The organism is Sulfurimonas hongkongensis (genome assembly GCF_000445475.1).
Classification (GTDB): domain Bacteria; phylum Campylobacterota; class Campylobacteria; order Campylobacterales; family Sulfurimonadaceae; genus Sulfurimonas; species Sulfurimonas hongkongensis.
This window is the reverse complement of the sequence record NZ_AUPZ01000007.1, coordinates 1-57,029: the sequence shown is the minus strand read 5'-3', so window position 1 is coordinate 57,029 and position 57,029 is coordinate 1. Positions and strand designations below refer to the sequence as shown.

Here is a 57,029-nt window from a genome sequence, read left to right as displayed (position 1 = left end):
TCTTTCCGCTTGTCGCAAAAGTCTTAGAAGACTCAAAACTAAACCTTATCCTTGTAGGAGACAAACTAACTCCAGCAAAAGGTGGCATCACTGTAAAGGATATCTGTACAAATATGCCTCTTAATAAAAACGCTTACTATTTTGATAGAGCCGAGTTCTTTAAAGAGATGAGTGATTTAACAGAGATTCGTATGAACTTAGGGCTTCGTACAGGACTAAATACTATAGAGAAACTTCCAAATGTAGCAGATAGCGAGTACGCAATAACAGGAGTTTTTCACAAACCTTTTGTTCAAAAATATGTAGAAATCTACTCAGACAAGTACAAAAGATTTGCACTCATTCAGGGAAATGAAGGAACCCCTGAACTTTTTAGCAAAGGAAGACTTTGGATTTGCAACAACAAAGATGTTGAAGAAATCATCGTAGACCCAGAACACTACGGTATCAACTACACAAAGTCATGGGATGCCATCACGCTCCAAGAGTCCTTGCAACAAATAGAGGACCCATCAGATGAGTTCATCAAACTTGCAAAACTAAATGCAGCGATCTACCTTTTTGTGGTGCAGAGAGCCTCAAGCATCGATGAGGGATGGGAGATGCTACAGTAGTATGGATAAATTCTCAAACCATATAAGAAATATTTTACATGGTTTTTTTCTAACTATCGGAACTACTATAGCTGAGCCTTCTACTATCTTGCCTCTCATCGTAAATCACTTTGGTGGAAGCTCTATGCTTGTTGGTTTTTTTGCAGCACTTTTACGTGGTGGAGCTGTTGTTGTTCAACTCTTTGCTGCATTTCAGGCTCAAAGCTACAAGCTTATGCTGCCATACATGAGGCGAGTTTTTGCTATTCGCTTTTTAGCATGGTTTTTTATCGGTTTGGCCATTATACTTTTTGGAGAAAATTATCCAAATCTTACACTTTTCTCCATAGGTATTGGTCTTTTTATCTTCTCTTTTAGTGCTGGCTTTGGGGCAATTTACTTCAAAGATATCACAGCTAAGATTTTCTCTCATAAATTCCGCGGAAAAACTATGGCTTATAGACAGTTCTTTAGTGGAGCTGGCGGGCTTCTTAGTGGTGCTTTAGCTGGTTGGATTATTCACGCCTTTGAAGCACCATATAGTTATGGATATCTCTTTATGATTAGCTCTTTTATTATGGGTTTGGGTTATATCGCATTTGGGACGATTGATGAGCCAGTAAAAGAAGAGGTAGCTAAAAGGGAGAACTCATTTAGGAGGTTTTTACACAACTCATGGCTTACTCTAAGAGGCGACAAAGATTTACAAATCCAGCTAAAAACCTTCTTTTTAGCCTATGCCTATCTTATAGCACTCCCTTTTATCATACTCGATGCTCAAACAAAGATAGAGCTTGATGGTGTGGCTATTGGTAGTTTGATAACCACTCAGATGGTAGGCGCTATGCTTAGTAATTTTTTATGGGGAAGACTTAGCGGAAAAGGAAAAAACAGACTAACTGCAAATCTCTCCATCATGATGCAGATAGTTGCCATTCTTATGGCTTTTGTAGCAGCTAGCATCTATGAATATGCTTTTATATTTTTTCTCATAGGTGCTGCACTTGATGGAAACCGCATCGCATCTGGAAACCTTATCCTCTCCATAGCACCTATGCATAAACGACCTACTTATGTAGCTATACAGATAAATATTGTCTCTTTTGGACTCTTTTTCTCCATACTTGGTGGGGCACTTTTACACTTTTTTGGTTATACAGTTTTATACAGCGTAGCATCTGCTATGCTTTGCCTATCGCTTTACTACTCTTTTAAGTTAAAAGATTAAGATTTCTTCTTAGATGCCATAAAAGCTTCTAAGAAATTCTCTCTCTTTTTCACCTTGTATAAAGATTTTTACTATGGTTTGATTGTTCTCGCCTAGGATTAAAAGATCGCTACCATCTACTCTTAAGTGAGATTTACCCCACTCTTTATCAAGCTCATCTAAGCGATGCAGTACTTCAGCTGCACTTGGCTTTTCTTTGTCACCTGTTTGAGTGTTGATGATGGTTAGTCCACCCATTCTTTTTTCTAATTGATATGGACTATAAACTTTGATAGCTTTATAGATTCTCTCTTCTTTGTGTGCTGGCGTAGCTCTTTGCATAGCAATGTATCCTAGGGCTAAAAACCCAAAAAGTAGTCCAAAAATTAGTCCTTTTTTTACGCTCATATTTTTCTCCATGATTTGATATAGTTTTTTGCTTTAGTTTTAAGCATATTCATTCTCTCTTTTCCTTTTGGAAGTGTAGCACGGAGTTCTTTCATCTCTTTTAAGAACCCACTTACATCCCTTGGGATAATACTCTCTAAGTAGATCTTCAACTGCTTGGCAAAGGCTGGTGACGAGCCATTTGTTGAGATGGCTAGAGTTAAATCACCCTGCTTTATGTATGAAGCAAAAGTAAAGTCACAATGCTCTAAGTTATCAACGCTATTGCAAAGACATTTGTACTCTCTTGACTCTTCATATATATTTTTTGCAAGTGCCCTATCATCTATGGCAATAATGACAATTTCATACTCTTTTATATCACCTACTTTATAAGCTTTTTGCTGATATGAGAGAGATTTTTTCTCTATAGTATAGAGCATGTCATCGCAAAACTCTTGAGAAATGATATGAATATTTTTTGTAAAATCTAAGAGATGCACAAGCTTATTATAGGCGATAATCCCACCACCTATTATGAGTATTCGTTTAGTACGGAGATTTAAAAAAGCTGGAAAGTAAGACATATATCTCTTTTATAATGTTTGCAACATCATAGCATAATAGGTAAAATGACAAACTTGATGTACATCAACGATTATTAATATAGATTATCTTACAATCTTTAGATAAAATTACAACAAAGAACATAAAAATGACAGATGAAATACTCTCTAGAATACAAAAAAAGTTTCCTTTAGTTGCTAAGCCATTTGAGATTATAGCAGATGAGTTAGGCATGAGTGAAGATGAAGTTCTTAGCATTTTACAAGAACAAAAAAAGAAAAATATTATTCGTCAAACTTCGGCTATATTTGATACAAAGAGACTTGGATATAAGTCATCTTTAGTAGCCTTTAAAATCGCAAAAGAGAAGATTAGTGATGCAGTTAAGATTATAAACTCTCATCCTGGTATCTCTCACAATTATGAGCGAAACCATGATTTTAATATCTGGTTTACACTAGCAGTTCCACCCCACTCAAAACTTGGACTTGATGGCACAGTTTCACTTTTAGCTAAACTTACAAAAGCAGATGAATTTATCATGCTACCAACACTAAAACTCTTTAAGATAAATGTCAAACTAAATACAACTGGCAAAGATGAGAAAAAGGAAGAGGTGAAAAAAGTTGTTCATACTGAGATCGAGATGACACCTCTACATCATGCAATAGTAAGAGCTGCTCAGTATGATATAGAGATGATAAGCGAGCCATTTAAAAAGATGGTAGATGAGCTTGGTATCGATTATGAAAAATTTTTCTCAATCTTAAAAGAGCTTCAAGAAGCTGGTGTTATGAGAAGATTTGCTTCTATTTTAAACCATAGAAAAGCAGGGTTTAATGCAAACGCTATGGTTGTTTGGGATGTTGATGAGACAAAAGGCGAGGAAATTGGTGCAAAAGCTGCTGCATTTAGTGCGGTTAGCCACTGCTATCTTCGCCCAAAATATCCAAACTGGCCATATAATCTTTTTACCATGGTTCATGGTAAAACAAAAGAGGAAACAGACTCCATCATCGCTGAGATGGCAAAAGAGATAGAGTCAAAATCGCATATGCCTCTCTATAGCTCAAGAGAGTTTAAAAAAGTTCGTATCGAGTACTTTACTAAAGCTATGGATGAGTGGGAAGAAAAATATCAAAGAGGTGAATCATAATGGAACTATTTATTGAACTAGAGATTGTTTACATAGTCATAGGTATCTTTATACTAAGTGTAACAGCAATTGTCACAACAAGAGAGTTTATGCCAAAAGTTGCATTTAAGAGAGGAATGTTAAGTGTAGGGTCAATCCTAGTTATCATGATTATGGCACACTATTTTATGACGACCTCTCGTATGGAGGGTGTTCAAGCTATCTTTGAGAATGGCGAAACTGTCATTTGTGAGAACAAGATGCAACGAAGCGTCTCAAGATCAGTTTTGCTCTCAAAAGAGTTGGGTTGGAGACTTGAAGACAATAAGTTCAAAAATGATGATTATGAGAGAGATTTTCATAGTTCAAGGTGTATAGAATTTGATGGTATAGAACCAGAGCCAGAAGCGCAATGAAAGAGATACTAAAACGCTATTCTATGGCAATTATCTTTTTGTTTTTAGTTATAGTTTTGATGATAGCAGGGACTATGGGTGTCATGAAATTTGGAGATAAGATGATAAAAGACACAGGTCTTAAAATGAAACCACGAGGAGAGAGTATAAACAGATGAGCTTGAGTATTATTTTAATTGTTGGGATAGTTTTAAGTATAATTTTTCACTTCATAGGTGTTTACGCTGGGGCAAAAAAAACTGTCTGGCTTGTAATCGTCCTTATGTGGGCAGCATCTATAAACATAGCTATGAGCGAAATTAAACCAGCTGGCTATAAAGCTATAAATGAGATGAAAGGTAAGTTTAGCGACACTGATAAACTAATTGATGAAGCGGGAGAAAAAATCTCTGTTTATGAGCTAATCCTTATCAAAAAAAGTTACAATAAAAACGATCCAAAGAGATGAAAAAAAGCATAGGCATCATTGGTTGTGGATGGCTGGGAAAAAAGCTCAAAGAGCAACTAAGTAACTCTTTTGACACTGAGTGCTATAAGAGAAAAACTACAGATACAAAAATTTCATTTTGGCAAAGAGATATCATCATCATCGCCATCAATACAAAAAACAACTATTTACAAACTCTAAAAAAATTCTCTAAACTAATCTCAAATAAAACTACCATCATACTTATGAGTTCCACCTCTGTTTATAGAGAGTTTGATGAAGAAGTTAATGAAGATGCCATCATAACAGAGATAGCACTCCAAAGAGAGGCTGAAATACTTATGCAAGATTTAAACAAAAATCTTATTATTTTGCGTCTTGGCGGTTTGATGGGTGAAGATAGAATTTCAGGTAGATGGAAGAGTGCTTCTTCATTTTGCGACTCGTATGTAAACTACATACACAGAGATGATGTCATCGCCATCACAAAAGAGTTGATAGCTCAAGACATTGTCAGTGGTATCTACAATCTAGTTGCACCTCTGCATCCACTAAGATCTGATGTTCATAAAAAAAACTCTTTAGTCTTTGGCTTTGAGCTTGGTACCTTTGAGGGCAAAAGCCATCGTATAGTAAACTCACAAAAGATTATAGATGAACTTAACTACACCTTTTTACACCCAGATCCTCTGAAATTTTGGGACTAGTTGCTTCTAGCTAGTGCTGCAAAATCTATCTCTTGTTCTTTATTTTCTTCTTTTGCTTTTTTGTCCTCTTCAAAGTTTCCTGTAGTAAAGATGTAGTCACTCTTTTTCAAAGTACACCCTTTCATACCAGGAACACAAGGTTTTTTAACAAGTTTACAATACCCTTTATGGTCATGTTGACAAGTCCATCCCATCTTCTTAGCTCCTTGTTTTTGAGTTGATAATTTTTAGCACTCCATCATCATCTTCATAGAGTTCAAAAGTTTTTTTAGTCATTCTTTCATTAGTTCTAAGCTCTATCTCTCTATTTGGATTGTGAAGTTTATACCTTATATGATTAAAGCCTCTTAGAGGCTCGCCTAGAAGTATTCTAGCCTCAAATATATCTGGATAAGCTTGTTGTATCTTATCTTTTGCCTTATCGTACTGAGCTTGCTTATACTCAAGTTTTTCTTTTAATTTTTTATATTGAACCCTGATGACTTTGCAAATTTTAAAATTTTTTATGAGAGCTGAGGGTATCTCTTCTTTTTCATTTTGATTTTTGATGATGAGATCTTTTATCTTTTGGCACGATTTTAGGCTCTCTTTCACTTTTCTAGCACTAGCTTTAAACTTACTTTGTAGCTCATCAAACTCCTCTTTTATCTTTTTAAAGTATATATCGTCATCTGTTTTGCTATCATCAAAACCACTATTTATCAAAGAGTCCAAGATAAATTCATTCTCCTCACCTTTGACCTTTTGTATCTCTATATATTGAGATGCTTCCATCGTTACATGTGAGCCTAAGGTCTCGATTGTTATTTTTTTTGCTCTTATTCTCCCTCTTGTAGCACTTTTAACTATAGCTTCATCGGCTATAATTTCTCCTCCTTCTAAATTTTTGACCTCAACTTTTCTAGCTATAACTTTTCCCTTGTGAAGGCTGATGGAGGCATTTATGCACTTTATGAAAGATTCTCCATGCGTTTGTCCCTCAACTTTTACTTCTCTAGCTTCTATTTGGGTATTTGGGCCAACACTTCCTTGAATGAAAATATTTTGAACCTTAACCTGCATGCCCTCTTCTATAGCGTCTTCTAAGGGATTGTTTTTTACTACATTTATGGTTATCTCAGAATCTAAGTTAGAGTTAATTGTTCCTGTAGTTTTAAAAGATATCTCATCTACATCTATAGTATTTGCAACATCGTACTCATTACCATTTTTTACAAGATAACCACTTTTTTTTGAGAGATATTTAATGTTATCAAAGCTATCTTGAATCTCTATGCCATCTTCGACTGTAAATGTGGGAGATACATCTAAATTTACACTTTTAACTTCAATGATTTTGCCCTTGCAAGTTCTGCCATGTTTGCCTTGCTGAGGCTTTATAAACTCAAAAAGCTCTTCACCCTCAGAACAACTAAGCATAAAACCTCTGTTTGAGTAGTCAACTCTGCCTGAGCTATCCTCAGCTCCAACACTATTTCTCTCTTCTATGCTCATATGTAGCTGAGCTTCTATAGATTCTACTGCTTCTAAACCTTTTGCTACGAGTATCTTTTTATCCTCTTTAAAAACGACCTTTTTTACTCTTTTTATGGCTTTTACAAACTCTTCTATGCTTGTCTCAAACTCAACATCAAAGAGATAAAACAAGATACCTGCTCTTAGCTTTTTTTCATCTATATAGTCTAGAAAATCATCATAAATATTATCATAATACTCTATCTGAGAACCTCTTTTAATCACAAAGTAAGCAAGAGTTTCATCTTCATTAAATTCTATCTCACTTATCATCCTTAAAAAGGGATACCCTTTATAGTAAGGGCTAACTGTAATGTCATAATGTTGTTCGAGCTCTATAGTTGCATCTCTTAAGTACTCCTCTTCTGTTGCATATTTATTAAGCTCTGCATCAGAGAGCTTAACAAGGCTTGCGTCCTTGTTTTTTGTAAAAGTTTGTATCTCATTGATGCGGATATAGAGTCTTGAGATGGGTATAGAATTTTGTGCAGCAATGCGTAGGAGTTCTTTGTAAACATTGTTTGTTGAGATATCTATAGAGTCAGTCATGTTTAGCTCTTTTGCCTGATTTAAATCAAAATTCGCTTTAATTATACCCATTTCTGTTAAATAATAGATTAGTTCTTTTTATATATAATACCAATATATTTTAAAAAGTGAGAGATAGATGCAAGCAATAGAGCGTTATTTACAGAGCATAAGTGTAGAGAAAAAACCAAACAGTATTTCTGATATAAATGATTTCATTAAAAAACATCTACAATCACTCTACTTTTGCAATATCCCTGTTTTACTTGGCGATGAGATATCCCTAGAGTTAAAAGCAATAGTACAAAAAATGATAGAAGAAAAAAAGGGCGGTTACTGTTTTGAGCATAACAAGCTCATATATGAGGCTTTAAAATATTTTGGCTTTGAAGTAGAGGCTCCATTTGCAAGAGTTTTAAACAACCAAAAGGTAGATGTGCCAAAGACTCATCGCTTTACACTTTTATCTTTTAGGGGCGAGAGATACATCGTAGATGCAGGTTTTTCATTTATGTCACCTAACTCAGCTATCAGATTTGGAGATACTCCAACAAAGACTATATTTGAAAGAGACTATATCGTAAAGGAGCTAGATGCAAATAACTTTGAGCTAACAATGCTACGTAAAGAAGGTCCCTATACTCTCTACTCCTTTGATCTGACTAAACACAACGAGCAAGATTTTGAGATGGGTCACTTTTACTCTTCTAAACATAAAGATGCACCCTTTGTGAACAATCTTGTCCTCTCAAAGATAACAGATAAAAAGATTTACTCCCTAAAAAACAACTCCTATCATGAGATGTCTAAAGAGAAAAAAGATGAAGTTATCATAAAAACCAAAAAAGAGTTCACTTCCATCTTAAGAGAAAAATTTGGGTATAAGATCTCAAATGAAGAGATAAAATATCTGTTTGATAAGTTTATCAGCTAGCAAAACTCGATTTATAGGAATAGGCTTGAGTAGTTGATAAACTTAGATTGTCACGACATAAGGGTGATTAGCACCCTTTTTATTTTGAAAAATAATCTAATATCTTATCATTTGGAGTATTAGCCAAATTTAATTTAAGATTTATTTCCATATTTTCTATATCCTTTTTGTCAAGCAACTCAACAATTTGATTATTAATAGCTTCTGGTGCTGCGAAATACCAAGATGAATGACTATACTTGCCTAAAATCTCAGAAATATGATCTGCAATATCCTGGATTCTTCGGCGCTCTTCTTCAAGTTCAAGATTCTGATTTTCATTAGAGCCACTACTCTGTTTACTTGTAAAATTTCCTTTTCTATCTGAATATTTTTCATCAGCTTTTAAGTAAAAATCAAGATTTTTACTACTCTTAATCATTTCAACAGACTCTCTTTTTAAAGGATCTTGCTTGACTTTAAATAACTTGAAATGTTGTAAATCAACTATTATAATTAAATTTGACTCCATGATAATTCCTTTTTATTTTTAGTTTGAAAACTTATGTTTTCTTTTGATAGAAACTACTAATGCCTCACTGTAGCAGATAATAGGTTAAGTATCAATAAAGATTCTCTGCTCACTTTAAGGATACAAAAGTTTAAACACTTATGCTAAGATTTTTTCTTCTCAAGCCTATCATACATCGCTAACACATTATAGTAATCATCATGAAGGGTAAGGTCTATAAAAAGCTCCTCTTTTTTAAGAACTCTTTGTGCTTTTTCTACGCTTTGTTTTGAAAAAACATTAAAAAGAGCCTCTGAGTAGTCTTCAAAATCAAGTCCCGCTTCTTCCATGTAAATAAGTTCTGAGATGATTTTTGCATCTTTTTTTGTACTAAATTGTAAAAATTCTAGTGCTGCGTCTCTCTCATCCAAAAGAAGATACAGCTGTGCTTTAAACTCTAACATTGTGAAGTTGTCTTTAAAGATAACACCTATGTATTTCTCCATATTCAAAGAGTCATCAAGCGAGATAACTGCTTCTTGTATATCCTCAGCATCATAGTCATTAGGGTTTAAAACCATATCGCGGATAGCTTTTGCACTATTTTTGTTGTTATATACTAAATCTTCTATAGGATAAACCTCTGAGATGCTAGGAATGAGCATCTGACATGAGTAAAAGCCTAGATAATCATACTCCCTTAGATAGATCTCCTTGCCCAGCTCTTTAGCAATACCTGTTAAAAATTCAAACTCATCCATCTCTATATCGTACTTCCAAGGTGAGTATTCAAAACTTTTTTTTGAGCTTAAAAAACCAAACCCTAGCTTCGCATTTGAGTCCACAAAGTGAGACTCTAAGTTGAAGCTATCACGCACTACACTCATATCAAAAGTAGGAGACTCAAAATCATCAAGCCTATCAAGAGAGCGACCCTGCATAAGTTCTGTCATAGTTCGCTCTAGGCTCACTTCAAGGATAGGATGTGCGCCAAAAGAGACAAAGAGAGTTGAGTTTTTTGGATTTATTAGCGAGATAGCAGTGACTGGAAAGACTCCGCGAAGTGAGGCATCAAGAACTTCTACAATATACCCAAGCTTACGGAGCGCTATAACATCTTCATTTAGCTTTGTAAATGGTTCTATAACACTTTGCGGAAACTTTGGCAGAGCGTAGCCATTTTTTATAATCTCAAACTTAACATATCTCTCATAAATCTCACTAAGAGCTTGAACTTGAGCCTCATTTCTTGTATTTCCAGCGGCTAAGCCATTACTAACATAGAGGTTGTGCAAAAGATTTATAGGAAAATATATCTTCTCTTTTGTAGAGAATTTTAGAAATGGTAGTGAGATAACTCTGTCACTATACCCAGAATTAAAGTCAACAAAGTCTTCTCCCATAAGTTCACCACTTGCATCATAAATATCTAGCAACTCCTCATTTAAAAAATCACCATCAAGCTCAAATGCCACTTCATCAGGATAGTGTTTTTGGTTTGGAATGTAAAAATCGCTAAAAAAAAGATTTGTTTGAAGCCTCTCAATATACTCCCCATAAGCGCTAGCCATAGCAGACTCTTTAAGTGTACCTTTTCCATTTGAGTAGATGTGATTTGGAGCTTCATGGGAGCTAAGATTTAGAGAGTAGCAGTTTTGTAGTGGATGATGCCCCTCTGAGATGTTAGTTTTACATCCAATATCTTCTAAGACTTTTTTCATCTTTTTGATCGAGACTTCTAGCGGGGCATCTTTTGATAATATATTCACTGTTTTTCCAATATTTAGATATAAATAAATATATTATACACATAAAGAACTTAGATGGATGAACTTATCTGCTTTTAAAACTCACTCATCCATTTGTCTATTTCTTTTTAGGTCTCTCATAGTAAGCTGAACACCAGCCTTGTGGATTTATAGAACCTTCAACCATTCTACATTCGTTCGTCTTAGGTAAAAAGTGCATACAATCAGCGCAAATCTTCCCATCTTTTGGGGTTTCTTGATAGTTGTACTGAGCCTTGCTTCCTTTTGCGAGTAAAGGTGTGGCACTAAAAGTAGCAAGCCCAAGCACCGCCATATATCTAAAAAACACTCTTCTCGATAAATCTTCCATAATAGCCTCCTAGCTTATGTTAGTATCGCAAAATCGATAAGATTTATTATAACACAAGACTATACTATATGAGACTTTTTTTATTATAATTTAGATATTTTTAAAAAATCCACAAAGAGAATTTTTTAGCTTTTATCTTAGAATTTTTGAGTTTTTCATGCGCTGCATCAATCATAGAACTCTCTATAGCAACATAGCTCTGTCTATCGTAGATATCGATCTTTCCAATGCTACTTCCACTTATATTTGCATCTTTTGTAAGAGCTCCTAAAATATCTCCAGCTCTAAGTTTATCTTTTTTTCCACCCTCGATCACAAGCGTGATAAATTTCGGTTTCATCTCAAATCCGTTTACAACTTTTAACTCACTTATGTCTAAAAACTCTCTTTGGGCATCTCTATACTCATCCGCTTTGTCGCTCTCATAAGCAGTGTAGAGACTAAAAGCCAAACCCTCGCATCCAGCACGACCTGTTCTGCCGATACGGTGAGTGTAGATCTCAGGAGAGTGAGGCAGATCGTAGTTTATAACCATAGTCAGCTCTTTTATGTCTAGTCCACGAGCCGCTACATCTGTTGCTATGAGAATCGGGCAACTCTTGTTTGCAAACTGAACTAAGACATCAGTTCTGTCGTACTGCTCTAAATCTCCGTGAATTGCAAGTGCATCTATCTTTACTTTTTGTAGGTTTTTGGCAAGCTCATCAGCTTCTATCTTTGTGTTTGTAAAGATAATGGCATTGTCTAGTTCAAAATTACTTAGTATCTTGATGATGGCATCTAGCTTGTCATTAGATTCGTAAAATCTCTCTTTTATCTTATTTGCTACCTCTTTTGAAGTTGTTTTTACAAACTCCGCTTCATGCGTGATGGTACTAGCAATATCCTTTACTTCATCAGTATAAGTAGCTGAGAAAAGTAGTGTCTGTTTTCTCTTTTTACAAAATGATAGTATCTCATTTATCTCATCGCTAAAACCCATATCTAACATTCTATCGGCTTCATCAAGGACTAAAATATCAAGCTCATCAAGGCTCAAACTCTCTTTTTTAAGATGCTTTAAAATCCGTCCACAAGTCCCAACAACTATGTGAGCGCCATGTCTTAGAGATCCTAGCTGTGGGCCAAAAGCCGCACCTCCACAAAGAGTTAGAATCTTAACATTGTGAGTAGCCCGAGCTAAGAGTCTAAGCTCTTTTGCCACTTGATCTGCGAGCTCTCTTGTTGGACAAAGCACTAAAGATTGTGGCTTAAACTTTTTAACATCGAGTTTTTCAAGTAGCCCAATTCCAAAAGCTGCAGTCTTACCACTTCCAGTTTTTGCCTGGGCTACTACATCTTTACCCTCTAGTATGAAAGGTAGTGCTTGAGCTTGAGCTTCTGTCATCTCTTTGTAGCCAATATCTTCCAAGTTTGCTAACATCTCTTTTGATAAAGCCAAATTTGAAAATTTCATTAGTATGTCTCCTTAACTCGGCCAACTTCACCACTCATAAGTCGCACTTTTATACCATGAGGATGAGATGGAGATTTTGTAAGAATGTCGCGAACGATACCATCAGTAAGAAGCCCACTCTGTTGATCTTGCTTTAGAACAATAGCCACGCTTTGACCACTTTTTATATCTTTTCTCTTAGTGCCATCCATAACCAAACCTTTAGTTTTTAAGTGTGTGATTATAGCTGTAATCTTCTCAGTTGTCATTAAGCCTTTTAAAGACAAGCCTTTCACCCCTGTGAGTGAATCTCAAAGAGTTAAAACTTTACGAAAAGAAAAAGCTATGACTCAGGCAAAACTAGCAAATCTAAGTGGCATTAGCCGTGTAACGTTGGGCAACATAGAAAGAGATAAGCTTGGAAGTGTATCTGTAAAAACACTCGATATTATCCTTGCTAGTTTGGGGTATGAGCTAGATATAAATTTAACTACTAGGTATGGACTTCCTAGTTTATGATTTTTTAGCTCTTAATGTAGTTACGTCTCTGCAATCAGCTCCTAGATAAAAGCTGATACATCATGATGGAAGCTGCAACGCTGACATTAAAACTCTTAACACCATCAGCCATCTCTATAGTCAGAACTTCATCACACAGATTAAGCACTTCATCTGATATTCCCAAACCTTCATGCCCCATTAAAAGAGCCCATTTTTCGGAAGCTTTTACTTGTGAGAGAAGAGTTGCATCTGGTGTAACTTCTGCAGCAAATACTCTATACCCATTTTTTTTAAGTACCTCTATTGTCTCTCTTATATCTTTATAGATGTGAATTTTTAGCTTGCTCACATACCCCATAGAGACCCTTAAAGCACGTCTACCATAGGGATGCGGTGACTGACGCGATAAGAGATAAGAGTCAACTCCAAGCGCAGCTGCACTTCTTGCAATGGAGCCGACATTTTCTGTAGATGTTATGGCATCTAACATCAAGATGCTCTCTCCTAGTGCCTCTAGCGGAGTCTCATCTGGGCGAACTCCATGTAGCATGCAGTTATGATGAATTTTATGTCCGACAATGCTTTGCATCTCCTCTTTAGTTGCAAGAAAAAGATTCTTAATGTTTTTTAATTCTACAAAATGTGAAAATTCATCATAATACTCTTTTGTTGCCAAGATGCTTTTTACTTCTATATCACTGCCTAAAAGCATATTTACAACCTTAGGGCTATCGGCTATAAAGCTGTTGTCAGCTGTAAAAGCATTATCTCTTAGCTGTTGATAAATAGCTAGTTCTGGAGTGTTTATGTTGTTTATTTTTTTATATTTCATCTTTGCTATAATATCACAAACAGAGGAGTTTCAATGAAATACTCAACATCTTTTCGCATTTGGCACTGGCTAAACGCTCTAGTTATCCTAGGGCTTATCGGCACTGTACTTTTAAGAAAAACTTTTTTAAGTTGGAGGACTAACTCTGAGCTTATCATGTTAGAACTCTCAAAGATTGACATTAGCATAACAAGCGAGCAGGCAAAAGTCATAGCAAAAGCCATCAGGGCAGGTATGTGGGAGTGGCACTATATTTTGGGCTACGCTCTAGTCGCGCTACTCTTGTTTAGAATATTTATACACTTTAAAGAGGGTTCAAAAAAGAGAAGCTTTAGCTCTTTGAGCACTCACAAAAAAGTAGTTCGCATCTCTTACTATATTGTATATGCAACTATCCTTTTTATGAGTGTTAGTGGTTTTACTATGTACTTTTATGAGGCTTTAGGGCTTGCAGAAGAGACAGCTCACAGCATAAAAGAAATCCACGAACTAGTCTATAATATCCTTTTATACTTTGTACCACTACACATTATAGGTGTCTTTATAGCTGAAAACAGAGATGAAAAAGGAATAGTATCGACTATGATAAATGGGGAAAAATAAAAGAAGCCTATGGTTTGATTTTATGCGAGAGGAGAAGTTCTCGCATAAAAATGAAAAAGAATGAAAATTTTGTCTCTAGAGGCTTACGCACCGAATATATCAGTCATCATACCTTGGAACCAGTTGTGTGTTCCTTTTCCAAGTGCTGATGAACGTTTGTTGTTTGCTTTTTTACTCCCTTTGATTTTTTTGATAGCATTCCCTTGAGGATCTTTTGTATCTACAAGAGAAAAAGAAGCTGAGATAGAGATCGCCTCTGTGTCATTGACCATCGAGTAGCAAGTGTTTATAGGTAGTGTTACATTTGCCAACTCTTTGGCGCCATTGATTCTACTTGCAATCTGATCTGCAACAATATGCCCTTGACCATTTGCGATAGAGCCTGATTTTGGATACGGGTATCCACCTACAGAGTCACCAATGACGAAAACTCTCTCATCAGCTTTAGTTTGAAATGTTGGTGCCTTCATCTGCCCCCATCCCGCTCTACCCATAGAAACACCTGCTTTTTCGATTAGCTCTGATGCAGCATTTACGGGGATAAGGTTTGCTGCATCAAACTTGAGAGTTTTCATCGTTGTTTTTAAATCTGCATCTGTTACAGCTACTTTTAACTCCTTTTTATCAAGATCTACACCTTTAACTGAAGAGTTTGGATGATACTCTACGATATCCCCATAGAGTTCTTTATAAGCCGCCATAAAACCCGGTCCTTTTGGCTTTGGACTCTCTTTTGGATCTAAGATAATTACTTTGCCATCGATATCGTTCTTTTTAAAGTAGTTTGCAATTAGTGCGGCTCGCTCATAGGGTGCTGGTGGGCATCTATAGGCACCATCAGGGATAGAGATGATAAAGTTACCTCCGTCAAACTCTTCTAATATCTTCTTAAGTGCCGCGTGTTCACTTCCTTGAATCAGAGCTGGCGGACACTCTTGTCGGCACCTCTCGGACATCTGTGCATCATCGCCAAACCAGCTAGAGTAGTCATAACGAATCCCAGGAGAGAGAACAAGATAATCATAGTCGATTGTACCGTTAGCCGTTGCAACTGTTTTTGATTTACGATCAATATCTGTTACAGTTGTTTGGAGCATCGTATATCCATACTCTTTTGCCCCAGTAAAAAAATCACGAGTTAAAAAGTCAAGTGGAATCTCCCCTACAATCCACTCGTTTGAGATTGGACATGAAGTAAATACAGCTCTTTTTTCAAGGACTACAACCTCAGCGTCAGGTGCTTTTTTCTTGATGTTTCGTGCAGCTGTTAGACCACCCCACCCACCACCAACAATCACAACTCTTTTGCCAGTTGATTTTGGCATCAGTTTTTTTACTCTTTCATCTGTTTTTGAGTCAGATGTCACAGCCGCAATAGCACCACTTCCAGTTACTGCAAAAGTTGCAACACTCAGACCTGAGGCCTTGAGTAAATTCCTTCTTGATATATCCATATCTCTCTCCTTTGTCTATTTTCGATTTTTTAAAATGTATACGATGCGATCGCACGAAAGTGATTCATTTTTCTCTCAGGTGTTTTTGCAATTACTCGCCCATTGTATTCACTTGTGCGTATCGCATTAAACACTTTAAACATCCACTCTTTATTTGGTTTATAGACTAACACTGTATCTATCTCTGTAGCATCTTCTAAAGCTGTATTTGGCGTTGTAGTTGTTGCGCCCCCTAGAGTACTTTTTGATTTTCCATAGTCTGCATAATTGACCATAAGCTTCAAGCCTTTCATAAACACATAATGTACACCCACTTTATATGCACTTACATCCGTACGGTAAGCATTACGCGAGAAGATAGAGCTTGTGTACGCTGGATCAGCTCCCCAAGCATTGAAGTACTGCCCTTTTGTTCCCTCGGCATCTCCAGATTTGTTATAAGCAATAAAAGCGCCCCATTTTTTATTGCCTAGGGCTACTTTTGCGCCCAGCATATTAAAATCTCTCTCCCCTGCAAGTGAATCTCCTGTATCCTTTTGCACTAGATACTGAGCGTTCATATTTAGCTTGATACCCTTAGCTACTGGCATACCATACTTGAGTTCCCCGTAAAAATCGTTTGCAATATCAGCAGAACGATACATCCATAAATCTACACTTAAGTTTTTTACTCCTGTATAAGTAGCTCCAATCATAGAGCGACCATCTGTCTCTTTTCCTAAACCTGCAATAATTCCCATATTATAAAACTTTGCTTGCTCCATATTGCCACCAAAACTTACAAGCTTACTATTTGCAAAACCAACACCTGCTGTTCCCGTGTTTTCACCTATCACACCCGCATCAGGCGCTGCACGAGAACCTAAAGACATTTTTGTGATATGTCCAGCAGTAAGACGAAGACCATCTATTACCTCTGTACCTAACATATATGCTTCATAAAAATTTGGAGTGAGTGATGTCTGAATCTGTGTAAGTGGTGTTTTAAGTATTTGACGCCCTAATGTTGCATCAAAATATTGATGTTTATAAGAGAGATACAATTCACCTAGTACCCCTTTTGATGCACCACCAGCATCTGTGACCATGCCATAGGCTCCTTTGTTATATCCATCTGCTGCATTATTTTCATCCCACTCAGTGAGTCCTGCGTCCCCATTGATATAAGTAGCTACTCCTATTTTAAGCCCCTGTGTTAAAATATCCGCTGTCTCATATTTGAGCTTTACAAGATACCCCGTTCCATTTGAAGGTGCAAAACCATTCTCTTTATCACTTAAAACCGTCATTGCTTTAAACTGCATTGTTAATTCGCCTGCGTCTTTACCGCCTACTTCAATATTAGCTCCCATTACTTGCGTTGCAACAACTGCACTTAGTGATAAAACTATCCCTTTTTTCATCTCTTATCTCCTTAAGATTTTTAATTACAACTCAATTCTACTTGTCCTAGATGAAAAAATCATTAAAATGTGATAACTTTTTATTATAAAAGAATCTATATAGATATAATTAACTATAATAGTTGTCATGAGAATACTTATAATAGAAGATGATAATAAAATGAGAACCATGCTATGTGATGCTCTTGCACCTTTTTACATAGTTGATGCTTTGAGTTCGCTTGAAGAGGCCTATGCTTATATAGAGAGCTTCGCTTATGAGGCGCTTTTGCTTGATAGGAATCTCTCGGGAGTGGATGAAGGTATGGAGATTATTCCAAAGCTCAAAAAATTACAGCCCTCGTGTGCCGTGATAATTGCAAGTGCGTATGGAGGAGTAGAGGAGCGGATTAGTGGCTTGAGTGCTGGGGCAGATGACTATCTTGAGAAGCCTTACGACCTACGCGAACTCAAGATGCGTATTGACGCTCTTGTTCATCGCTATTGCCCTGATATCATTGAAATAGATGGACTTTACATTGACATCAAACTTGAACAACTGCACTATGAGCAACAGCCTCTACGTCTTTCCAAAAAAGAGCATGATCTTCTCTTTTTTCTCGCTGCTCACCCTGATAAAATTTTAACACGTGACGATATCACTAATGCGATCTATAACGACCCCACTTCTATGAGTTCTAACACTATTGATGTAGTCATTAGCAATATCCGTAAAAAACTTCCCATAAACCCCATAGAGACACTCAAAGGAAGAGGCTATGCTCTTAAAAACATTTAAAGGAAGGATATTAGCCGTATCTTTAGGGATGACAATCGTCTCTGTTCTTATTTTTGGCTATGGGCTCTCTGGCATATACCATCAGCATATGCACAAATGCCTCAACAGAAGCCTCTCCTTTTTGACAAATATGCTCTCTATTGAGTTTGATACAAAAGAGTATTCTAAGACAATGCAAACACAGATGTATCAGCATCCACAACTTCTAAATGTACTCCAAGGGGGACTGATTTATGATATCAAAATAGAGATGCTCTCCTATAAACCTCTCTCAAATAAAGAGCGTATCTATCAGTTTAAAAAACTCGGTAACGAAGGCTACTTTACTGTAAGCTCTTCGACTGAAAAGATTAACGAAGAGCTTGTCAGCATGGTCAGTGACCGATGGGTTTTTTTTATCTTTGGCTTTGTTTTTACATCTCTTCTTATCTACTTTCTTGTACGCCTTTTGTTTATTCCATTTAATAAGCTCGTAAACCACTGTCTCACTTGTGAAGACCCTGACAAAAAGCCCGAGGGAGTAACTGGTGGATCGGAGATTATCACACTTCGTGATGCAATTGCCTCGCTCCAACAACGCATCAGCCGGCTACAAAAAGCACAGCATGAGTCGATGAAAGCACTTACTCATGAGCTAAAAACTCCTCTTGCTCAACTACGTTTGCGTATCGATTTGGCAAATCAAAAAGGAAAATGGAGTGAAGAATCGATTGAGGAAGCAAAAAAAGAGATAGATGAAATCTCACATAAGATTACAAAAATTTTGCATTCACGTAAAGTCAGCCAAAAGGTAGAAAAAACACACCTTAAAAAATCTGTTTTGTATCTCATAGATGAGCTCCAACCTTTATGGGAACATAGAGGGCTCACATTTGAGATAGACATGTCGCAAGATAAGGTTTTAAATCTTCCAGTTGAAGCCTATCAAAGAGTGCTACGTATTCTTATTGAGAACACTATCAACCATAGTCTCAAAGGAGCAACAATTCATATCCATTGCAGACAAGCTGTCTTAACAATTACAAACCCAATCTCTAGGGAGAAAAATAAAATTATTGACTCCACAGGCAAAGGTTTAGAGATTGTAAAGACTCTTTGTAACTACTATAAATGGGAATTTGATGCCCATAGCATAGATTCAAAGTATCAGATTGTGCTACGGCTATAATGCCCTTAAAAATCAAAATACCAATTTGTGATATACTATATTTTATAAAACAAGGCGGTTTTAGCAAAACAAAGTGTTTGCTAATAGATAGTTAGAGTTTTGCCTTTTTGTATAAACTTCTAACTTTTAATCACTAAGGAGAATTATCATGAAAAATATACTCAAATCCATGTTGTTGTTATCTTTTTTGTCACTTGGATCTATTAGCTGTGTGCAAGCAGCAGATATGAAAAGCACCCAAGACTATATGCCAAGTTTGATCACTAAAACTCCTCTTGAAGGGCGTATGCTTGCTATAAAAATGGTAAGAAAAACAATAGGTGCTATTCAGCAAGATCCAAAAATTAAACAAGCCGTTAGAAAAAAATACCAAGATGACCCTGAACTCTTAATGTACGCAGTGGAGCTAGTAGCAATTGAGTTTAAAACCATAGCTATTGCAAACAACTATTGGCGATAAGCCTAACAATACAAGCCGAATCACCTTCGGCTCTATTTTGGGCTCTGGTGAACATTTTTAAAAATATTCTATACGTTCAAACCCTAAATCATTAAATTGGGAGAACACGAATGTTTTTTGATAGTTTCTCTTTTAGAGTTGCTTCTATGGCATAAAGTGTGCCAGTTGAAGATGATGCACATCCATTACAAGCACCTAAGTAGCGAATGTAAATATCTATGTACTCATCACCTTTTTTGATGTCTATAACTTCCATATCTCCACCATCCATGATAAGGAACTGTCTAACGCTCTCATCTATAACAGCATCAACTGCTTTTATCTGCTGAACTAGAGTCATACTAGCAAAGTCTCCTGAAGCACCTGCATCAGCTGCTGCTTTCATTTTTTCCTCATCCATCTCTTTCCTTGTATCTCTTAAAATATCCACTAAGTACCACTCTCTCTCTTCATGTCCACCTGGCTTAATACAGCTCTTACAAAAACCACCAGCTTTTGTATAGTCTGTTATCTGCTCGATAGTTGTTAAGTCATTTAGTCGTATAACTTCTCTTAAGGTGCTAAGACTAACCCTCGCACACTCACAAACAATAATCTCTTCTTCAAAACTCTCAGCATCTACACCCTTGTAAAGACCCGCCGCTTTTTTTATAACATCATAAGCCATAACTGAACAGTGCATCTTTTGAGGTGGAACTGCTGGAGTATCTGGGTCATCACGAAGTGCAAACTCAACATCGATATTTGTAATCTTTACAGCCTCATCAACTGTTTTACCAATACAAAGCTCAGTCATAACATCAGAAGATGCGATAGCAGTTCCACAACCAAAGCTCTTAAACTTTGAATCTACAATCTTATCGTTTGTCGGATCTATCTCCCAATACAAACGAACAGCATCTCCACAGCTCTCTGCACCAAAATCTGCAACGATAAGTTTATTACCACGGGACTCTGCCTCTGCTTCGCTTATTTCACCTTGATGCTTAGGGTTGTTCATCAACGTTGTTACTTTATTTGAGTACGCGTCCCAAAGGGACTCGCCTAACATATCTGCTCTTGCCATCTTATTTTCCTTAATTTTATTTCATAAAATGAAGAGAACCTTCATCTATTTTGTCACGGTATCAGAAGTAATTCCGATACCTACGCTAACGCTTGGTTTTACTCAGCACAAGGCTCTTGGCACTTGGACTTGTTCAAATGTCGTTCTAATTAAATAGCAGGTGCCATCACTAACTCGTTCAAGGATGATGTAGCTCACAATCCTTTGCTTCTCCACCCTTTGTTGGTTGTTGAACTGCATATGAGCTTGAGATGCTTCTAAGCCTTTTTACTGCGTTTTGGAAGTGGCTTATTGCATAGTCTATCTCTGCATCTGTTGTAAAACGACTAAGGCTCAACCTGATTCCTGTGTGGGCTAGTTCATTGTCAGCTCCAATGGCAAGCATTACTGTGTTTGCTTCAAGCTCTTCACTCGCACATGCTGAACCCGTTGATGCACCGATATCGCCTTTGTTTAGATCCCAAAGCATACTCTCCCCCTCAACACCTTTGACTGAGACAAGTATTGTATTTGGAGTGCGATTTTCTCTATCTCCAACTATCATAGTATCACTTATTTGCATGATGGCATCTTCTAAGCGGTCTCTCTTTTTTCTAATCTTAGCAGCCGTCTCTTCTATGTTTGTAGTTGCAAGTTCTATTGCTTTTCCCATTCCTACAATATATGGAACATTTAGGGTTCCTGAGCGACGACCACCCATATGTTCTCCACCGTGCAAGAGTGGAGTTAATTTTTGAGAATCTCTTATATATAAAGCTCCAACACCCTTTGGACCATGAAACTTATGCGCACTCATAGATACAAAGTCAATATGAAGGGATTGTAAATCTACTGGGATTTTACCTATAGCTTGAACGCCATCAGAGTGAAAAAGAACACCTTTTTCCTTACAAATCTCACCAATCTCTTTTATAGGAAATATCATACCAGTCTCATTTGATGCCCACATAACAGAAACTAAAGCAGTCTTATCAGTGATAAAACTACGAACTGTGTGAGCCTCAACAACACCTTGATCATTTACTGGCAAGTATGTAACCTTTACACCTTGCTCTTCTAAAAATCTACAGGTCGCGAGAATTGATGGGTGCTCAACCTCTGTTGTTACCATATGATTTTTATCTCCATTTAGTACTAGATCTATAAATACTGACTGCAATACCCAGTTATTTGACTCTGTCGCACAAGATGTAAAGACTATATCATCATTATCGCTTGCATTTAGAGCTGTATAGACCTGATCCATTGCTTTAGCCAAAGCTGGATGTGTTGATGTACCAAATTTGTGAAGTGAGTTTGGATTTCCATACTGCTCACTAAAATATGGTAGCATTGCTTCTACTACCTGAGGGTCAACCATCGTTGTAGCGTTGTTGTCTAAATAAACTTGCATATTTTACCTTTAATTTAGGGTTGTTTCTAATTAAGACAATTTTTGTCTTCTTTTACTTTTGACATCATATAAAGTTTGTTATTATGTTATGCTTAAACTAAACTGACTTACACTTTTATTTAAGGTATAATTCCATCTAAAAGGGTAAAAGCATGTGTAATTTTAACAAACAAAACGAAAATACAAAAGAACTACTCCATCTTTTAATAAGTAAACTAGCTCAAAAGGTTGGAGGAACCAACTTTTTACTAGGACTTATGGAGAAGATGAAAGAGAATCGACCAAATGCACTTATGCATAAAGACAGAAAAATTGTCTCACCAAAACTTAGTATATCATGGAATAAGGTAGTTTTCAAAGACAAAATAGATGTTTTAGAAGAGATTTTATATACTCGTAAGAGTTCAGAGGGTATTAAGTTCAATATTTTAGACCAAGACAATGCTAAAAAAAGAAAAAAAATCCTAAATATGGTGAAAACTCTATCTCCTATCACATTTATAATAGCCCCTAGAGATGATAACGAGGCAGAGGGTTTTGAGTTTGCTCCGTTTGAGACTACAAAAGATGATCAAGTAAGCATAAACCCTATCTTTATGGCTATGTTTTTTTGCTCAAATGAGTTTACAAAAAAAGCACTAAAGTACGAATCTTAAATCTTAGATGGTATAATCGCGAAATTATTACTTATAAAAAGGTTTATTATGGCTCAAACTATAACAGAAAAGATATTTTCACAACATGTTGGTAGAGAAGTTTTTGCAGGCGAGATTGTTCGCTGTGATATCGATATGGTTATTGGAAATGACATTACAACCCCTATCTCTATTAGCGCTTTTAATCTTAGCGGTGCTAAAGAACTAGCAAATCCAGATGGTTTTTCTATAGTTCTAGACCACTTTATCCCAGCAAAAGACATTGCATCTGCCAACCAAGCTAAAATCAGCCGTGAATTTGCAAAAAAACATAAACTTAAAAACTTTTTTGATGAAAAAGATATGGGCATAGAGCACGCTCTTTTACCTGAAAAAGGACTTATTGTCCCAGGCGATGTAATCATCGGTGCAGATTCACATACTTGTACTCACGGCGCACTAGGAGCATTTTCAACTGGCATGGGCTCAACTGACTTAGCCTTTGCAATGATAACTGGAGAAAACTGGTTTAAAGTTCCTCAGACTATCAAGGTAAACCTTAGCGGAAAACCAAAAGAGCATACTACTGGTAAAGATATCATCTTAGAAATTATCCGCCTTATTGGTGTTGATGGTGCCTTATATAAGACTCTAGAGTTTACTGGAAGCACTATAGAGCATCTAAATATGGATGATAGATTTTCAATGTGCAACATGGCGATAGAGGCCGGTGCAAAAAATGGCATAGTCGCTTACGATGATGTCACAAAAGAGTTTTTGAGTGACAAAAACTTAGCAAGAGAACCAAGAATCCATTACTCTGATGCAGATGCATCATATGTAAAGGTTTTAAACATAGATATAGATAAACTTGAGCCAGTTATTGCTTATCCATTTTTGCCATCAAATGGTCACTCCATCACTCAAGCTGTAAAAGATGAGATAAAAATAGACCAAGCCTTTATAGGAAGCTGTACAAATGGTCGCTTAGGCGATTTAAAAGTTGCCTCCGAGATACTAAAGGGAAACAAAGTACATGAAGATGTCCGCCTGATAGTCACTCCAGGAACTCAAAATATTTTAAAAGAAGCTTATAGATTAGGCTATATTGATGCTATAATAGATGCAGGTGGAGTTGTGTCAAATCCAACATGTGGGGCTTGCTTAGGCGGATATATGGGAATCTTAGGAGATGGAGAAGTAGCTGTATCTACAACTAATCGTAACTTCGTCGGTCGCATGGGTTCAAGAAGTTCAAAAGTATATTTAGCAAACTCCGCAGTAGCGGCTATCTCAGCTATAAAAGGCTATATAGCAGATCCAAGAGTTTAGTGTTACTCTCACTAATCTTAAGTAAGGGAAGAAACATGAAAAAAATTCTATTAATACCTACACTTCTGCTTTCATCTAGTCTAATGATGGCAGCGGACTATGAAATCACGCCTATGATTGGCTACAACATCGCTGAGGGCAACATCAACTTAGATGATTATGCAACTTTTGGGGCTGAGTTTCAATACAATGCATTAGACTTTTTTCTAAAGCCTGAACTTTCTATTTTTTACTCAAAAGCTGATTATAACACCAACAAACTCTCAAGTGGTACAGATACTGATGTTTGGCGTTTTGCCTTAAATGGTGTTTATGAGTACGACAAAGTAGCTGGTATCATACCTCTTGCTAAAGTAGGATTTGGTTATGAGACTATGAACGGTGACAGCTACAAGGGAGAGACTGGAAACACTGATAGTGCTTTTGTTAATGCTGGGGTTGGCGCTAAGATACCTTTTAATGATATGCTAGCGCTAAAACTAGAAGCTGTCTACATGCTCAAACACAATGATGCTAGATATGACAATAACTTAGCGATTCTTGCTGGTCTAAATTTTGCATTTGGGCAAAGTTCTCAAAAAGTGGCACCTGCAAGTGAAGCAATTGTGATTGAGCCAGTTAAAGAAGAACCCGCAAAAGAGGTTCTAGAAGAGACCTTGGTTGAGGAAGAAGTTACAAGTGTAGTAGCTGTAGTGGATGGAGATGACGATCAAGATGGTGTTGCTAACTCTATAGATCTTTGTCCAGATACTCCTATGGGTCAAGCGATAAATAGTGATGGTTGTCCTATCGATATAACACTAAAGATCAACTTTGAGTTTGACTCTGCTAAAGTAGATGATTCACTACAAAAACCTGTCCAAGATTTTGCAGACTTTTTAAATAAAAATAGTAACTATAGCACTAAGATAGTTGGTCACACAGACAGTACAGGAAGCGAAAAATATAACCAAAAATTATCTGAAAAAAGAGCTACTTCTGTCAAGAATATGCTTATAGAAAATGGTGTTGATGCTACAAAAGTATCGACTGTGGGAAAAGGCGAGCTTGATCCAGTAGCTGACAACTCAACTGCTGAGGGTCGTGCTAAAAATAGACGCGCTGAAGCTGAGTTAAACAGAGATTAGATGTTCGACCTTCCATGCGTAATCTTTGCAGGTGGCAAAAGTTCAAGAATGAAACAAGACAAAGCTCTTCTTTCATTTGGAGGCTTTGACACCTTAGCTGAGTTTCAACTCTCACGGCTTCAAAAAATCTTTAAAAATGTATATATTTCATGCAAAGACAAAAGTAGGTTTGATTTTGAAGCACAAATTGGGGAGGACTCTTTTATAGAAGATGTTAAATCATCCCAAACTTTTGCCCCTACTGCTGGTTTCGTTGCAATCTTTGCTACACTAAAAACAGACTCTTTTTTTGCTCTTAGCGTAGATGCGCCTTTTGTAGGATTCAAAGAGATTAAAACCATCGTAGATGCAGACACTCCTCATGCAGATGCAACTGTAGCAAAAACTGCATTTGGCATTCAACCCATGTGTGGCATCTATCATCGCTCATTAGAGAGTAAGTTTATTAAAATGCTCCAAGAAGACAACCACAAACTAGGCTACTTACTAAAATCTTCAAAGACAACTTTTGTAGAGTTTGAAGATGAGAGAGCCTTTTTAAATCTGAACTACCCTTATGAGTATAAAGAAGCTCTAAAATTAATCTAGCACAAATTTAACTCCTCTTTGCTATAATAAAGCAAAAAGAAAAGAAACATAATGAACTTAACACACTTAGATAAAAACCAAAGACCGAAAATGGTTGATGTATCGGACAAAAATCAAACAACAAGAGTAGCAGTTGCATCAGGATATATAGAGATGAGCCAAGATGCATATGACGCCATAGTAAGTGAAAAAACTAAAAAAGGCCCTGTGCTTCAAACTGCTGTTATTGCGGCTATTATGGGCACAAAAAAAACGAGCGAGCTTATACCGATGTGCCATCCTCTAAACCTTAGTGGCATCAACTGCGATGTTGAAGAACTTACAGCTCTACCAGGTTTTAAGTTACAAGTTACTGCAAAACTAACAGGTCAAACTGGAGTTGAGATGGAAGCACTTACAGGTGTGAGCATCGGACTTTTAACAATATACGATATGGTAAAAGCTATAGATAAAGGCATGATAATAAGAGATGTCCAACTAGAAAAAAAGTCAGGAGGAAAGAGTGGAGATTTTAAACGATAGAGATGAGAAACTAATCCTTGAGTATCCTTGTTCTTGGTCTTACAAGCTAATAGCAGGCGAAAGAGAAGCGCTAGAGAAAGCTATAAAAGATGTTATAGATGAGAGAAGTCATAAGCTCACACACTCTAAAAACTCAAAAGGTGGCAAGTATGTAAGCATGAATCTCGACTTGCTTGTTCACAATGAAGATGATAGAAACTTTATATATGAAGCTCTAAAGGCTCATCAAAATATCAAAATGGTACTATAAAAAAACTAAGGACTTTAAAATGGAAGTAGATAAACTAACAACTGATATAAAAAATTCATATAACAAAACCCTAGAAGATATTCAAACAAGAGTTTCAGATGCTATTAAAAAACTTGGTAATGAGACAGAGATAGATAAGTTAAACTTTCATGAAATTAAAAATATTGCTGCGACTATTTTAGAAATCGAGACAAAATCTCTTAAAGAAGATGTGGCATCACTTGTAGCTCAAAAGGAAGCCTTAGATAGAAAGTTAGAGAAAAAGGCTCAAGAGCTTCAAGAGACAAAGTATAGTGTTTTTAACGCTATTGAATTAGAGTTAAATAGCAATGAACCTGCTCTTTTAAAACTCCATCAAGTAAAACTTCAATCCATAGACCTTTATGAGTTTCTAAGCGAGCTAGTAGAGTCTGCCATCATCACAGCTCTTGAGCGAGACACTGATGGAGATATAAAAGAGAGCATACAAGAGGTCATAAAGGACTTAACTTTTGAAGCCATAAAAGAAGGCTCACTAAATACCATCAGAATCAGAAAAATCCTCTCTACCATCCTACAATGTGCTATAGATGTTGCAGAAGCTACTCCAACAAAAGCAGAAGATATCCTAACTGCAACTCTAAAGGGAATGAGAAGTGGACTTATTCACTCCATAGATAGATTTAAAAAACGTCTCGCATATATGCCGGTTGAAGCTAAGCACATACTTATAGAAGATTATGACACCATTATGGAAGATCTAAATCAAACAGATGTTCTATTCTCTCAAGTAGTTCAAACTCAAGCTAGTGAAAACTCTGTAATGATAAATAAACTTCTTATAAACATCAACAAAAATATGCGTTATGATTTAGAAGAGTTAGTCTATATCTCTAAAGAAGCTGCAGATATGATGAGAGAGAGATTCTCGTCTTTTGCTAAAACTGCTGTTTCACGTGCAGATACAGCTCTTAAATCTCAAGCTGCACAAGAGGCAAAAAGAATGGGTAAACAAGCCTGGAGGGTTGCAAAAACAGCTCTTGGAAGTGCTATAAAAACTGCTAAAGGTGCGATGGATAAAGAGAAAAAATAGGCTTGTCTAAAAACAACCTATTTTTTATAATATAAGCACCGTGATTAAAAATTTATTCACATAGCTACAAATTACTTATTATTTACTAAACATATCTGTATATAGAGCAGCTGCCCACTGATAAATAGAACTTGCATTAACCTCTCCATCTTTAAGCCAGTCCTCACTACTAGTCGTTGATGCAAAATTAAATGCTAAATCTGTTTTATTATGAGCATATTGAGTATAGATATAGATCGCTCTCTCTGGTTCTATAGAAATAGCAGAAAAACAAGTAGTAGTTGGTGACTCCCACTTTATTTCTCTTGTTTTATTTATTTTTTGAGCTATTAGTTTAGCTACAAAGTGCCCTTCTGAATTGGCAGTATTTCCTGACTTTGAAAAGCCCATTGGTCTAGAATCGCCTGCGATATATATATCTTTTTCGCCATTGACTTCGTATGTAAGAGTGTTAATATCACCCTCAAGCATATTTTTTGCATCTTTGGCTATACCTACTCTTTCTAATATCTTTGCACCTCTAACATGAGGGTAAAAAGCAGCCTCTTCAAAATCAATTTCATCAAAATCAGTTTCAACTATTTTATTGTCTAGATCTATATTATTTATAACTGTGTTGGGCATATACTCAATATAATCGCCATAGAGTTCATCAAAAGCAGATTGGAAACCTTCTTTTTTGATCGTTATGGTGTTGTTTTCATCTAGCAGTATAACTTTTGCTTTTAATTTCTTTTGTTTAAAATAATCTGCAATCACACATGCTCTTTCATAAGGAGCTGGAAGACATCTATAATTCCCGCTTGGAACTGTTAAAATAAAGTTTCCACCTTTGAAGTTAAGAATCTTGTTTCGCAGGGTAAGATGTTCAGAACCAGGTATAAAACCTGCCGGATACTCTTGTCTAAGCCTTGTCTCAAATGCTATATCGTCTGTCCATCTAGAATAGTCATAATCAATACCTGGTGCAAAAACCAAGTAGTCAAAGCTGATATCACCATCGCTAGTCTCTAAAATACGATTTTTTTTATCAAGTCCGATTGCAGTTGCATGAAAATAAGTATAATTATTTTCTCTTGCAGCTTGAAGATAATCATGAGTTAAAAACTCTAACTCAATTTTATCTACTAGCCATAAGTTACTAAGAGGACATGATACGAACTCATGTCTTTGTTCAACTAAGATAACATCTGCATTTGGAGCAAATATCTTTGTATATTTTGCAATAGATAGGCCTGACCATCCACCGCCTACTACAACTACCCTAGGACCTTTTGCATTAGCTATAGGCGCTTTGTAGGTAGTTTTAGGCTTCGTCGTTTGCTCTGGTTTTAGGCTCTTGGCTTTACTACATCCACTTATTGCTACAGCAGCAGCAGTAACACCTGATAATTGTAAAGCTTTTCTTCTTGATATAGCCATTTGAACACCTTTTCTTTAAACTATTTTAAAACTCTATAGTTCCACTAATTGCTTCTATCATCTGTTTTTGAGCACCTTCTAGTACTTCATTTGAAGGTTTATCCTCAATGTCCAAAGAGCTAATCCAGTTATATACTGATGGATATGCCATTTTTAATTCAGTAGAGCCCTTTTCTTTATACATATAGAGTGTACAAGGGGCAAATGCACCTGCTTCAGGATGAGTTTTTGATACTTCAAAAATAACTGTTAATTTACAAATAGAGTATGCATCGAAAAAATCATATTTATCATAACCTGCATCACTAAACTCATCCCCTAGTTTATTGTATCCTGCAATTACAAACCCAAGAGTTTCTAATGAACCTTCTAGTTCCATTTGAAGACTTTCTAATTCATCTTCAACATCTTCACCTTGAGCTTCCATCTCACCAGTAAACGAAGTTATAAGCTCCCCCTTAGGTGCCAATATCTTATATGATGTTTTTTCAAAATGACCATTTGGCAATGCTTTAGCTAGAGTAGCTCTAATAAGCTTATTGTACTCTACCATGTGCTTATTAGAAGCAGGTATGCCAATAACTTTTGCCATACCATCTATCGACAAAGATGAAATAGAGATATCATTTGAACCTTGTTCCATATATATTGACATGCTAAGAGGTGCAAATAGTGCAGCTTTAGGGGTAATTTTAACAAGCTCTAAAACTAAGTCTTTTTTATAGAGAGTAAAAAGATGATACATCTTATGATTTGTTTTTTTGAACTTTGATTCAAATGCAACATTCATATCATTATTTCCAGATATTACAAACCCCGCATCCGCAAAAGCTTTCTCTATGGAAGCCCCTGTGATTTTACCTTTTGAGTTGTCAGCCGTATATATCTGAATATCTTGCGCCCCACTCGCTACAACTCCAGTTACTAGCATCAGTCCTACAACTATACTTTTGATCATTAATTTCATTTCTTTCCCTTTTTATTAATTTTGTGAGATTTTATCCTCTATTTTAGAAGATAAATATTATCGCCCCTGCGGATAGTTCCACTACCAATAACTTTTGCAAAGACGCCTCTATCATTTTTAAGTAATTTTGGCAATCTTGCATCTACCTTTGCTAAACTCTTACAAAGTGTACAATTTTGGCTAATCTCTAATTCAAGACTACCTATTGCAAATCTCGCTCCTGGTCTTAAGTGGTAAGGATTATAATCTATAAGAATATTTTCCCCTAGTGCACTATATGGTGCATCTATACCGTGACTAGCTGCTAGTTCATAACTCTCTTGCGAAGTTATTAAAACAGATCTTTGTATGTCTTTATTATAATACTTATCTTCTATAACACCCTTATCATCAAGAGCCAACTCGGTTGTATTTACTCTACCATTATTTGTAGAATAAAATAGTTCTAAAATTTTTCCGGCTTGAATTAATGACATATAATACTGCTCTCTTGTGTTTAAGTCTATCTTAACAAAAACAAAGTTTTGATTGTTTACTGAGTAGTGCCAACTCTATCATTGTCTTAGTAATAAGCACTATTTGGTCTATGCAAAAAAATCACATGATGTGTATTGATTTTTTTGCATCGCTTAAAATTTTATCCATACCAACACTACTGATATTTAAAATAGAGACAAAGAAGAGTGCAATCTTTTATAGATTGTTACTCGTCGTCATCTTCGTCTTCGTCATCATTAGAGTCTAAGTCGTCTTCATCAAACATTTCTAGTTCTTCATAAGATCTAAAAACATTACCTGGGCTTAGAAGGTAATACAACTCTTTGTCTCTAAACTCTTCAAGAGTTACATGTTTAGTAATCATATCCGGATGTATCTCTTCTTCAATACCCTCTAAAACTCTATCTTTTAAAAGAGTAAAATATTGAACAGCCTCATCAGCAGCCGTCTTATCGGTTATAAAACCATGCCCTGGAACTAAGTGATTCCAATCTCTATCTTTAATAGCTTTGAGTGCATTTAACTGACCAACAACTATACCATCGCGATTTGAAGTTACTCTACCATTCATTACAACATCTGCCACAAGGACAACCTTGTCATCTGGAAGATATAAGAACCAATCCTCTTCAGAGTGTGCATAACCAACTTTTACATACTCCATTTTAACACCATGAAGTGTAAATTCAGTTGTGTCATCAAAATATTCATCAACTGGAACTAGTTTAGTGCCTCTAATTGCATTTTGATAAAGAGCTCTAATCATTCTAGTTTGAGGTGGTATATCCCTAGTATTTTCATTTGGTTTACCTGTATGCTCATCAAAACCAAGATAATTAACATTAATAGACTTTGGACCATATATAGTAGCACCCTGTGTCTCTTTGTAGTAATTATTACCTAACCAGTGATCATCATGCTCATGACTTACTATAACCGTTTTAACAGGCAAGTCAGCAATCTTTTTCATAGCCGCGTGAGCTTGCTTAGCAAATATGTAAGATGGTCCAGTGTCCCATGCTATCCAACTATCAGTACCTTTTATGTAACAACTGTTAGACATATCACCAGCATTCTCTTTAGTTGGCATCTCCATAGCACCAAAGAAACACCACACTCTGTCGCTAACCTGTACTGGTTTTAGGTTATAATCCCACTCTTTATTCGTACCTGTGCGCGGTTCAACCCATTCGTAAAGAATAAAATTCTCATCTGCATCAAGCTTACTAGGATTTGTGATTGTAACGCTTTTATTAAAGATAAATGGCATAGATATAACAAATGCAATTACCGATAATAAAATTATGATTTTAATTTTCATAAGGTATCCCTATTTGATTTTTTTACTGCTTGTTTCCGTTTTATTTTCATTGTCTACTGTAGTAAAAGTAATTTTATCACCTTTTTTAGCTCCCTTGAACTCAAACTTTACAAGCGGGTTTTCAGACATAAAGCCACTTGTGGTAACCTCATATACTATCTTATCGTTAGCCTTAGCTGTAATGTATCTGATATATGAAGGGCTTATTCCTTTTTTGATCGCTTCTTCTTTGTCAGCCATCAAGCTCGTAAACATCGCCTTTACTTTAACAACGCCTTTTTTTTCTTTTGCCTTAATTTTCATCTTTGCCATTTTATTACCTTTTTATTTTATTTTATATTTATTTTGTTGTTGGGTGGGAAGGTAGATCAACCTCCACAACCACCAATAGACACATCTATCTCTTTTGATGCAGTATATAAGTTACCTGTACCTCTCTCTTTACCAACAACAGTAACAACTGCAGTTTGTCTTAATTTAATTCTAAAATCATAATCTATAATAGCACCCTCAGGTACAGAGAATACACAAGTTAAACATCTAGGATTCGCATCTTGAAAAAGTGCTACTGATTCCAAATCTAATGACGACTTGATCGTGATTGGAATTGAACCACCATTTTCAGCTAGCTTTGGAGCCTTAAATGATAATTTTTTACTTGTTTTTAATTCGCCATTACCATAAAGGGCTTTAATACCATCAACTGTTTTTTCTACTTCCCATGCTTTTGGCTTAGTTTTTCTAAAGTCTACTGCTCTTAAATCTGTTCCTGGTGCAACAATTGCAACAAAAGCTGCAAGACCTACGCCTAAAAATTTTCTTCTATCCATTTTGTTTTCCTTATTTTAATTTAATGTTTTACTTACTTGAATCTATCATAAATTCGACTATTGATCTAATTTCCGATTGTGTTAAGTCAGCATTACCACCTTTTGGAGGCATACCACCTACACCATTGATAGAGTTTTTTACCACTTCATCAATACCTTTTTTTGTAACTGCACGCCATGCTTCTACATCTCCAAGAGCTGGTGCTCCCATGTTATCAGTTGCGTGACACAGCTTACATGAATCATTGTACATTTTTTCAGCTTTAGATATGGTTGCGTCTTCAACCTCAGGTGGTAAATCTCTAACTGTTGAATATGGAGGACTAACATCTGTCATTTCGTAAGCTATTCTTACAACTTTAGCTTCAGTCTTACCATCTTGACCACCTGGATCTTTACAGTCAGTCATACATCTTACACCAGCACCAATATTTTTAGCACGATCTGCATAAAATGCTTTTACATCAGCTGGACCTGTTGGGCCATCGATATTTGGATAAAACCCATCTCTATTTGGAAGAACTACTTTTGCAAGTTTTTCTGCATTTAGAACATACTCCTCATCCATCACTTCGCCATCAATCTTTATATAGTTTTGAGCCAATATATAAGCTGTAATAGCATAAACTTCATCATTGCTTAAGCTTTTAGGAGTTGCATATGGCATAGCATCTCTAATATATGTAAAGAGTGTAGTAGCTACAGGCCAATAAGTACCAACGGTTCTTTTTGGTGCCTCTGTTTTCCCATACTCTCTTTGATTTTTAAGCGTGATAATAACTCCATTTTCATCTTTAGATTGATTACCGCCTGCTAGTGCTGGATAGCCGTGTCCACCACCGCCAAAGTCACCATGACAAGATGCACACTGAGCCTCATAAAGCTCATCGCCTTCTTCAACAGAACCTTCACCCTCAGGTAAACCTGAACCATCTGGTAGTGCATCCAAGTCCCATGCTTTTATCTCATTGGCTGTGGCAGGTCTACCGTGATTTATGCCTTTTGTGCTTTGTTCATTTAGAACATAAGCTGTATACATTCCGTTTTCTCTAGGATAAATAACACCACCATCTATGGCACCCATTTTCCCAGCATACGGTCCAGTTAAAATGTTTTCTTTAGCCTTTGCAGAAGTTGCTTCATTAGTACTTGACGATGAAGATAAACACCCTGTAAAAAGAAGCGCTACACTTGCAACAGCAGATGCTCCTATTAAAATAGATTTATGATCTAACTTGAACATTGTTCACCTCCCCTTTATCAGTCACTTCCCAAGTACAGATTGCATTTCTATGATAAACACCCTCAACACCAACAACTTTCTTTTCTTGATTTACTGTAGGTTGAACATTGTTACTATCATCAACTGCACGACTCTGAAGCAATAACGGTTTTCCTTCATATCTATACATATATGAGAATCTAGTCCAAGCTTTTGGAAGGACTAAACCTTTAAGGTGTGCCTCTGTCCAATTTTTTCCACCATCAAAACTTATATCAACATTTGTTATTGTTCCGTGACCAGTCCATGCTAAACCTTCTATTTCGACTAAATCTCCAACTTTAAGATCAGTCCAAGGCTTTTCAGGACATGGAGATGTAATAATAGAGTTTACTTCATTTGCATAGAAATGCTGAATAGCTCTACCACTTGGAGTTAATACAGTATATTTAGAAGTCTCTTCCTTCGCATACCATGGATCTTCACCAAACTCTAGTCTTTTTAGCCACTTGACACAAAGGTTAGCTTCCCAACCCGGCAACATTAAACGAACTGGATAACCCTGCTCAGGACGCAGTGCCTCACCATTTTGAGCCCAAACTATCATAGCATCATCTAAAACTTTTTCAACAGGAACAGTTCTACTCATTTCTGAGCCATCACTTCCCTCTGCAAGCATCCATCTAGCGTTTGGTTTTAGACCTAACTCATCAAGTATAGTTTTTAAACGAACGCCTGTCCACTCTGCACAACTCATCATTCCTTTTACAAATTGTAAAGAACCAAATTGTGGACCTTTCCACTCAGCAGCCCCATTTGATGGACACTCTAAAAATAGAATTCTACTCTCACTTGGATATCTTTTTAGTTCATCTAAAGTAAGAACAATTGTCTTGTCCACAAGTCCATGAATCATTAGTCTAAACTTATTTGGATCAACTTGAGCTACACCATTGTGAGTACGAGTAAAGTGTAAGCCATTTGGAGTGATAATACCACTTAACTCATGCAAAGGCGACATAGATATAGCAGCGTGCATATCTCCAGCCGATGACATAAGAGGAGAGGTTCTTCTTACTATGTTGTGCTCATACTTAGATGGTAATCCATAAGGATTATAGTTACACTCATCTCCTAAAGTAGTCCCCCACTTAGTGTGATGTATAATGTTTTCATCGTCAGCAAGTAGTGCACCCGGTGCTAAAATACTTACAGCGGCAACTGCACTTACAGATGCTGTTCTTTTAAAGAAATCTCTTCTGCTAACAGATGTTGATTCTTCTGATTTGAATGCTTTATCCACATCTTCCCCTTTATAGTTTTACTTATTTTTAATACATTAATTCTGTTAACCTTGTGTTGTTTTTATCACAAAGTTGGCACAAAAGTTATTATACATCTTTACAAGAGTTAATGCCATTATTGGATTAAAGAATTAAAGATATAAAGATATTCGCATGGATTCTGTTACCAATAGGAACACAGCTTTTAAAACTAAAAATCAATGTATAGTTTTTTTTAATACAGCTTATCAAGGGCACTTATAGTGCCCTAAAATAGAATAACTTTTCTGATTCAAGCACATAGGTGTGATGATTTATTTTCATTTAAGCCTCATTCATACTGCTCGTCTTATGTAGGAAAATTTGTGATAAATTTGTACTTATTTATAAGGCAAAAAATATATGATTAGTTTAATGCTAAGGAGGGAACTATTGGCTTATAAAATTTTTCGCAGATACTTGTGAGCCCTCTTCATTAGGTTCAACTTTTTCATCTTCTACAGCATCTTCTTTTAGCTCAATTATAAGTTCTTGTCGCTTAACTAGTAGTCGCTCCAAAATCTCTTCTCCGACCTCTTCTCTATCTTGCCAGTCTGATTCATGATGGATACCAAAAAGCTTTTTGAAATAATCATAATGAACATCAGCACTTGTTACTTTAAAAAAGTAGTATCTCCTAAAGCTTATCTCATTTATATCACAAATTGCTATTTTTTTGCCTATCTTGTTTGGATATACCTCTTCTTTTATCCAGTCTGAAATAGATTCAGACTCTTTAAAGAAGTTATAGAGATGTAACTCTCTACTTTTTAAGAGATTATAAGTCTTAGCTTGCTCATCACTTAACTCATAAGAGTAGGTATTTTCATCTAACTCAAACTTGTCTAGAGCCTCATCATAGATGGCGAACTCAAATTTTACTTGCATATAAAAATCCTGGGTGTTAAAGGTGTTTCTTTTGTTTTATGAAAGAAGGGATTAGAGAGAAAAATATTTTTCTCTCTAATAGATTACGCTTTACCGGAGAGCATTCCGTACATTGTCATTGGTTTAAGAGCATAGACTTTCATTAACCAAAATATCCATCTCTCTACTAGTGGATCTAGTGGGAATGATGGCGTTGGTCTAACAGTCCAATCAAACTCAGCTAACATAACTGTACCGATATCTGTAATAAGCGGACAAACTGTATAACCAGCATATTTTGAAGGTAATTTTTTACCCTCCATCTGAGCTATTAAGTTATCTACAAGCACTTTATACTGTTTTCTTATAGATCCACCTGTTTTTCCCATTGGCACTTGTGCAATATCACCAAGCGAGAACACATTTTTGAATTTGATATGTTGAAGAGTTTCTTTGTTTACAGGAACCCATCCTTTAGCTGAACCTATATCAGATTCTGCCACTTCTCTTGGAGCTACAGCAGCTGGAGTTATGTGTAAGAAGTCATATGGAACTCTTATTTTTTCATGCTTGGAAATAACTTCAAAATCTTTCATAATAGGATCATAAGGTCCTTTTTCTTGCCATTGAGAATCAAAAATAGCTATCTTATTTTCTGGCTCAACACCTACAAGATTGTGTCTGTAGTGCCACTTAAAGCCCTCTCTTTTAAACTGTTCGTGGATAGCATCATGATATTCAGGTACGCCAAACATAGTTCCACCATTTGGATACATGGTAAGCTCTGCATTTTCTCTAGCACCTGCCTCTTTGAGTCTCGCATTTGTAAGATACATAATTTTCTTTGGAGCACCACCACACTTAATAGGTGTACTTGGGTGCGTAAAAAGAAATTGCACTTTTTTACCATTTTTTGCATTTTTAGCTTTATCGATGTATTTTTGCATCTGCTCCCAAGTTTTAGTAGCACCCTCAGCTGTATAGATTGAACATATACCACTATCCTCACCTATAGCTTTATGAAGTCTTGAATTATCTCCAGTTGAGTAGGCGCGACCAGCATGCTCTAGCCCTTCAATTCTTTCAAAATCAAGTTGTAAACCAGTAGCTACAACTAAATAATCATAATCAATCACTTGCCCTTTTGCAGTAGTTACTTGATTGTTCATTGGGTCAAAATCTATAACTTTATCTTCAATTATCTTTGTACCCTCTGGCACAAAATCATCTCTGTTATAAGAGATTTCATCTGCATCCCAAATACCAGCAGCAACTAGCGTTTGACCTGGTTGATAAGATACAGACTGCTTATTAGGCTCAATAACAGTAATATCTGGGTTCTTAATATTAAGAGTTAGTCTAGCAGCCGTACTCATTCCAGCAAGCCCTCCACCAACGATTACAATCTTAGCATCTACCCCTGATTTAGATATTGGTTTTTGTTCTTTTTCCAACGCTTCAAGACTAGTACCACCCAACATAAAACTTGCACCTGAGATACCTGCTAATTTCATGGCGTCTCTCCTTGTCATCCCCTTTGAAGATAGATCTTTGTCCATCTTCGATAACATATTATTAATATATTTATAATCCATGCCTATCCTTTTATACTTTTAGCTTATAATTAACTGTACATTATCGTAAATTTTTAAATTTCAGACTTAAATAAAACTATTTTAAAAAAATAAACTAAAATGTGATAACTTTGTTACATTTATTCACTACATGAAAAATTGTAACAGCGTTATAAAAACAAGTTATTAAGATGTAGCTTTAGATTTTACTAAACCTAAAAGAACATACTTGCCCTTTTTTTCATCTATATAAAAAACTATAGTGTATCCTTGATTTTCTATATCTTTTATCTTTTCATTATCAAAATAGATAGATTTTTTATACTTTTTAACCTTAGTATGCATATTAACTATTATAGTATCAAGATAAAGCTCAAAATTATTTGCATCAGCTTTATTTTCTTTTTTTATTAGCTCTGATGCCTCTTTTAATTGTTTTTTATAAAGTTCTGATGAGAGAACACTCATACCAGGATAGTACGGAGTAGCTTCGCCCACATCTCTAAGGTATTTATCTAGCTCCATTTCGAGCTTTTCTTTAGCATCACTTAGCATCACTAGTGTCCTTTAGCTTTTAACTTATGATATTGCTCGTAAGAGCGTTCACTTTCTATGTCACAACCTTTAGCAAATGCCAACATTGCTTTTCTTTGTTTTTGGAAAAAGTTTGAAGAAGGGTGTCTGTGTGATCTAAAAGTATATGCTGAAAATTCAGCACACACTTTAACTATTTCATATTAGTGCTAATGTACTCAGCAAGAGCATCTATCTCTTCATAAGAAAGATCTACTAATGTGCTTTTCATTAATTGGCCATAACCATACTTATTAACACTTCCATATCTGTAGTCTTTTAGCTCTTTTGCTAGTTTAGCAGCATCTAGCCCATTAATTGGCGAATATACAATTCTAGAAAATCCTGAATCTGTTGTTTGCTTCCCATCTGCACCATGACATTGAATACAGTCTTGTTTATAAATCGCTTCACCGTTTGCCGGTAACAACACCCCTGATTTGTACACTGATGCACTATCTGCAGCCAATAAAGTAGCACTCGCTACTATCGCGCAAAGAATGATTTTTTTCATTTTGATCCCTTAAATTGTAAGATTTTTGTGATAATAATAACACATAAATCTTAAATTAGCAAAAAAGTATCTTCCTCTCCAACCATTTTAATATATAATGTTACTTTATAGCTTGTTCTCTTATATTAATAGTATTTTTTAATACCACTCATTGTTGAACCCATATTTAAAAGTAACATATCTGCAATAACTAATGCTGCCATTGCCTCACAAACTATGCTTCCTCTGATGGCTACACATGGGTCGTGTCTCCCTTTTAGAGAAAAATTCACCTCTTTATTTGTAGTAGTTACGGTTTCTTGCTCTTTAAAGATAGATGGTGTTGGTTTAAAGTAAACATTAAGAATAATATCTTCCCCATTGCTAATGCCACCAAGTACTCCGCCTGAATGATTTGTCTTAAAGCCATCTGCTCTTATCTCATCGTTGTTTTGTGAACCCTCTATAGAAGCACTGAGTATTCCATCACCTATCTCAACTGCTTTTACTGCATTTAACCCCATCATAGCATCTGCTAGAACTCCATCTAGTTTATAATAAAGCGGTTGCCCAAGCCCGATAGGGGCATTTTTAATGATAATCCTAGATACTCCACCAACTGAGTCATGACTATTTTTAGCTTTAAGGATAGCAGCCTTTTGGGCTGACTCTTTGCTTGCATCAAGAGCATAAATAATGCTCTCTTTAGCACTCTCATAATCAAAAATATCAGCCTTAATGCCAGCTACTTCACTAATACCACTTTTAACTTCGATGCTAAGCTCATTGAGCATAAGTTTTGCTATAGCCCCAGCTGCAACTCTAGCCGCTGTCTCTCTAGCCGAACTTCGTCCTCCGCCTCTATAGTCTCTGATACCGTACTTATGAAAATAAGTAAAGTCAGCATGTCCTGGGCGAAAGATGTCCTTAATATTTGAGTAGTCTTTTGATTTTTGGTTTGTGTTGTAGATAAGCATAGCTATAGGAGTTCCCGTACTATAACCTTCAAAAGTACCACTTAAGATCTCAACCTTGTCATCCTCTTTTCTGGCTGTCTCAAACTCACTCTTACCAGGTTTTCTACGGTCCAATTCACTTTGGATAAAAGCTTCATCTATCTTGAGCCCTGCGGGAACTCCATCAAGAAGACATCCAATAGCCACACCGTGAGACTCTCCAAAAGTGCTATAGCGTAGCCTACTTCCAAAACTATTCACTTGCATCTCCTTTATTTAGCATCTCCACAGCCTGTTTAGCTGCTTCTTGTTGTGCTATTTTTTTACTCTTGCCACAACTTCTAGCGTACTCTTTATCTTCTATAAAAACCGCAACCTCAAACTCTTTTTGATGGTCAGGTCCGCGACTCGCTACAACTTTGTACTCTGGAGTGATGCCAAATCTCGCTTGAGTTAGCTCTTGAAGTGTTGTTTTATAATCACTAAATAGTGAGTCAAGAGATATCTCTTTATGATTTTTCTCTATTAGTTTTATAGCAATACTCTGGACTTTTTGCAGACCAGCTTCAAGATATATAGCTCCAATAACAGCTTCAAAAGCGTTTGAGAGCAGTGATGGCTTATCTCTTCCACCATTATTTTCTTCTGCATTAGATAAAAATATATACTCTCCAAGATTTAGTGACCTTGCAAGCTTATCAAAGCCTGTCTCATTTACAAGGGAGGCTCTAATCTTAGAGAGTTTACCCTCATCTGATTTTTTAAATTTATGAAAAAGATACTCACCGACTATTAAATCCAAAACTGCATCGCCTAAAAATTCTAGTCGCTCATTATCGTAGGGCTGTTTGTAGCTTTTATGTGTCAGCGCTTCGATAATGAGCTGTTTATCTTTAAATCTGTAGCCTAAAGTTTCCTCTAGAGCCTCTATATTCCTGCTCATATACTCTCCCTTAATCACTAAAGTGAAGCTTTTATTTTTTCTGCTTCATCGCGCGCTAGTTTGTCGCATCTCTCATTTTCTTCATGCCCATCGTGACCTCGAACCCATATAGCACTTATCTTATGAGGTTTTGAAACTTCCATATAATCTCTCCAAAGGTCTGGATTTTTAACTTTTTTAAAGTCCCTTTTGATCCAGCTACAAAGCCACTCATTAATGCCCTTTACAACATAAGAAGAGTCTGAAATTATCTCTACTTCGCACTCTTCTGTTAAAGCACGGAGCCCCTCTATAACACCTAAAAGTTCCATTCTATTGTTAGTGGTGTGAGATTCTGAACCTACTATCTCTTTCTCTTTATCACCATATCTAAGGATGACACCATAACCGCCTGGTCCTGGATTGCCCAAAGCACTTCCATCACTGAAAAGAGTTATTTTCTTCACTAAAATTCCTATGATAATCTTTAGTTAAATTTATCTCGATGCGTGAGGTATCTATAGCGTGACAACTGCTACATCTATTAAATGCAAAGGGAGCTAGCACCTTGCAATTATCACAAATATACTCAAAACTAAGTGTGGCATTTGTTTTTTTGTTTAAGTTTATCAACACATCAAGCTCAAACACTGAGCTACTTTTAGCTAAATCAACATCGCCTCTAGCCGTATAAAGCTCCCTTAGATAGCCATTTTGTGTAATTATATCTAAATTCAAATCTTTTTTATCTAATCGCCAAAGCACATCGCTTATCATCTCGCACTTAGATACATCAAGATTTTGCCAAGCAAGGTTTGCGTCTTTACTAAAAAGATACTCAAAAACCATACGAGAGAGTATCCTCTCTTCTTTGTAGATCTCTACAAGATTTTTTAACTTATCATCTGTGCTTATTTTAGCATCATTTAAAAGTGCTAAAATTCTTAGGTAAACGCTATCTTTTTTTATATCCTTTTTCAATTCATCCAATGGCTCAAGTACTTCAAGGGCCAAAGAATACTCTCTCATATACTCATAAGCTAGAAGCAAGTATGCAAGAGCCTGGGGAGTTCTTGGATTGTTTTGTAGTATCTTTAAAAATATCTCTTTTGCACGTTCAAGAAAACCAGCTCTAAAGTAAGTTCTTCCTAGTAAAAAGAGTGTTTCTCTATAGTTTTTTTTGCTTCCAACACTTAAGAGCTCGCTATAAATCTCTATACACTTTTCATAATCGCCATTTTTAAAGTAAGAGTGTGCCAAAAGTAGCCATGATTTCTCAGGCAGTTCACCCTTTGAGATAAGAACTTTTAGCTCGCCCTTTGATGGAAGTGTGCGAAATCCTCTTAAAAACTTATCAAGATGGCGATGATCTTCTTTGGTTCTAAACCTTGCCCACCAGTAAGAAAAAAAAGCAACCACAAAAACAAGTACAAAAAACACTATGATGCCAAAAAGGGGATCACGAAACTCTATAAAAAAGCTATTCATAAACTACTATGCCATAATCATTTTTAAGATTGTAAAATGTTGAATTTGGAGTAAATTCTAAGTCTTTTATTCGGCCAAGTTGAACTATAGAATCTTTACTAACTTTGATGCCAAACTCTCTAAAAAATTTTTTAATGTTTACAAACTTTATATCCTCTACAAACTTATATTCAAACTCTTTATATAGCCTCATCTTATCATATGAAAATATTCGCTCATTTACATGAAGTCTATCTGAGGCATATCTTATAGGAAGATAACCAGAGAGATCTGTTAATACCTCTTCTACATACTCATGTTTTTTTGGAAGAGTGTTTTTTTGTATAAAGATGTACTTATTATTTAATTTTATATTTGGCGTCTCTTTCCAGTACTTATAAGCTGGATTTGAGACACCTAATTTTGAAGATACTTCTCTCCAAAGCCAAAAAGAGTTAAGCTTATTTGGTAAGTGTGACATCTTCTTTAGCTCCTTTATGAAGTACTTTTTTGCTTATTATAACTTATTAAAACAAACTCACCCACTCTATGGCAGGGACAAGATCTGTTTGTAATTATATAGTTTCTTAACAAACGTCTCCATTAAAAGGTAGCTACGACCCATTTTGTGATAAAGTAACCACCTACAACAAGCCACACAAACATTCCAAAAGCTGTATAGAGCGGTGCTAATCCTAAGCCTTTAAACATTGAAAATCGTGTACCCATTCCAAGTGCAGTCATAGCCATCGTTAGCAAAAATGTATCTATGTCATTTATAACATCTACAATATTTTGGGGAACTATTTCTAAAGAGTTAAAGCCCGCCATAGCTACAAAATAGACAGCAAACCAAGGGATAACAAGTTTAATACCACCTGTTTCTCCACCCTCTCTTTTTGCAGTATAAGATAGATAGATGCCAAGAATGATAAGCATTGGAGCTATCATAATAACTCTTGTCATTTTAACTATAATTGCATCGTTTGCCATCTCAGCATCTGCTCCGGGAATGGACGCTGGAACTGCTACAACTTGTGCTACTTCATGGATAGTTCCACCAACATAGATACCAAACTCTCTTGATGTCATATCAAAGATGCCAGCACTATATAAAAGCGGATACAAAAACATAGCTATAGTTCCAAACAGTACAACCATAGAAACTGCAACTGCCGTCTTATGCTCTTGTGCTTTTAAAACTGGTTCGGTCGCTAAAACCGCAGCTGCTCCACAAACAGATGCACCAGCTGCTGTTAGCATCGAAGTATCTCTATCCATCTTAAAAACTTTTACACCTAAGTAAATTCCTAGTATAAAAGTAGTTGTAAGCATAATAAGTGAGACCATAAAGCCATCAATGCCAACCTCAGCAATCTGCTGAAAAGTGATGCGAAAACCGTAAAACACAATGGCAAATCTTAAAACCTTTTTAGCGCTAAAGGTGATGCCTCTCCGCCACTCATTTGGGGTTTGATTATGGAGTGTATTTGCATAAAATATGCCCATAACTATACCAATAACTAAGGGTGAAATCCCCAAAGAGCTTACAAATTTTAAGTCTGCTACTAGCGTAGCTGCTGCTGCAAAAATTGCTACAAAAATTACTCCGCTTAGGGTGCCTTTACGATTTTGCTTTGAAAATGACATCTACTTCCTTATGATATTTTTTTAAAACAAATTATATCTAAAAGTTATCACTCTATTACATTTTTATCTTAAATCTTGCTCAATCCCTTCTGCTCTCAATGTATTAATTCGTAATTATTGCTTACCATCAGCTATAATGTCTGCACGAGGAAAAACAAAAGTTGACTTTCTAAAGACAACAACTCTATCTTCATGTCCAACAGCGTAAGCACGGATAGTGATAGGGATAACTGTATCTTTTCTACTATCATCAACTAGCATCTCCTCAGTTCTAAGAACTACTATCTCTTTCTTTTTCATACCCGGAACTGCTGTAAATTCGCCTTTAGGTTTTGCTATAGTTATTTTACCTTCCATTCCCTCTGGAGGAATAACTTCAAAGAAAAACTTCATCTCTTCATTTTCAGTATTTTGAAGTAAAAATTCATAAGCATTCTCAACTCTAAACTTACCATCATCTAGATGTTTTACAGAGTAAAGACGAGTCTCTTTGTTTATGTTTAAGAGCATATGCTCTTTTGTACTTCCCATCATCCCTAGTATTATCATGATACCAACTAAAAGCCCCATATAAGCTAAGACTTTTGTTCTAAAGTACTTTGTTTTACCTTTTTGATCTACTATCTCATAGTCGCTTGACCAAGTAACGAGTGAAGGTTTTCCTAGTTTGCCCATAACAGTTGTACAAGCATCAACACACTCTAAACAGTTTATACACTCTAGCTGAAGACCCTTACGGATATCAATATGCGTTGGACAAACTGTTACACAACTCTCACAAGCTGTACACTCAGCATGAGGCTCAACTGCTTGAAGATCTTTTTGCTTTGTATATACTTTGTTGTGTTGTTCATCATATATGTGTCCTCCTCTGTGCATATTGTAAATAGCCATAACCGTGTGTTCATCATACAAGACTGACTGAATTCTTGAGTATGGACAGACATATATACAGTAATCCTCTTGTAAAAACACTATATCATATATAAGAAAAACTGCAATTCCTATAACCGAACCAAAGAGCACCCAGTGATTGTTAAAGTCCCCAAGGTAGGCAAAAAAATCCTCAGGAGGAACGAAGTACCACATAAAGTTTGATCCTGCAATAATTGCAAGAGCCGACCATATCAAAATAGCCACTGCTTTTTTTACTTTATTTTCAAACTTACTCATATCTGGATCTAACTGTTTGTTTTTGATTCGTTTTCTAAGCCTTAATAGCTTTGTTTCTATCAAATCTCTATAAATTACTCTAAAAATAGTCTGCGGACAAACCCATCCACAAAAGACACGACCACCCATAACTGTCATACCAAATACTCCTAAAAAGAGTAGCATCAGTAAAAATGGCATTAAATATAATTCTTGCATATCAAACTCAACAAATGCAAGGTGTAGTTTTAATTTGTCAAAACTTAGTAGAAAGAAGTGATTTCCATCTACTGTAATCCAAGGTAACACTAACGCAACTATAGTTACCACTGCATATAGATAGTAGCGTTTAATTCTCCACGGTGTCGGTATAGTTATACCGATGTTTTTTTTGCTCATAAGAGACTTCCTTTAATTCACTTGCAGTAAAAGTAATTTTACTGTTAACATATTTCATATTGTAAGAGCATTATAGCAAATACAAGTTGAGTTTTTATTTAATAATTCTTATAATTACTATAATATTTTCGAATATACTTATCAAAAGTCTTCTTTATGCTTATATTGGTTAAAATATATCTTTAATTTCCTTTCAAAAAGATTTTTTATGAATACAAAAAAGTATATTTTAGAGACTATAAAAAAACGCCCGCTTATCATAGATGGGGCGATGGGAACTCAGCTTCAGCTTTATGACGTAGAGATTCCTAAAGAGGCATGGGAAGAAAATGAGGGCTGTAATGAGCTTTTAAATGTAACTTGCCCTGAGATTTTAAACAAGATCTACGATGGTTATCTAAGTGCCGGTGCTGACTTTATCACAACAAACACTTTTGGTTCCTTTGCCTGGGTTTTGGATGATTATAACATTGCTAATCGCGCTTATGAGCTTACATATGCAGGAGCAAAACTTGCAAAAACTCTATGTGAAAAGTTCTCAACACCCTCCTATCCTCGCTTTTGTTTGGGAACTATAGGTCCTGGTACAAAACTTCCATCACTTGGTCACATAACTTATGATGAGATGTATGAGGGCTACACAGAGGTGGCACTCGCTCTCATTGATGGAGGAGTTGATGTTTTTCTGCTTGAGACTGCACAAGATCCACTTCAGATAAAAGCTGCACTTCATGCATGCGAGGAGGCTTGCAAACAAAGAAGTATAGAGATTCCCATCATGATATCTGTGACTATTGAGCTTAGTGGAACTATGCTCATCGGTACAGATGCGAGCACTATTGCGACTATTTTAGAGCCTTTTGACATTCTCTCTTTAGGGTTTAACTGTGGAACTGGACCAGAGCAAGTACTCAAACATGTAAGAACTCTAAGTGAAGTTTGGCATAAACCTATAAGCATTCATGCAAATGCTGGACTTCCACAAAATCGTGGAGGTGTTACTTACTATCCTATGGGTCCTGATGAGTTTGCAAACAAGCAAGAAGCATTTTTAGACTTTGATGGTGTTAGCTTTTTAGGTGGATGTTGCGGAACTACACCTGAACATATCAAAAGACTTGTAGATAGAGTAAGTGTGAAAAAGCCAAAAGCACCAAGCGGTTCTCATCCAAACTCTATCGCATCTCTATTTAACACCACAACTCTCATACAAGAGCCAGCTCCACTTCTGATGGGAGAGCGCTCAAATGCAACTGGTTCAAAAGCCTTTAAAGAACTTCTCTTAGCAGAGGATTACGAGGGAACTCTAAGTGTCGCTCAACAGCAAGTTCGTGCTGGTGCTCATGTTATAGATGTAAATGTAGGCTTCGCAGGTCGTGATGAGACAAAAGATATGAACGCAGTTATGGGTATGTACAACCAAAAAATCTCAATTCCACTTATGCCAGACTCCACACAAACTACCGGCCTTGAGACTGCTCTTAAAAGCATAGGCGGAAAGCCAATCTTAAACTCTGTAAATCTCGAAGATGGTGAGCCAAAGTTTGATGCAGTGTGTAGCTTAGCGAAAAAGTTTGGAACTAGTTTAGTCTGTCTAACTATTGATGAAGTTGGTATGGCTAAAACAGTTGAGAAAAAGCTTGCCATTGCTGATAGAATCATAGACCTAGCGACTAATCGCCATGGCATAAAAAAAGAGGATTTGATTTTTGATGTTCTAACTTTTACCTTAGCAAGTGGAGATGAAGAGTACTGGGGTGCTGGGATAAACACCATAGAAGCTATCAGAGAGCTACGCAAAAAGCACCCAGAAGTTAGTGCTACTTTAGGGCTCTCAAACATCTCTTTTGGACTAGATAAAGATGCAAGACCTTACTTAAACTCTATGTTTTTACATCACTGCATCGAAGCAGGTCTTACTTCTGTTATCATAAATGTAAAACATATTATCCCCATCAACAAAATTAGCCAAGAAGATCAAGAAATATGTGATGATTTGATTTTCAACCGCAAACCAAATGGAGAGGCTCTTTTTAACTTTATAGAGCACTTTAGCACTAAAGAAGTTGTTGATAATGATGCTGTAGATGAAGAATATTTGCGCTTGAGCGATAAGGAAAAAATAGCAAAACTTCTGATGGATGGAGATAAAGAGCGGATGATTCCCCTTGTTGAAGAAGTTCGACATACTATTGCACCTGAGGTAATCGTAAATGAGATACTTATAGATGCTATGAAAGTCGTAGGTGATCTTTTTGGCTCTGGTCAGATGCAACTCCCTTTTGTCCTCCAAAGTGCTGAGACTATGAAAAAGACAGTTGACTATCTTGAGCCGCATCTTCCAAAGGTTGAAAAAGAGGCCGACACTACTCTAGCTCTTGGAACTGTAAAAGGAGATGTACATGATGTTGGTAAAAATCTTGTAGATATAATCCTCTCAAACAATGGCTACAAAGTAGTAAATCTTGGCATCAAGGTGGATTTAGATGATTTTATGCAAACTATGAAGGATGGGCACATTAGCGCTTTAGGGATGAGCGGACTACTCGTAAAATCAACTCAAGTTATGAAAGAAAATCTTGAAATTTTAAAATCTCTTAATATTAAAATCCCCATACTTCTTGGCGGTGCAGCTCTAACGCGCTCCTTTATAGATGACTTTTGCCGCCCCATCTACGATGGCCCAATCTTTTACTGCAAAGATGCCTTTGATGGAGTGACCGCTATGAGCCGTATAGAAGCTGGAAACTTTGACACAGACCTCCATGGCAAAGACAAAGAAGAAAAAATAGTAAAAGAGAAAAAAGAAGTAATCATTCCACCATTTGATGAACTTAAGATGCCATCTCGCGATGTAGTTGTGCCAACTCCTCCCTTTTGGGGAAGAAGAGAGTTGAAGCTCACTCCAGCACAGATAGAGATGGCTTTTGAGTGGATAAACCACAAACTTCTCTTTAAGGCTCGTTGGGGTTATAGTTCTAAGGGAATGAAAAAAGAGGAGTACCAAAAACAGCTCGATGAAGTTGTCTGGCCAGCATACGAGAAGCTAAAAGCACAGTTTCTAGATGAAAAACTGTTTGAACCAACTATCCTTTATGGCTACTGGCCTTGTAGAAGTGATGACAATACTATTCTTATCTTTGATGAGAGTGAGGGTTATAACTCTCTTGATGAAGTAAACAATGAGCCTTTAGAGCATGTTATGCCAAGGGCGATAAAGCACTTTACATTTCCAAGACAAAGCAAAGAGCCTCATCGTGCACTAAGTGACTTTTTCCACAGTGACAGACACGATGTAATAGCTCTTACTTGTGTGAGTGCCGGAGAAAAACTTAGTGAGGTTGAGAGAGAAATTTATGATAGAGGCGAATATACTCTTTACTACCAGTTTCACGGTCTTGGAGTTGAGTTAGCTGAGGCTTTAGCTGAAATAGCACATAAGCAGATAAGGCTTGATCTAAATATCTCTGATGGCGAAGGAAGTAGCTTGAGTGATGTTCGGATGAATAGATATCAAGGAAGTAGGTACTCTTTTGGTTATGCAGCTTGTCCTGACTTGGAACTCAACCGTCCCCTTTTTGATCTGTTAAAGCCTGAAGAGTTTGGAATAGAACTGAGTGAGACTTTTCAAATCCACCCAGAACAATCGACTAGTGCCTTAGTAGTATATCATCCAAATGCCTCGTATTACAATGTATGATAAAAGAAAAAGGTGAGTGTCTCAAGTTCATCCTTTTCTTCTTAAGGTTGCATTTTACATCCCGATAGTGTGAAAAAAATGTGTAGTAGCGTATTTTATCTTCGTCTATAGCTAAGTGCTTCAAAGATATGGTTTTTTGCTATATCTTTGCTTTTATCTAAATCTGCTATGGTTCTAGCTACCTTTAAGACTTTGTTTATACTTCTAAAAGAGAGTTTAAATCTATCAATTGCCATCTCTAAAGTCTCCTCTGCCTCAGCATCTAAGATGCAATAAATCCCTATCTCATTATCTTTTAGTTTCGCATTAAAGGCGCCTTGATTTCTTTTACTTCTAAATATATGAGCTTCAACCACTTTTCTATGAAGCTCTTTTGAGGTAAAACTACTCTTATCATCAGACTTCACATTTTGCATCACAACACAAAGATCTATCCTGTCTAAAAATGGCTCGGAGAGTCTATTTTTATATCTTTGTATCTCTAACTCATTGCATCTACACTCTAAGTTTGCATCTAAAAGATTTCCGCAAGGACAAGGATTCATAGCACCTATAAATAAAAAATCGCTTGGATACTCTACCTTAGAGTTTACTCTTGAAATTCTGATACGATTGTCTTGCATGGGCTCTCTTAGAGCCTCTAAAACACCCTTTGAAAAGTGCGGAAGTTCATCAAAAAACAAGATGCCATTGTGAGCTAACCCAACTTCACCTATCTTTGCTTTGTGTGAACCTCCACCAAAAACGCTTGCAAGTGTAGAAGTATGATGAGGGCTTCGCATATTTCTATGTGGTTTAAACTCAATCTCCTGCATCTCTAATGCTTGAAGCTTCGCAACATCAAGTATCTCATCACTCGTCATGGGTGGAAGTATATATCTAAGTCTCTTTGCTATCATACTTTTACCACACCCTGGAGAGCCTTCAAAGAGGATGTTGTGAAATCCAGTAGCAGCGATCAAAGCTGCTCTTTTGGCAATATCTTGCCCCTTTACATCCACAAATTCTTCCGCATACTCATGAGAGTAGTAATACTTCTTTCCTTTTAACTCATAAAAAGGGTACTCGATTTGTGACTGCTCTATGCTCGGAGTTGCACTCTCTTGATTTTTAAGAAGTGTTATCGCATCTTGGAGCGACTTTACTCCATAAAACTCAATCTCTGGAATCTTAGAGAGTTTCTCTAAGCTCTCATGTGGGACTATCGCCTTTTTCACAACCCTCTGGTTTGCTAATGAGAGCATAAGAGGATATAGCTGAATATTTTCCTTTACAGCTCCATCAAGTCCGAGCTCTCCAAAGACAAACCACTCACTAAAATCGCTCTCTTCGCTATCAAGAGCTATCATAAGAGCAATGCTAAGATCAAACTGACTCCCCTCTTTTTTAAGATCACTCGGAGCTAAGTTTATTGTTATGCGTTTGGGAGGAAAACTAAACTCATTGCTTAAGAGGGCAGACTTAACTCTATCTTTTGCTTCGTTGATGGAAGCAGAGGCAATTCCTACAATGCTAAACGATGGAAGCCCTTTTGTAAGTGTTGACTCAACATGTACAAGCTTTGCATCTATACCCTCATAAGTAGCACAAGAGACCATTTTCATAATACTTTTCCTTAAAAATCTAGTGGGCTTATAACTTTAGCCTTGTTCATCTCGCTCACAACATGAGTATATATCATAGTCGTCTCAACGCTTTTATGACCTAAAAGTTCTTGAATGCTTCGCAAATCAATGCCCGCTTGGAGCAGATGCGTTGCATACGAGTGTCTAAAAATATGTGTAGTTACACGCTTGTTTAGGTTTGCCTTTTGAGATGCTACTTTTATGTTTCGCCCTAAAGTTTGCGGATGAACATGGTGGCGTCTTTTCTCTTTAGTTCTAGGGTCAGTTGAAATATTTTTCATGGGAAATAAAAATTGCCACTTTCAGGAAACTTTTGCTTCGCAAACCGCATTTGCTAGTTTTGTTTCAAGCTTAGATTTTGGATACTTTTTCTCTAATGCATAGGGTATATAAACACTCCCGTAACCGTTACCCAGATCTTGTTTATGAAGATTTGTAACCAACTCAACTTGACTAAGTAGTTGCTGCTTTAATTTTAAAGGCAGTGGAAGAGTTCTATCTTTTAACGATTTAGAATCCCATATATAGATTTTGTTAAAGCCAAAATCTATATCTTTTATCCGTAAACTTAAAACCTCATTCATTCTAAGCCCACAGCCATACATCAAATGTACAAGCAGACTGTACTCCATAGGTATATTTTGTAAAACACTTCTAACTTCATCTTTTGTTAAAACGACTGGTATATGTTTTCTCTCTTGTGCACGAAGAGCTTGAATATTCCACTCACTCATATCAATTCCTAAAACTTCTTTATATAAAAATAGCAAGGCACTAAAAGCTTGATTTTGAGTTGTTGGTGATACTCTGTCTTGTGTAGCCAACTTTGTTAAATATGCTTCTATCTCAACTTTACTCATCTCTATTGGATGCTTTTTATTATGAAAAAATATATAATGCTTTATCCAATGAACATAAGTTCGCTCAGTTGAATAACTATAGTGTTTAAACCTGATCTTATCTCGAACCAAATTCAATAGCTTTTTTTTAACTTCCATTTTCAATCCTTCGTTTAAGTAATATTTTGTAAGTTATGTAAGATATTTTCAAATTAACTTACAAAATGTGATTTAATTTGGATATACAGTATTGAACGAATACTCAAACTTTAAGAATTCTATAGAATTTTTCTATTATTTATCAAAAATATGACAAATTGACATAAAAATAACAAAATCAACCTTTTTAACACACAAAAAATATGCAAGTTATTTATATGATTTAAAGTTATTTCGCATATAATGTGTTTGATTAAATAGTTAGGCAGAGAAAAATAAAAGAGAGATATAAATGTTATCAAACAAACGAACAATCATAACAGGCGGCACCGATGGCATTGGTTTTGGAATTGCCAAGGCATTTGCAGAAAATAATGCCAGTGTTTTTCTTATAGCCAGAGATGAAGAGAATCTCAAAAAATCAGCCGCAACTCTTTCACAATTTGATGTCGAGGTTCATGTGTTATCGGCAGACCTATCAAATATCTCGACTATTAAGAAAACTACTCAAGATATTCTCAATATATGGCCGGAAGTTGATGTGTTAGTAAACAATGCTGGTATTGCACGATTTAACCCATTCACGGAAACCAACGAAGAAGAGTTGGATTTACATCTGAACCTAAATGTAAAAGCACCTTACATTCTAACTCAACAACTGTTCGATGCGCTTGCGGCCAGAAAAGGTTCAGTGATAAACATTTCGTCCTATTTCTCACACCGCATGTTGCCAGGAAGACCGTCAACGGCATATTCATTAAGCAAAGGGGCAATGGATGCTTTCACAAAGTCCCTCGCCTATGAGGCAGGCCAACGGGGCGTACGGGTAAATGCAATTGCTCCCGGAACAGTAAATACCCCGTTAGTTCAAGCGAATATCAACAGACTTACTGATGAGGGAAAAACAAAATTCGATGAAATGATTGGAACTATCTATCCACTTGGCCGGATCGGCGAACCCGATGATATTTCGGGTGCAACGGTATTTCTTGCATCTGATCAAGCACGTTGGATTACAGGAGCAATTTTGGCCGTTGATGGTGGATTGACAACAAACTGAATGCCTAACAATTCGCTCAAGCACGACGCGCGAGCACGCTAGTTTAATCGGCTTCGGCCATCTCAATACAACCCGAACTTACTCAACCCCGGCTAGGCGCGCGTCTTAGCTTTGCGTTATGAGTATAGTAAAATTAGACACTAAAGGAATACAATGAATGTAGTATTAAAAAAATGTAATAGTATTGAAACTGGAGAAATTAATATTGCTGATAATTCATTGAATATCAAATATGGAATTAATGGTACTGGAAAATCAACAATATCTAAAGCAATCGAGTATTATGTAATTGATAAAAATAACTCATCAAATGAATTATTAAAACTCAAGCCATTTAAATATAGAGATAACCCAGATGAAAATAATCCAGAAGTAAGTGGATTAGATTCGATTAATAATGTAGCTATATTTAATGAGGACTATATAAATCAATATGTATTTCAGCCAAATGAAGTATTAAAAAATAGTTTTGATATCTTAATAAACGATGAAGCTTATCAAACAGGAATGCTTGAAATAAATGAATTAATCAAAGATATATCTAAAACATTTGAAGATAATCAAGATATTGAAATAATGTTAAATGACTTAAATGAATTATTAGAAAGTTTTGGTAAAGCCAAAGGATTAGCAAAATCAAGTAGTTTTTTTAAAGCTGTAGGAAAGGGAAATCCTGTAGAAAATATTCCTAATGAGTTAACTGTTTATAAAGATTTTATACAACATGACAGTAATACAAAATGGTTAAAATGGCAAATGACGGGAAAAGACTATTTAAATATTTCTGATTGTTGCCCATATTGTACTTCATCGGATATTGAAGAAAAAAAAGAAACTATTGAAGCAGTTGCCACAAAATATGATTCTAAACTTATTGAACATTTAAATAAAATCATAACTACCATTTCTAAATTAAAAGAATATTTTACAGTAGATACTTATGATAAAATTATTGAAATATCAAAGAGTGTTGATGGGTTACAAAAAGAACAAGAAGCTTTTATACTTGAAATTAGAGAGCAAATCAATACCTTAATTGATAAACTGCAAAATGTAAAAAAACTAGGGTTTCAATCTTTAAAAGATTTTGAAAAAGTAGATGAAATTATTAAAACATTTAAAATTGACCTTAGCTATATGGCACATCTTAATACTGATGTTACAAAAGAAAAGATTTTAAAAATAAATAACTCTTTAGATGAAATATTAGAAAAGTCTGGACAATTACAAGGCAAGGTAAATATACAAAAAAGAAGAGTTAAAGAAACTATTGAAAAACATAAAGAAGATATAAATACTTTTTTAAAATATGCTGGATATAACTATTTTATAGACATAAAAGAAGATGCCAACAATAGCTCTTATAAAATGCAATTGATACATAATGATTTTGTAGAAAGTGATATAGACAATGCTAAAAACCATTTAAGTTTTGGTGAAAAAAATGCTTTTGCATTAATTTTATTTATGTATGAAGTCTTAAAAAATAATTCAGACTTAATAATACTTGATGACCCAATCTCCTCGTTTGACAAAAATAAAAAATTTGCAATTATGGAAATGTTATTTAGAGGTGAAAAAAGTTTTAGAGATAAAACAATTCTTATGCTAACACATGATTTTGAACCAATTGTAGACATAATTTTTCATCATCCTGATATATTTAATGCAGTAAATCCAAGTGCTAATTATTTAGAAAACATTGAAGGTATTTTAATTGAAAAATTAATTACAAAAAGTGATATAAGGACTTTTATAGATATAGCAGAAGAAAATATATCAAACCTTAGTGAACAAATAAATAAATTAATTTATCTTAGAAGATTATATGAAATTACAAATAATAAAGGTTTAGGGTATCAATTACTTTCAAATTTATTTCATAAAAGAGAAACACCCATCTATAAATCAAGTTCAGACGATAGGAATATGACGGAAGAAGAAATAGAAAAGGCAACGGAAGAAATTACAGCTAAAATTGAAGAAGAATTTTGCTATTTATCTTGTTTTCAAAATGTAAATAATAATGATGAAATGAAAAGAGTTTATAATAACTCTACTAACAATTATGAAAAACTTCAAATTTATAGAATTCTATTTAATGAGAACAACGATAATAGAGTGATAAGGAAGTTTGTAAATGAAACTTTTCATATAGAAAATGATTATATATACCAACTAAACCCTTTTCAGTATCAGACAATACCACACTATATAATTAAAGAGTGTAATATTGATATTGAGCAAAACTCATAACAAAACATAGTAGCCAATAAATTACCTAGCGGAATTTATTGGCTATATTCAACCGTTATGTGATAAAGTAAAGGGTTTTCATATGGGAGTAGTATCAAAACAAGAAGAAATTAATCAAGTTGAAATTTTTGCGCCTCATGTTGTTATTTTGGGTGCCGGTGCTTCATATGCTGCTTTTCCTAACGGAGACATTAATGGCAATAAGTTACCTTTAATGAATAACTTAATATCAACCTTGAAATTAGAGAACTTGATCGATAAAACAAATTTAAACTTTGAAACAAACAATTTTGAAGAAATATATGACTTAATTTGCAAAAACGAAGATTTGCAAGATATACAGTTAGAACTTGAAGAAGAGGTTTATAGATATTTTCACAATTTATCAATAACCGAACAACCAACGATCTATGATCACTTACTGCTTTCATTAAGAGAAAAGGATGTTATTGCAACTTTTAACTGGGATCCATTTCTAATTCAAGCATATTATAGAAATGGTAAGGAAGGTTTTAAATTGCCAAAACTATTATTTTTGCATGGAAATGTTGCAGTTGGATTTTGTGAAGAAGATAGTTTTGCAGGTGTTAATGGTCATAAGTGTAAGTATTGTGAGAAAGACTTACAACCAACAAGATTACTGTATCCAATTTCTGAAAAAAATTATCACAAAGATGGCTTTATTAAAGCTCAATGGGAGACGCTTCAAGGGTATTTAGAAAAAGCGTTTATGATAAGTATTTTTGGTTATGGTGCTCCTCAGTCAGATAAAAGTGCAATAGAACTAATGAAAAAAGCATGGGGTGATGTTGAGGATAGGAATATGGAACAAACGGAGATTATTGATATTCGAGAAGAAGATGACTTGGAACAAGTTTGGAGTCCCTTTATTCATACACATCACAGAGAGTTCCATAAAAATTTTTATGATTCATTTATTGCAAATCATCCAAGAAGAACAGGTGAGGCATATTATAATCAATATTGGATGGCGAAATTTATTGAAAACAATCCTCTGCCAAAAGACTCCAATTTTGATGAACTTTGGAATTGGTATCAGGAATTGCAAGATGTTGAAAATAGCAAAAACACATAACAAGTCAGTGGAGCCAATAAATTACCCTGCGGAGAATTTATCGGCTCATTTTAAACGTTAGCAAACAGTAAAGGAAATAAAGTTGAAATATGAATTTATACATATATTGTTAGTATTTATAGGGCTGTTCACAGGTTATTTAATATCTTATTTTAAAGAAAAAGGGAAAAATAGAGCTTTACTAGAAGACAATCAATCACTTACAAATGAAATAGAAAAGATAAAACAAGAATATAGCTTAGATTTACAAAAGAGAAAATATAAGTATGAAACAAAACAAAAATTATATTATGAATTTATGGATAAACTTGATACTTACAATGCGCTAGGAATTAATTTGTTTTTTGATGAACTAGGAACTATTATGATGAAGTTTTATGAAAGTAATACCGAAGAAAAAAAGAAAAAATACACAATTGAATTTAATAATACAGCAAGAGATATTGATACAAAAATAAAAAAACAAACCTCTGAACTTTTTTCACAATTAAACCAATTGAAACTCACAACAAATGAAGAGACTCTATCTATATTGGAAGAACTTCATAATGAATTAAGTAGAGTAAATAATAAATTTATTGAAATAGCAGAGTCGATACCTGACCTTCTTAATAAGCATAATGCTAATGCTGAAATTCAAAAATTTGATACTCACTCAAATTCAAAAATAGTAAATATTAAAGGTAAATTAATACAAGCATTAAAAAATGAGTTAAATAGTATATAATGCTAATAAAACATAGTAAAAAAAATATTAAGGAAAAATTTGAATTATCAACAAGCTTTAAAAAAATCAAGATTTAAAAGATTTATTGGATTCATTATCTTTTTCATAGGAATAATTTCATCTATAATTTCAATACTGAAAATGTTGTATTTCAATTTTGATGATGGAACAGCTATCGCTGGAGCATTATCAAAAATATTTCAGAAACTAGTATACTTAATATATGAAAATACTAAATTTTTAAATATTTTTTGAGACCGTTTAAAATTTCGTGTCAGCTACATTTAGT

Annotated in this window: 62 protein-coding genes (1 of these 62 running past the window's edge); 26 read left to right on the top strand and 36 right to left on the bottom strand. The window is 35.6% G+C overall.

What is annotated here, in order from left to right:
* Together M947_RS17495 and M947_RS17490 are read left to right on the top strand one after the other, a co-directional pair.
* Nucleotides 1-614 carry the 3' portion of a glycosyl transferase gene (locus tag M947_RS17495; RefSeq protein ID WP_021287387.1) on the top strand. It extends 280 nt beyond the left edge of the window, so only the last 614 of its 894 coding nucleotides appear in the window; the start codon falls outside the window, past its left edge; the stop codon is at nt 612-614.
* A gap of 1 nt (nt 615) precedes the next feature.
* On the top strand, nt 616-1,821 hold the full coding sequence (locus M947_RS17490; protein WP_021287386.1) for an MFS transporter: 1,206 nt from the start codon (nt 616-618) through the stop codon (nt 1,819-1,821).
* A 9-nt stretch (nt 1,822-1,830) separates the two neighbouring features.
* Here M947_RS17490 and M947_RS17485 read toward each other — a convergent pair whose 3' ends face one another.
* Nucleotides 1,831-2,208 (bottom strand): hypothetical protein, encoded by a 378-nt coding sequence (locus M947_RS17485; RefSeq protein WP_021287385.1) that lies wholly within the window; start codon nt 2,206-2,208, stop codon nt 1,831-1,833.
* Nucleotides 2,205-2,774, bottom strand: coding sequence for a precorrin-2 dehydrogenase/sirohydrochlorin ferrochelatase family protein (locus tag M947_RS17480; protein ID WP_021287384.1), 570 nt, complete (start codon nt 2,772-2,774; stop codon nt 2,205-2,207). Before M947_RS17480 ends, M947_RS17485 begins: the two co-directional genes overlap by 4 nt.
* Nucleotides 2,775-2,902: 128 nt before the next feature.
* Here M947_RS17480 and ahbA point away from each other — a divergent pair, with 128 nt between their 5' ends.
* Genes ahbA through M947_RS17460 form a run of 5 tightly spaced genes read left to right on the top strand, consistent with a single transcriptional unit; the run spans nt 2,903 to nt 5,439 of the window.
* Complete coding sequence (gene ahbA, locus M947_RS17475; RefSeq protein ID WP_021287383.1) at nt 2,903-3,910, top strand: siroheme decarboxylase subunit alpha; 1,008 nt, start codon at nt 2,903-2,905, stop codon at nt 3,908-3,910.
* On the top strand, nt 3,910-4,305 hold the full coding sequence (locus tag M947_RS17470; RefSeq protein ID WP_021287382.1) for a hypothetical protein: 396 nt from the start codon (nt 3,910-3,912) through the stop codon (nt 4,303-4,305). The genes ahbA and M947_RS17470 overlap by 1 nt, the downstream gene beginning before the upstream one ends.
* Complete coding sequence (locus M947_RS23610) at nt 4,302-4,463, top strand: hypothetical protein (RefSeq protein WP_021287381.1); 162 nt, start codon at nt 4,302-4,304, stop codon at nt 4,461-4,463. The genes M947_RS17470 and M947_RS23610 overlap by 4 nt, the downstream gene beginning before the upstream one ends.
* Nucleotides 4,460-4,753: a hypothetical protein gene (locus M947_RS17465; protein WP_021287380.1), complete on the top strand. Its 294-nt coding sequence runs from the start codon at nt 4,460-4,462 to the stop codon at nt 4,751-4,753. The genes M947_RS23610 and M947_RS17465 overlap by 4 nt, the downstream gene beginning before the upstream one ends.
* A complete protein-coding gene (locus M947_RS17460; RefSeq protein ID WP_021287379.1) occupies nt 4,750-5,439 on the top strand; it encodes a Rossmann-fold NAD(P)-binding domain-containing protein in 690 nt (229 codons plus the stop codon). The genes M947_RS17465 and M947_RS17460 overlap by 4 nt, the downstream gene beginning before the upstream one ends.
* On the opposite strand, the gene M947_RS17455 is transcribed toward M947_RS17460, so the two are convergent.
* Nucleotides 5,436-5,633 carry a hypothetical protein gene (locus tag M947_RS17455; RefSeq protein WP_021287378.1) on the bottom strand — a complete coding sequence of 66 codons (198 nt, stop codon included), beginning with the start codon at nt 5,631-5,633 and terminating at the stop codon, nt 5,436-5,438. The two genes, M947_RS17460 and M947_RS17455, sit on opposite strands and share 4 nt — an antisense overlap.
* 4 nt (nt 5,634-5,637) lie before the next feature.
* Nucleotides 5,638-7,503, bottom strand: a complete 1,866-nt coding sequence (locus M947_RS17450) for a flagellar assembly protein A (RefSeq protein WP_031347953.1) — start codon at nt 7,501-7,503, stop codon at nt 5,638-5,640.
* 118 nt (nt 7,504-7,621) lie between these two features.
* On the opposite strand from M947_RS17450, the gene M947_RS17445 reads away from it, so the two are divergent.
* Entirely contained in the window at nt 7,622-8,416 is a 795-nt protein-coding gene (locus M947_RS17445; RefSeq protein WP_021287376.1) for an arylamine N-acetyltransferase family protein, read from the top strand.
* Between the two features lie 79 nt (nt 8,417-8,495).
* Here the strand turns inward: M947_RS17445 and M947_RS17440 are convergent, their stop codons facing one another.
* The 5 genes from M947_RS17440 to M947_RS0111935 all read right to left on the bottom strand — a co-directional run bounded on the left by M947_RS17440 (nt 8,496) and on the right by M947_RS0111935 (nt 12,671).
* Entirely contained in the window at nt 8,496-8,927 is a 432-nt protein-coding gene (locus tag M947_RS17440) for a host attachment protein (RefSeq protein ID WP_021287375.1), read from the bottom strand.
* 143 nt (nt 8,928-9,070) lie between these two features.
* Nucleotides 9,071-10,675 (bottom strand): YcaO-like family protein, encoded by a 1,605-nt coding sequence (locus M947_RS17435; protein WP_021287374.1) that lies wholly within the window; start codon nt 10,673-10,675, stop codon nt 9,071-9,073.
* 97 nt (nt 10,676-10,772) lie between these two features.
* Nucleotides 10,773-11,024 carry a high-potential iron-sulfur protein gene (locus M947_RS17430; RefSeq protein ID WP_021287373.1) on the bottom strand — a complete coding sequence of 84 codons (252 nt, stop codon included), beginning with the start codon at nt 11,022-11,024 and terminating at the stop codon, nt 10,773-10,775.
* A 100-nt stretch (nt 11,025-11,124) separates the two neighbouring features.
* Nucleotides 11,125-12,480 carry an ATP-dependent RNA helicase DbpA gene (gene dbpA / locus M947_RS17425; RefSeq protein ID WP_021287372.1) on the bottom strand — a complete coding sequence of 452 codons (1,356 nt, stop codon included), beginning with the start codon at nt 12,478-12,480 and terminating at the stop codon, nt 11,125-11,127.
* On the bottom strand, nt 12,480-12,671 hold the full coding sequence (locus tag M947_RS0111935; RefSeq protein ID WP_031347951.1) for a YwbE family protein: 192 nt from the start codon (nt 12,669-12,671) through the stop codon (nt 12,480-12,482). Before M947_RS0111935 ends, dbpA begins: the two co-directional genes overlap by 1 nt.
* Nucleotides 12,672-12,696: 25 nt before the next feature.
* On the opposite strand from M947_RS0111935, the gene M947_RS23660 reads away from it, so the two are divergent.
* Nucleotides 12,697-12,978, top strand: coding sequence for a helix-turn-helix domain-containing protein (locus tag M947_RS23660; protein ID WP_223175385.1), 282 nt, complete (start codon nt 12,697-12,699; stop codon nt 12,976-12,978).
* 34 nt (nt 12,979-13,012) lie between these two features.
* On the opposite strand, the gene M947_RS17420 is transcribed toward M947_RS23660, so the two are convergent.
* On the bottom strand, nt 13,013-13,792 hold the full coding sequence (locus tag M947_RS17420) for a TrmH family RNA methyltransferase (RefSeq protein ID WP_021287369.1): 780 nt from the start codon (nt 13,790-13,792) through the stop codon (nt 13,013-13,015).
* 33 nt (nt 13,793-13,825) lie between these two features.
* Here M947_RS17420 and M947_RS17415 point away from each other — a divergent pair, with 33 nt between their 5' ends.
* The gene (locus tag M947_RS17415) at nt 13,826-14,395 is read left to right on the top strand and encodes a cytochrome b/b6 domain-containing protein (protein ID WP_021287368.1); all 570 of its coding nucleotides are present in this window, start codon (nt 13,826-13,828) and stop codon (nt 14,393-14,395) included.
* A gap of 83 nt (nt 14,396-14,478) precedes the next feature.
* Here M947_RS17415 and M947_RS17410 read toward each other — a convergent pair whose 3' ends face one another.
* Both M947_RS17410 and M947_RS17405 read right to left on the bottom strand, forming a co-directional pair.
* Nucleotides 14,479-15,849: an FAD-dependent oxidoreductase gene (locus M947_RS17410; protein WP_021287367.1), complete on the bottom strand. Its 1,371-nt coding sequence runs from the start codon at nt 15,847-15,849 to the stop codon at nt 14,479-14,481.
* A gap of 29 nt (nt 15,850-15,878) precedes the next feature.
* Nucleotides 15,879-17,252, bottom strand: coding sequence for an OprD family outer membrane porin (locus M947_RS17405; RefSeq protein ID WP_021287366.1), 1,374 nt, complete (start codon nt 17,250-17,252; stop codon nt 15,879-15,881).
* Nucleotides 17,253-17,379: 127 nt separating this feature from the next.
* Here M947_RS17405 and M947_RS17400 point away from each other — a divergent pair, with 127 nt between their 5' ends.
* From M947_RS17400 to M947_RS0111930, 3 genes are all read left to right on the top strand, one after another.
* Complete coding sequence (locus M947_RS17400; RefSeq protein ID WP_021287365.1) at nt 17,380-18,030, top strand: response regulator transcription factor; 651 nt, start codon at nt 17,380-17,382, stop codon at nt 18,028-18,030.
* The gene (locus M947_RS17395) at nt 18,011-19,198 is read left to right on the top strand and encodes a sensor histidine kinase (protein WP_021287364.1); all 1,188 of its coding nucleotides are present in this window, start codon (nt 18,011-18,013) and stop codon (nt 19,196-19,198) included. Before M947_RS17400 ends, M947_RS17395 begins: the two co-directional genes overlap by 20 nt.
* Before the next feature lie 148 nt (nt 19,199-19,346).
* Nucleotides 19,347-19,658, top strand: coding sequence for a hexameric tyrosine-coordinated heme protein (locus M947_RS0111930; RefSeq protein ID WP_021287363.1), 312 nt, complete (start codon nt 19,347-19,349; stop codon nt 19,656-19,658).
* A gap of 91 nt (nt 19,659-19,749) precedes the next feature.
* On the opposite strand, the gene M947_RS17390 is transcribed toward M947_RS0111930, so the two are convergent.
* Both M947_RS17390 and M947_RS17385 read right to left on the bottom strand, forming a co-directional pair.
* The gene (locus M947_RS17390) at nt 19,750-20,724 is read right to left on the bottom strand and encodes an iron-sulfur cluster assembly scaffold protein NifU (protein ID WP_021287362.1); all 975 of its coding nucleotides are present in this window, start codon (nt 20,722-20,724) and stop codon (nt 19,750-19,752) included.
* A 178-nt stretch (nt 20,725-20,902) separates the two neighbouring features.
* Complete coding sequence (locus M947_RS17385) at nt 20,903-22,117, bottom strand: NifS family cysteine desulfurase (RefSeq protein ID WP_021287361.1); 1,215 nt, start codon at nt 22,115-22,117, stop codon at nt 20,903-20,905.
* Between the two features lie 152 nt (nt 22,118-22,269).
* Here M947_RS17385 and M947_RS17380 point away from each other — a divergent pair, with 152 nt between their 5' ends.
* From M947_RS17380 to M947_RS17350, 7 genes are read left to right on the top strand one after another with little or no spacing between them, the layout of a single operon-like run.
* Nucleotides 22,270-22,773: a hypothetical protein gene (locus tag M947_RS17380; RefSeq protein WP_021287360.1), complete on the top strand. Its 504-nt coding sequence runs from the start codon at nt 22,270-22,272 to the stop codon at nt 22,771-22,773.
* A gap of 48 nt (nt 22,774-22,821) precedes the next feature.
* Nucleotides 22,822-24,084 (top strand): 3-isopropylmalate dehydratase large subunit, encoded by a 1,263-nt coding sequence (locus M947_RS17375; protein ID WP_021287359.1) that lies wholly within the window; start codon nt 22,822-22,824, stop codon nt 24,082-24,084.
* A 35-nt stretch (nt 24,085-24,119) separates the two neighbouring features.
* Complete coding sequence (locus M947_RS17370; protein WP_021287358.1) at nt 24,120-25,211, top strand: OmpA family protein; 1,092 nt, start codon at nt 24,120-24,122, stop codon at nt 25,209-25,211.
* Complete coding sequence (gene mobA, locus M947_RS17365) at nt 25,212-25,799, top strand: molybdenum cofactor guanylyltransferase MobA (protein WP_031347949.1); 588 nt, start codon at nt 25,212-25,214, stop codon at nt 25,797-25,799.
* 51 nt (nt 25,800-25,850) lie between these two features.
* A complete protein-coding gene (moaC, locus tag M947_RS17360; RefSeq protein ID WP_021287356.1) occupies nt 25,851-26,321 on the top strand; it encodes a cyclic pyranopterin monophosphate synthase MoaC in 471 nt (156 codons plus the stop codon).
* The gene (locus M947_RS17355) at nt 26,302-26,571 is read left to right on the top strand and encodes an HP0495 family protein (protein ID WP_021287355.1); all 270 of its coding nucleotides are present in this window, start codon (nt 26,302-26,304) and stop codon (nt 26,569-26,571) included. The genes moaC and M947_RS17355 overlap by 20 nt, the downstream gene beginning before the upstream one ends.
* Nucleotides 26,572-26,590: 19 nt before the next feature.
* Complete coding sequence (locus M947_RS17350) at nt 26,591-27,643, top strand: DUF6781 family protein (protein ID WP_021287354.1); 1,053 nt, start codon at nt 26,591-26,593, stop codon at nt 27,641-27,643.
* 78 nt (nt 27,644-27,721) lie between these two features.
* On the opposite strand, the gene M947_RS17345 is transcribed toward M947_RS17350, so the two are convergent.
* From M947_RS17345 to ccoG, 19 genes are all read right to left on the bottom strand, one after another.
* Entirely contained in the window at nt 27,722-29,065 is a 1,344-nt protein-coding gene (locus M947_RS17345; RefSeq protein ID WP_021287353.1) for an NAD(P)/FAD-dependent oxidoreductase, read from the bottom strand.
* Between the two features lie 25 nt (nt 29,066-29,090).
* Nucleotides 29,091-30,032: a DUF302 domain-containing protein gene (locus M947_RS17340; RefSeq protein ID WP_021287352.1), complete on the bottom strand. Its 942-nt coding sequence runs from the start codon at nt 30,030-30,032 to the stop codon at nt 29,091-29,093.
* A 38-nt stretch (nt 30,033-30,070) separates the two neighbouring features.
* Nucleotides 30,071-30,508: an MOSC domain-containing protein gene (locus M947_RS17335; RefSeq protein WP_021287351.1), complete on the bottom strand. Its 438-nt coding sequence runs from the start codon at nt 30,506-30,508 to the stop codon at nt 30,071-30,073.
* A gap of 227 nt (nt 30,509-30,735) precedes the next feature.
* Complete coding sequence (locus tag M947_RS17330) at nt 30,736-31,851, bottom strand: MBL fold metallo-hydrolase (protein ID WP_021287350.1); 1,116 nt, start codon at nt 31,849-31,851, stop codon at nt 30,736-30,738.
* A 9-nt stretch (nt 31,852-31,860) separates the two neighbouring features.
* A complete protein-coding gene (gene soxZ / locus M947_RS17325; protein ID WP_021287349.1) occupies nt 31,861-32,163 on the bottom strand; it encodes a thiosulfate oxidation carrier complex protein SoxZ in 303 nt (100 codons plus the stop codon).
* Nucleotides 32,164-32,219: 56 nt separating this feature from the next.
* The gene (locus M947_RS17320) at nt 32,220-32,681 is read right to left on the bottom strand and encodes a thiosulfate oxidation carrier protein SoxY (RefSeq protein WP_021287348.1); all 462 of its coding nucleotides are present in this window, start codon (nt 32,679-32,681) and stop codon (nt 32,220-32,222) included.
* 28 nt (nt 32,682-32,709) lie between these two features.
* Nucleotides 32,710-33,924: a c-type cytochrome gene (locus M947_RS17315; RefSeq protein ID WP_021287347.1), complete on the bottom strand. Its 1,215-nt coding sequence runs from the start codon at nt 33,922-33,924 to the stop codon at nt 32,710-32,712.
* Entirely contained in the window at nt 33,905-35,206 is a 1,302-nt protein-coding gene (soxC, locus tag M947_RS17310; RefSeq protein ID WP_021287346.1) for a sulfite dehydrogenase, read from the bottom strand. The genes M947_RS17315 and soxC overlap by 20 nt, the downstream gene beginning before the upstream one ends.
* A gap of 409 nt (nt 35,207-35,615) precedes the next feature.
* Nucleotides 35,616-36,113, bottom strand: a complete 498-nt coding sequence (locus M947_RS17305) for a hypothetical protein (RefSeq protein WP_021287345.1) — start codon at nt 36,111-36,113, stop codon at nt 35,616-35,618.
* Between the two features lie 83 nt (nt 36,114-36,196).
* Nucleotides 36,197-37,687 (bottom strand): NAD(P)/FAD-dependent oxidoreductase, encoded by a 1,491-nt coding sequence (locus M947_RS17300; RefSeq protein ID WP_031347948.1) that lies wholly within the window; start codon nt 37,685-37,687, stop codon nt 36,197-36,199.
* Nucleotides 37,688-37,852: 165 nt separating this feature from the next.
* Nucleotides 37,853-38,221, bottom strand: a complete 369-nt coding sequence (locus M947_RS17295) for a hypothetical protein (RefSeq protein WP_021287343.1) — start codon at nt 38,219-38,221, stop codon at nt 37,853-37,855.
* A gap of 172 nt (nt 38,222-38,393) precedes the next feature.
* Nucleotides 38,394-38,753, bottom strand: a complete 360-nt coding sequence (locus M947_RS17290; RefSeq protein WP_021287342.1) for a c-type cytochrome — start codon at nt 38,751-38,753, stop codon at nt 38,394-38,396.
* Nucleotides 38,754-38,878: 125 nt separating this feature from the next.
* Nucleotides 38,879-39,949, bottom strand: coding sequence for a chorismate synthase (aroC, locus tag M947_RS17285; RefSeq protein ID WP_021287341.1), 1,071 nt, complete (start codon nt 39,947-39,949; stop codon nt 38,879-38,881).
* Nucleotides 39,942-40,631, bottom strand: a complete 690-nt coding sequence (gene rnc / locus M947_RS17280; protein WP_021287340.1) for a ribonuclease III — start codon at nt 40,629-40,631, stop codon at nt 39,942-39,944. The genes aroC and rnc overlap by 8 nt, the downstream gene beginning before the upstream one ends.
* Before the next feature lie 17 nt (nt 40,632-40,648).
* Complete coding sequence (rnhA, locus tag M947_RS17275) at nt 40,649-41,077, bottom strand: ribonuclease HI (protein ID WP_021287339.1); 429 nt, start codon at nt 41,075-41,077, stop codon at nt 40,649-40,651.
* Nucleotides 41,052-42,098, bottom strand: a complete 1,047-nt coding sequence (locus tag M947_RS17270) for a tetratricopeptide repeat protein (protein WP_021287338.1) — start codon at nt 42,096-42,098, stop codon at nt 41,052-41,054. Before M947_RS17270 ends, rnhA begins: the two co-directional genes overlap by 26 nt.
* Nucleotides 42,091-42,558 (bottom strand): hypothetical protein, encoded by a 468-nt coding sequence (locus tag M947_RS17265; RefSeq protein WP_021287337.1) that lies wholly within the window; start codon nt 42,556-42,558, stop codon nt 42,091-42,093. The genes M947_RS17270 and M947_RS17265 overlap by 8 nt, the downstream gene beginning before the upstream one ends.
* Before the next feature lie 122 nt (nt 42,559-42,680).
* On the bottom strand, nt 42,681-43,727 hold the full coding sequence (locus M947_RS17260) for a YeiH family protein (RefSeq protein WP_021287336.1): 1,047 nt from the start codon (nt 43,725-43,727) through the stop codon (nt 42,681-42,683).
* 114 nt (nt 43,728-43,841) lie between these two features.
* The gene (gene ccoG / locus M947_RS17255; RefSeq protein WP_021287335.1) at nt 43,842-45,278 is read right to left on the bottom strand and encodes a cytochrome c oxidase accessory protein CcoG; all 1,437 of its coding nucleotides are present in this window, start codon (nt 45,276-45,278) and stop codon (nt 43,842-43,844) included.
* A gap of 208 nt (nt 45,279-45,486) precedes the next feature.
* On the opposite strand from ccoG, the gene metH reads away from it, so the two are divergent.
* Nucleotides 45,487-48,978 (top strand): methionine synthase, encoded by a 3,492-nt coding sequence (metH, locus tag M947_RS17250; protein WP_021287334.1) that lies wholly within the window; start codon nt 45,487-45,489, stop codon nt 48,976-48,978.
* A 95-nt stretch (nt 48,979-49,073) separates the two neighbouring features.
* Here metH and M947_RS17245 read toward each other — a convergent pair whose 3' ends face one another.
* From M947_RS17245 to M947_RS17240, 3 genes are read right to left on the bottom strand one after another with little or no spacing between them, the layout of a single operon-like run.
* On the bottom strand, nt 49,074-50,585 hold the full coding sequence (locus M947_RS17245; RefSeq protein WP_031347945.1) for a YifB family Mg chelatase-like AAA ATPase: 1,512 nt from the start codon (nt 50,583-50,585) through the stop codon (nt 49,074-49,076).
* A gap of 8 nt (nt 50,586-50,593) precedes the next feature.
* Entirely contained in the window at nt 50,594-50,884 is a 291-nt protein-coding gene (locus tag M947_RS23805) for a tyrosine-type recombinase/integrase (protein ID WP_021287332.1), read from the bottom strand.
* A gap of 21 nt (nt 50,885-50,905) precedes the next feature.
* A complete protein-coding gene (locus M947_RS17240) occupies nt 50,906-51,601 on the bottom strand; it encodes a phage integrase N-terminal SAM-like domain-containing protein (protein WP_021287331.1) in 696 nt (231 codons plus the stop codon).
* Nucleotides 51,602-51,893: 292 nt separating this feature from the next.
* On the opposite strand from M947_RS17240, the gene M947_RS17235 reads away from it, so the two are divergent.
* The 5 genes from M947_RS17235 to M947_RS23845 all read left to right on the top strand — a co-directional run bounded on the left by M947_RS17235 (nt 51,894) and on the right by M947_RS23845 (nt 56,995).
* Complete coding sequence (locus tag M947_RS17235; RefSeq protein WP_021287330.1) at nt 51,894-52,661, top strand: SDR family NAD(P)-dependent oxidoreductase; 768 nt, start codon at nt 51,894-51,896, stop codon at nt 52,659-52,661.
* A 153-nt stretch (nt 52,662-52,814) separates the two neighbouring features.
* Nucleotides 52,815-54,917, top strand: a complete 2,103-nt coding sequence (locus tag M947_RS17230) for an ATP-binding protein (RefSeq protein WP_021287329.1) — start codon at nt 52,815-52,817, stop codon at nt 54,915-54,917.
* Between the two features lie 82 nt (nt 54,918-54,999).
* Entirely contained in the window at nt 55,000-56,013 is a 1,014-nt protein-coding gene (locus M947_RS17225; protein ID WP_021287328.1) for an SIR2 family protein, read from the top strand.
* Between the two features lie 82 nt (nt 56,014-56,095).
* Nucleotides 56,096-56,740: a hypothetical protein gene (locus M947_RS17220; protein WP_021287327.1), complete on the top strand. Its 645-nt coding sequence runs from the start codon at nt 56,096-56,098 to the stop codon at nt 56,738-56,740.
* A gap of 39 nt (nt 56,741-56,779) precedes the next feature.
* Complete coding sequence (locus M947_RS23845) at nt 56,780-56,995, top strand: YniB family protein (RefSeq protein ID WP_021287326.1); 216 nt, start codon at nt 56,780-56,782, stop codon at nt 56,993-56,995.
* Nucleotides 56,996-57,029: the final 34 nt, after the last annotated feature.

What these genes read in the sequence shown, in the direction of transcription:
- moaC (WP_021287356.1), top strand. Translation starts at nt 25,851, where the DNA reads ATGAACTTAACACACTTAGATAAAAACCAAAGACCGAAAATGGTTGAT.
- M947_RS17380 (WP_021287360.1), top strand. Translation starts at nt 22,270, where the DNA reads ATGTGTAATTTTAACAAACAAAACGAAAATACAAAAGAACTACTCCAT.
- M947_RS17440 (WP_021287375.1), bottom strand. Translation starts at nt 8,927, where the DNA reads ATGGAGTCAAATTTAATTATAATAGTTGATTTACAACATTTCAAGTTA.
- M947_RS17445 (WP_021287376.1), top strand. Translation starts at nt 7,622, where the DNA reads ATGCAAGCAATAGAGCGTTATTTACAGAGCATAAGTGTAGAGAAAAAA.
- M947_RS17460 (WP_021287379.1), top strand. Translation starts at nt 4,750, where the DNA reads ATGAAAAAAAGCATAGGCATCATTGGTTGTGGATGGCTGGGAAAAAAG.
- M947_RS17300 (WP_031347948.1), bottom strand. Translation starts at nt 37,687, where the DNA reads ATGGATTATAAATATATTAATAATATGTTATCGAAGATGGACAAAGAT.
- M947_RS17480 (WP_021287384.1), bottom strand. Translation starts at nt 2,774, where the DNA reads ATGTCTTACTTTCCAGCTTTTTTAAATCTCCGTACTAAACGAATACTC.
- M947_RS17270 (WP_021287338.1), bottom strand. Translation starts at nt 42,098, where the DNA reads ATGAATAGCTTTTTTATAGAGTTTCGTGATCCCCTTTTTGGCATCATA.
- metH (WP_021287334.1), top strand. Translation starts at nt 45,487, where the DNA reads ATGAATACAAAAAAGTATATTTTAGAGACTATAAAAAAACGCCCGCTT.
- M947_RS17225 (WP_021287328.1), top strand. Translation starts at nt 55,000, where the DNA reads ATGGGAGTAGTATCAAAACAAGAAGAAATTAATCAAGTTGAAATTTTT.
- M947_RS17405 (WP_021287366.1), bottom strand. Translation starts at nt 17,252, where the DNA reads ATGAAAAAAGGGATAGTTTTATCACTAAGTGCAGTTGTTGCAACGCAA.
- M947_RS17400 (WP_021287365.1), top strand. Translation starts at nt 17,380, where the DNA reads ATGAGAATACTTATAATAGAAGATGATAATAAAATGAGAACCATGCTA.
- M947_RS17415 (WP_021287368.1), top strand. Translation starts at nt 13,826, where the DNA reads ATGAAATACTCAACATCTTTTCGCATTTGGCACTGGCTAAACGCTCTA.
- M947_RS17240 (WP_021287331.1), bottom strand. Translation starts at nt 51,601, where the DNA reads ATGGAAGTTAAAAAAAAGCTATTGAATTTGGTTCGAGATAAGATCAGG.
- mobA (WP_031347949.1), top strand. Translation starts at nt 25,212, where the DNA reads ATGTTCGACCTTCCATGCGTAATCTTTGCAGGTGGCAAAAGTTCAAGA.
- M947_RS17410 (WP_021287367.1), bottom strand. Translation starts at nt 15,849, where the DNA reads ATGGATATATCAAGAAGGAATTTACTCAAGGCCTCAGGTCTGAGTGTT.
- M947_RS17230 (WP_021287329.1), top strand. Translation starts at nt 52,815, where the DNA reads ATGAATGTAGTATTAAAAAAATGTAATAGTATTGAAACTGGAGAAATT.
- M947_RS17350 (WP_021287354.1), top strand. Translation starts at nt 26,591, where the DNA reads ATGGAAGTAGATAAACTAACAACTGATATAAAAAATTCATATAACAAA.
- M947_RS17330 (WP_021287350.1), bottom strand. Translation starts at nt 31,851, where the DNA reads ATGAAAATTAAAATCATAATTTTATTATCGGTAATTGCATTTGTTATA.
- M947_RS17370 (WP_021287358.1), top strand. Translation starts at nt 24,120, where the DNA reads ATGAAAAAAATTCTATTAATACCTACACTTCTGCTTTCATCTAGTCTA.
- M947_RS17430 (WP_021287373.1), bottom strand. Translation starts at nt 11,024, where the DNA reads ATGGAAGATTTATCGAGAAGAGTGTTTTTTAGATATATGGCGGTGCTT.
- ahbA (WP_021287383.1), top strand. Translation starts at nt 2,903, where the DNA reads ATGACAGATGAAATACTCTCTAGAATACAAAAAAAGTTTCCTTTAGTT.
- M947_RS17260 (WP_021287336.1), bottom strand. Translation starts at nt 43,727, where the DNA reads ATGTCATTTTCAAAGCAAAATCGTAAAGGCACCCTAAGCGGAGTAATT.
- M947_RS0111935 (WP_031347951.1), bottom strand. Translation starts at nt 12,671, where the DNA reads ATGGATGGCACTAAGAGAAAAGATATAAAAAGTGGTCAAAGCGTGGCT.
- M947_RS17235 (WP_021287330.1), top strand. Translation starts at nt 51,894, where the DNA reads ATGTTATCAAACAAACGAACAATCATAACAGGCGGCACCGATGGCATT.
- M947_RS17490 (WP_021287386.1), top strand. Translation starts at nt 616, where the DNA reads ATGGATAAATTCTCAAACCATATAAGAAATATTTTACATGGTTTTTTT.
- M947_RS17465 (WP_021287380.1), top strand. Translation starts at nt 4,460, where the DNA reads ATGAGCTTGAGTATTATTTTAATTGTTGGGATAGTTTTAAGTATAATT.
- M947_RS17450 (WP_031347953.1), bottom strand. Translation starts at nt 7,503, where the DNA reads ATGACTGACTCTATAGATATCTCAACAAACAATGTTTACAAAGAACTC.
- M947_RS17320 (WP_021287348.1), bottom strand. Translation starts at nt 32,681, where the DNA reads ATGGATAGAAGAAAATTTTTAGGCGTAGGTCTTGCAGCTTTTGTTGCA.
- M947_RS17455 (WP_021287378.1), bottom strand. Translation starts at nt 5,633, where the DNA reads ATGGGATGGACTTGTCAACATGACCATAAAGGGTATTGTAAACTTGTT.
- ccoG (WP_021287335.1), bottom strand. Translation starts at nt 45,278, where the DNA reads ATGAGCAAAAAAAACATCGGTATAACTATACCGACACCGTGGAGAATT.
- dbpA (WP_021287372.1), bottom strand. Translation starts at nt 12,480, where the DNA reads ATGAAATTTTCAAATTTGGCTTTATCAAAAGAGATGTTAGCAAACTTG.
- M947_RS17470 (WP_021287382.1), top strand. Translation starts at nt 3,910, where the DNA reads ATGGAACTATTTATTGAACTAGAGATTGTTTACATAGTCATAGGTATC.
- soxZ (WP_021287349.1), bottom strand. Translation starts at nt 32,163, where the DNA reads ATGGCAAAGATGAAAATTAAGGCAAAAGAAAAAAAAGGCGTTGTTAAA.
- M947_RS17295 (WP_021287343.1), bottom strand. Translation starts at nt 38,221, where the DNA reads ATGCTAAGTGATGCTAAAGAAAAGCTCGAAATGGAGCTAGATAAATAC.
- M947_RS17335 (WP_021287351.1), bottom strand. Translation starts at nt 30,508, where the DNA reads ATGTCATTAATTCAAGCCGGAAAAATTTTAGAACTATTTTATTCTACA.
- M947_RS17265 (WP_021287337.1), bottom strand. Translation starts at nt 42,558, where the DNA reads ATGTCACACTTACCAAATAAGCTTAACTCTTTTTGGCTTTGGAGAGAA.
- M947_RS17390 (WP_021287362.1), bottom strand. Translation starts at nt 20,724, where the DNA reads ATGGCAAGAGCAGATATGTTAGGCGAGTCCCTTTGGGACGCGTACTCA.
- M947_RS17485 (WP_021287385.1), bottom strand. Translation starts at nt 2,208, where the DNA reads ATGAGCGTAAAAAAAGGACTAATTTTTGGACTACTTTTTGGGTTTTTA.
- M947_RS17340 (WP_021287352.1), bottom strand. Translation starts at nt 30,032, where the DNA reads ATGAAATTAATGATCAAAAGTATAGTTGTAGGACTGATGCTAGTAACT.
- M947_RS23610 (WP_021287381.1), top strand. Translation starts at nt 4,302, where the DNA reads ATGAAAGAGATACTAAAACGCTATTCTATGGCAATTATCTTTTTGTTT.
- M947_RS17305 (WP_021287345.1), bottom strand. Translation starts at nt 36,113, where the DNA reads ATGCAAGTAAAATTTGAGTTCGCCATCTATGATGAGGCTCTAGACAAG.
- M947_RS17385 (WP_021287361.1), bottom strand. Translation starts at nt 22,117, where the DNA reads ATGCAAGTTTATTTAGACAACAACGCTACAACGATGGTTGACCCTCAG.
- M947_RS17345 (WP_021287353.1), bottom strand. Translation starts at nt 29,065, where the DNA reads ATGGCTATATCAAGAAGAAAAGCTTTACAATTATCAGGTGTTACTGCT.
- M947_RS17375 (WP_021287359.1), top strand. Translation starts at nt 22,822, where the DNA reads ATGGCTCAAACTATAACAGAAAAGATATTTTCACAACATGTTGGTAGA.
- rnc (WP_021287340.1), bottom strand. Translation starts at nt 40,631, where the DNA reads ATGAGCAGGAATATAGAGGCTCTAGAGGAAACTTTAGGCTACAGATTT.
- M947_RS17420 (WP_021287369.1), bottom strand. Translation starts at nt 13,792, where the DNA reads ATGAAATATAAAAAAATAAACAACATAAACACTCCAGAACTAGCTATT.
- M947_RS17395 (WP_021287364.1), top strand. Translation starts at nt 18,011, where the DNA reads ATGCTCTTAAAAACATTTAAAGGAAGGATATTAGCCGTATCTTTAGGG.
- M947_RS17315 (WP_021287347.1), bottom strand. Translation starts at nt 33,924, where the DNA reads ATGTTCAAGTTAGATCATAAATCTATTTTAATAGGAGCATCTGCTGTT.
- M947_RS17290 (WP_021287342.1), bottom strand. Translation starts at nt 38,753, where the DNA reads ATGAAAAAAATCATTCTTTGCGCGATAGTAGCGAGTGCTACTTTATTG.
- M947_RS23805 (WP_021287332.1), bottom strand. Translation starts at nt 50,884, where the DNA reads ATGAAAAATATTTCAACTGACCCTAGAACTAAAGAGAAAAGACGCCAC.
- M947_RS0111930 (WP_021287363.1), top strand. Translation starts at nt 19,347, where the DNA reads ATGAAAAATATACTCAAATCCATGTTGTTGTTATCTTTTTTGTCACTT.